Genomic DNA, 57671 nt, shown 5'->3' with positions numbered 1-57671 from the left:
TGGTTACTGCGCGGCAGCGTGCTGTTGACCAAGCTAATGTCGTCGATGCCGATTTGGGTTTCGTTCGATCCGTTGCCTGTGCTTTCGGAAAACTGGGATCGGTTGTCGACCGCTTCCAGTTGCGACCATGAATCACTGCTGGATATTGCCAGCGGACAAAAACCGACCGAGCCCGCATAAAACGCATTCGATCTCTCCCGGGATTATCCTCCCAACACTTAATAAAGTTCCTTGTGACATGAAACGATTTGGCACCACGACCCGAATAGCATTGGCGATGTCGATGTGGACCGCGACCGTTTTGCTGGCGTTGCGAATGACGGGTCTATTGAACGACGGCGCGGCACAGCAGATTCAGTCCCGCACACGGCTGTGCGAAGCGGTGGCGGTCAGCTGTTCGCAATTTGCCTCACGAAACGATTGGATGGCGGTCGAAGTGGCGCTTCGTTCGTTAAAAGCACGCAATCCAGAGGTCTTGTCAGCAGCCTGCCGGCGGATGGACGGGACGCTTGATTTTGAAACGGGTAAGCACTCGGACCACTGGAGCCAACGCACTAGCGATCTGTCGTCAAGCACCTGCATTCAGGTGCCGGTATTACAGGGCGATAAAGCTTGGGGACAAATCGAGGTCTGTTTTCAATCGCCAATCGCCGCGGGACTGCTCGGCTTCCTGGCATTACCTTCGGTGAAGCTCATCGTGCTAACCTCGCTGGCCTGCATGCTTGGATTCTCGATCTTGCTGCGCCGCTGCTTCAACCAACTTGATCCCGACCAAGCGATTCCGGAACGCGTGCGTGCGGCGCTCAACACGATGGCCGAAGGCGTTGTCGTGCTGGACGAAAAATTTCGCATCAATCTCGCCAACCAGCCCTTTGCCGACATGCTTGGTTGCAGTGTCGATGTCTGCCAGGGAAAAAACATCGATTCGCTTCCCTGGGAAACGCAGGACAATCGTCCGCTCAGCCAATTGTTGAGCGAGATGCATGGCGACAATCCAGTGGACTTTGAGAATATCAAGCTTCAACAATCGCCGAGCTCCAAGCGAACGCTAAAGCCCAACGCCAGTCGCATCCTCAACAAGCAGGGGGACTGCAAAGGGATGCTATTGAGTTTGGATGATGTCTCGGTTCTAGAGGAGCAAAACGAACAACTGCGATTTCTTGCCACCCGCGATCCGATGACCTCGTGCCTCAATCGACGGTCGTTCTTTGAACATCTCGAACAGACCTGGAAATCGGCTTTCCGGTACAAGCACCCCGTCAGTTGCTTGATGGTCGATGTCGATCACTTTAAAGGGATCAACGATTCGTTTGGGCACGCCGTTGGCGACGAGGTCCTGAAAGGTGTTTCCGCAGCGTTGTTGGCGACGGCTCGCGACACCGATTTTGTTTGCCGATATGGTGGCGAGGAGTTTTGCATTCTGCTACCGCACATCGATATCGACGGGGTGGCCCGTGCGGGAGAACGATTCCGGACGGCAATCGAAGCGTTGCAATTTCCACAACTCCGCGTCACCGCCAGCCTGGGTTGCTCGAGCGGTGATCTGGGAGCGGAATCGGCCGATCAGTTGCTCGAACAAGCCGACCAAGCCCTCTACTTCGCAAAACGCAACGGACGCAATCAAGTCGCCCGCTTCGATCGCCTGGAAGCCACGCCCCACGCGATCGAAACACAGCCTCCGGCTGACGCAATTCAAAGTGAAGACGTGCTGCTGGAATCGATCAAGCTTCTGATCCGCGATGCCCGCGACGCAGGGGCAACCAGCGTCAGCTTTGATCTATTGAACGCCACTCTCGAAGCGAACGCAGAATAGTCGCGCGGCACGCCCTGCCTTGTCATCGAGACTTCAACGATCAAGTCAGACTCCAATCCATGACGCGTGGTCGTTGGCAATGGTGTCAACGGATTCCAAATCGCATTGCCGGCTATTCGTCCGCGGTATCGGCGATCGGAAGCACGATCTGAAAAGCGGTACCGTCGGAAACGCTGGGGTCGATGAATATCCGACCACCGTGGGCCTCCACAATCCGCCGGCAGATCGGAAGCCCCAGCCCCGTCCCTCTGCTTTTGGTCGTGTAAAAGGCTTCGAACACCTTTTCGCGATCCTCCGGTCGAAGCCCCGAACCGCAATCTCGAACCGTGACCTGGATCGCATCCCGATCATCGAATTGGATATCGGTCGCGGTGATATGGAGTGAGGCGTTTTCTTGACCCGCGTCGATCGCGTTTTCCATCAGGTTTCGAAAGACCTGTTCGATCCGAACCGGATCGATGAACAATACCCGGTCGGGAACCTCCAATAGCAACTCGGTCTGCGACCACGCTGGAAGTGACCGAAGACTGTCCCAGGCATGTTGAATAATCTGTCGCAAGGAAGTCGACACGCAATGGAGCCGCAGCGGAGCACTGAAGTCTTGCAATTCACCGAACAAAGTCCACAGGCACCGGTTCGCCTCTTCGATCGACTGCAGATCGTTCGTTCGCTGAGCCGCATTCCCTTCGTTGAGCCGCAGTAAATCAAGATGGACCTGAATTCGCTGCAGTGCATTGCGGGTCTCGTGTGCCACCGATGCAACGGCCAAACCGATCGATGCCAACCGTTCCCGCTGAGCGACGCACTGCGTCGCGTCGGTGGCCGATTGCATCAGCGGATGCATGGGAGCATTTTCATCGGATTCAAGTCCGCTGGCCTTCGCCTCCCGATACAGCGATTCAAGCGTGCTTTTCATATCGGTATCGCTCGTCGCGACAATGCAAGTTGTCGCAGGGCCCAATTGGGCAAGCAGTTCATCCGCAATTCCAGCGGGTAACTGCGGGTCGAGGATGATCGCCGAATAAGCGTCCAAATCGTGTTCCAGCAGCGTCAAAATCACGGTTGCCGGATCACGCCATTGCGGCTGGCCTAACACCAACACATCACAGATATCGCTTTTCGCATCGTCTTGACGAGGGATGACGATCGCGCGATAGACAATTTCCCCCTTGGCACCGTGATGCTGCGCGACGAGCAATATCTTTTCTTCACCTGCCTTCACTTCAATGACCTTGCAATCTATTCGCGCCAGAGTTTCCGTTCGGGAGCACCGAGATGCCGTCGGTATCCGCCCCCATTCGACCGCAACACCGCCAACTTTTTCGCAGCTAACCGCGCGTTTGGCGATGCCATCCCCCACGCACCCACCTATAAAGCAGGCGAATAAGCCTCAACACCGCCTAAGGAGACTACAATACCGTAAACCGCGACCTAATGCACTCCGCAAACCACCTAATGGCGTGGGAGCATTTCTACGAATCGCATGCAGGGAATTCCCTTACGCCTGCGACTTGGGATCGCGAGAAGCACGAGCCGATCGTTTTCGGCAACGCAGTAGATCCTAAAATCCACCCCAAACCAATGGATCCTGTAACCAGAAGAACCATTCGCAGGCAACGTTTCCGTCGGTTCAAAACGCAATTTTCCAGCTGACGATCGCTAAGTTCCCATTACAATGAGAACCAAGGTATAGCACGGGAGACTGAAGTGCGTGCCTTTGATAGCTCACGCCTCCTTTTTGCAACACAAGGCATCCCTCGCCATGAACCTTCAATCCGATCACGATTCGATCCCCTTGGACGAGGAAGTACCCCAGCGAAGTTCACTGACAGCGCCTTCGTATCCAAAATCGAAGGTGTTCGTGGTGCTACCAGCGTATAACGAAGAGGAAGCGTTGGGATCGTTGTTGAACAACTTGGGCGAAGCCTTTGCGGACAGCGGTTGGCCGTACGAAGTGATCGTTGTCGACGATGGCAGCCAAGATGCAACGGCCGAACTGGCAGGGCAGTTCGGATTTCAAATGCCGGTTCATTTGTTGAAGCATTCCCAAAATCAAGGTTTAGGGCCCACGTTGCGGGATGGTTTGCGGGAAGCGGCTGAGCTAGCGTCCGCCCGCGATGTGATTCTGACGATGGATGCTGACAATACGCATCCCGCGGGTTTAATCGATTCGATGGTCCGCCGGATCAAAGAGGGAAGCGATATCGTGATCGCTTCGCGATTTCGCGACGGCGCCCAAGTTGTGGGCGTACCTTGGAATCGCAAATTCTTGAGTGTTGGCGCCCGGTTATTGTTTTCTCTGACGTTTCCAACCCAAGGGGTCCGAGATTACACCTCGGGATTTCGAGCCTACCGTGCCGAGGCAATCCAAGCGGGTTTCGCTCGCTTTGGCGACGATTTAGTCAGCGAAACCGGATTTTCCTGCATGGCCGACGTCCTGTTGAAGCTCCGTTCGTTGAATCGTGTTTTTTCGGAAGTGCCGCTGATTCTGCGATACGATCAAAAGGGGGGCGTCAGCAAAATGAAGGTCATGCGAACGGCCATCTTGACGCTCCAACTGCTATTCCGACATCGAATCGGCCACGATTAACTGTTGATGTGCGACGCAGGTCGTGCAACAATTTAACCCTACCGGTGGCTGGGGACGATAAAACATCGTTGATACGGCGTTCGGGTGTTATTATCAAACGTTCACCAGCAACGATGATGGTCGACCTTTAGAGTTCAGGAGCTGTTACCTTCGATGAGCTGCAACAATATCATTCAGCCCAATTCGCGCCGCGCTTTCCTGCAATCGGCGGGTTCGGGGTTCGGGGCGTTGGCATTTTCGGCGCTCAGCGGACAGGCGCTGCTTCCCCAGCGAAGCGTCTCGGCGGCGGCCGCGAAAATCCCCCATTACCTGGGCCGCGCGAAAAGCGTGATCTGGTTGTTCATGGAAGGTGGTCCGAGCCATCTCGATCTATTTGACCCCAAGCCGTTGCTAAACGAACTGGCCGGGAAAACTCTTCCCGATAGCTTTGAACGTCCTGTCACGGCCATGGGTGAGGTCAACTCACCGCTACTGGAATCCAAACGCAAATGGGCCCAACACGGCGAAAGCGGATTGTGGATCTCCGATTGGTTGCCGCAACACAGCCAGATCGCCGATGATCTTTGCGTGATCCGTTCGTGTGTTTCCGACGGCATCAATCACGCCGGTGGTGTGTCTCAAATGAACACCGGTTCGGTCTTTGGCGGCCGCCCTTCGCTGGGCGCGTGGGTTTCGTACGGTCTCGGAACCGAAAACGAAAACCTGCCTGGGTTTGTGGTGATCAAAGACACTTCGGCGATGGTCGTCAACGGTGTCCGAGCTTGGGGCGCGGGCTTCATGCCTGCTTCGCATCAAGGGGTGCTGTTTGAATCGGGCAAGCAACCGATCGCCAACTTGAATCGTCCGGCGGGGATGTCGGAAACGCGGCAACTGAAGAAACTGGCGTTTTTGAATGAATTAAATCAGCAGCACCATGCGTCGCGGCAATCGAACACCGATCTCGAAGCGAGAATTCGCAGCTATGAATTAGCCTATCGGATGCAATCGTCGGCCCCCGAAGCGATCGACTTGAACTCCGAATCGAAAGAAACGCTCGAAATGTACGGCATGGACCGTAAGGAAACCGAGGTTTTCGGACGCCAATGTTTGATGGCTCGCCGATTGTCCGAACGTGGAGTCCGGTTCATCCAGTTGTATCATGGTGCAGGCAGCAAGTGGGACAGCCACTCCAAGATGGAGGCGAATCATTCCCGTTTGTGCACCGCGGTTGACCAACCGATCGTCGGGCTGATCAAAGACCTCAAACAGCGCGGCCTGCTGGATGAGACGCTCGTCATTTGGGGCGGCGAATTTGGTCGCACTCCAATGAGCGAAAAGGGAGACGGACGCGATCACAATCCGACAGGTTTCACGATGTGGATGGCTGGCGGCGGCGTCCGGGGCGGGCAAACAATCGGCGCAACCGATGAATTAGGATTATTTGCTATTGAAGACAAATTGCATGTCCACGACATCCACGCGACGACCCTGGGGCTGATGGGACTGGACCATACCAAGGTGGTTTACATGCATAAGGGACGTCCCGAACGGATCGATCAGAACGAAGGGCATGTCCACAAAGGCATCGTTTCTCATGCATAATCGATTGGGGCGGCGAGCCAACGCCGCTTTGCGATCCATTCGAATTGGGGCCTCCGATCGCGCGGCGTCAAAATCAGACGGCGTCGACTGCGAAGAAAGTCTTTCCCGATCCGAACGAGCGAACAGATTCCGGTGTTTCCCACCAAATTGATCTGCCGGAAAAGGTTCTCGTGGAGGGTGAAATGCTGTAAGCTATGGATCCTTGAACCAAGGTATGGGAAGTGTTCACTGGCTTCCCTTTCCTGTTGCCTTGGTATGTTCGTGTATGGAATGGACTCCGCCATGCAGGTGCGCACTGATGAGCGAAGTTCGACGCGATCCATTAACTGACGCTTGGGTGATTGTTGCTCCCAACCGCGATCATCGACCCGATGAATTGGTCGAGGCCCAGTTATCTGGAAGCACAGTCATCGCGTGTCCGTTCTGTGCGGGGAACGAACAATTGACTCCCGATCCCACGTTGACAATTCTCGACGACGAAGAGGATCCCGAGAGCTGGTCGGTGCGGGTAGTCCCCAACAAATACCCCGCCGTCGAATCGCTCAACGGCAAGGTCTCCGAAGAAGCATCGATCCACAGCCACGCCTTTGAGGCGTTCGCGTTGACCGGTGGACACGAGGTCTTTATCGAGTCGCCGCTGCACGTCCACAGCCTGACCGAACTGAGTGAATCTCGGATGATCGATGTGTTTTCGGCTTACCTGAATCGCATGCGTTATTGGCGCGAACGGGACGACGTCGATTATCACATTCTGTTCAAAAACGTGGGTGCCGCCGCCGGCGCATCGCTGCGCCACACACACAGCCAATTGATCGCCACCAGCGTGATGCCCGGTTCGATCAGCGCGTTGATGTCGCGATTGGGCGAACACCATGGTCGCACCGGACAGTGCTTGGTCTGCAGCATGTCCAGCGAGGAACAGATCAGCGGAAAACGAATCATTGCGACGACCGACCACTTTGTTGCCTTGTGTCCGTTTGCCAGCCGGGTCCCCTACCTGATGCGATTGATTCCCCGCAATCACCAAGATTCGTTTGAAGCGATCGAGCAGGCTCAGCTGGTCGATCTGGCGATGTTAGTCCGCAAACTGCTGAAGCTTGTCGAAAGCATCCTCACTCCAGCGGCCTACAATTTTATCATCCACACCCGCCCGACCGCGTTCCATGACACGGCGGCGTTCCATTGGTGGATGGAGATTTTTCCGCGCGTCACGAAACTCGCGGGGTTTGAATGGGGATCGGACTGTTATATCAATCCCGTACTCCCCGAGGCCGCCGCAACCCACCTGCGCAGCCTCTCGCGACAGCTGGAACGCGGTTCAAAAAAAGGCACGCGCGGCAAGCGTTCCAACATCTGAACCGGTGCTGCCACGATGCGTGAGAACGTCGTGGCACGCTTTCAGATCCATTTATCCGACCAAACGCGTCACGCTGGACGCAGGCAACCAGGCATCGCGGCCGTCGAACAATCGCACCCGCAGCCAATCACGACGATCTTCCATCACCTGGACCTCGGTACCACTGGGCAACGGTTCGGGAAGCCGTGAAGGCGAGTTGATCGAATCGGCGGCCCGTGCGATCGTATCGGGCAAGGTCACCACCGCAACGTTAGGCGCCGGTTGTTGCGTCTTCCATATCGCGACGCAGAGACTCGCAATCCAAACGACGGCCAGCAGCCCCGCCAGATTTCGTAGCCCTTTGCGATCGATCCGAAGGGCCAAGGCAAGTGTTATCGCGGTAACCAGAAAGGCGAGCGCAGCGATCCGAAAGTAATCGTCCGCCGACCACCTCGTCGTTGTCCCCAACAGGGATGCGGCCAGCGAACCGAGGCCGCTGGAGCTCGTCTCGGGACGTGGCACCCAATCGGGCAACAAGGTGCGGGCGTGTTCGAGATTCTGGCGAGCTTGACGATTACTGGGATCGATCGCCAGGGCGCGTTGAAACGCCACGATTGCCGGACCGATCCGTTGGGCCCCCAACGCCGCGTTGCCAAGATTCACATAGAGGCTGGCGTTCTTCAATTCCCGCTCGTTCACCACCCGATCGAACAAAAGCTCGGCACGTCGGAAACTGCGTAGCCGTTGGTCGCGATCGGTCGCCGCGAACCCGGCGTTGTAAGCTTCGATCGCCTGTTCCAACGCAGGAACTGGCTCGCTGGCGAAGCTGTGACACGACAACACGACAACGCAAATCAAGCATTTCCAAAATCGGTTCATTGAGCTTCCTTGCGAAATCGAAGGGCCAACTGTTGAGCCTGCTGGAGGATCTCCGGCGCCAGCGGTTCCTCATCGTTCGACGCGGGCTGATAAACCAACGTCTCACATCGCGCGATCAACCCTTCGGTGCTGGCCCGCTCCACGTCGGGCTGCGAGGCAAGCAGACTTCGGAGGGCCGCAGCTAACGCGGAGGCCGCCTGACGCTTGGGCATCGCCACCGCCGCGGAGATCGCCGCAGCTTGTTCGGCCGCCACCTTGCGACGGGCAATCACGTCGGGATCCGCTTGGCTTCGCCGTCGATCGACCAAGGCCAGCATCACGATCGCGAGCCCGGTCAAATAGGCTCCCGTTTGCAACACGACCGGCGACACCAAGCCTTTGGGATTCGACAGCAGCGCGGCCGGATTCGATTCGATCGCCAAGTCGGCTCCACTCAGCGAGAACCGCTTTCGCGACGCCCCCACGCTTTGGGCCGATTCGCTGGCCGCCGTCTCCTCCGCGGACGCAGGTCCTCGCGCCGGCGTGGGACTGGCCGAAACGACGTCATCCGCTGAAATCATATCCGCGGACATCACGCGCAGCGCAATCGGTGCCGACCTCGCGGTGCGGTATTCTTTGGCATCGGTATCGAACCAGGAGTAGGCGATCGCCGGAATCTCGCTGACCGATTCATCCTCCACGCGCACCGATACCGAAAACGTCTTCTCATCCTTTCCCAATTGGCCGGGAACATCACCGCTGGGCAACCGAAACTGCTGAGGATCCATCCCACCATCGGCTGACAGCGGCGGCATGCTCGCCCCTTTTAGGTTCCCATTCCCTCGCAAGGTCACGTTCAAACGGATCGGATCGCCAACCCGAACCACGGTCCGATCTGCCGTCACGGAAATCGAAAACCCATTCCCAACCGCCCCGGCAAAACTTTCGGGTTTCCCAGCTTCAGGGAATCCACCGATCTCAATCGTCATCGGTTCGCCGACCGCGCGAAACGCTTCAACACTTTTGACGTATTCCTCCACGCGATTAAAAAATCCAAAACCAAAACCCGAATCGTCGCGGCGCTCCCGGCGTCCCAAGACACGATGCCGGATCGTGACTTGGATGGGATCGATTTTGAAAGTGCCCACGCGATCGGGAATCATCGTCCGTTTGGCACGGAAGACGCGGAACAGCTTGCCGTCGGATTCCTCCTCGCGAACGCTCGCCTGAAGATCAACGCTCCCCTCCGCCGTGTCGATCGGCAGCAACGCCTCGCGGACATTGGTCGGCTTTTCGTCCTCGAACTTAAAGGTGTCGAACAGAGGCGACGAAATGGAAACGCCCGTGTTGGCCAATTCGCCCGCATACCACCATTCGATTTCTACGGGGACGCGCTGTTCGGGAAAGTAGGGACCTTCGGGAAGTCGCAAATGAATCCGCATCTTGTCGGTTGTTGGAACTTCTTCAAACGTGAGCTTCACCGCGTCGACGTGCTTTTTTAGTGAACCGTCGGTAATCACAAACGGACCGATCTCCCACTGCCCCGGCTTGCTGGCGGTGAACCGGAACACAAAATCATATTTCGTTTGCGCGATGATCCGGCCATTGTTGTTGAACCGCATCGATGTGGGGTTGGTCGCCACCAACGTCCAACGCAACGCATCGTTTGGATTGTCGACATCGATCTGCGGCACGCTGCGATCGGACAAGCCGACGGCGGTCAATTGAATTGTGACCGGAAGACCGACGAAATAGGGGCCCGGATCGGCTCCCAGCTTGGTCTGGATTTCATCTTGCCCCCAACCGACGGCGGAGATCCATACGCAAGCGATGAATGCAACCGGCCGTAGGAGGGTCCAGCCGATGTTGGATTGCAATGCAAACATAAGGCTCAATCGGAGTTGCGATACCAGAAAAAAACGGACAGATCCGCTGCCCTCTATTTTGAGGATCTGTAGATTGTCAGCAAGTCCACTGCGAACGATCGGACGGGTCCGAGGGCATTGCCCTGGGCAATGCCGACATTCCGGGGATATACTGATTCCCAGCGAGGTCGCTGGGCCATCGGCTAGATACCTTCATCATGAACTCTAACATTCAGGAGGGTCGACCATGACCCGTCGACTGATAATCACTCTCGTGGGCGCCAGCTTGTTGTCGGGCTGTTCTTCGAAAACCGACGAAGTCACCTCGCAAGCAACGAAATATCAAGCGGCCGATGCCGGCGGAGACAAGCAACCCGCCGGGGCGATTCCGCCTGCCAATCCCTTGGTCAACGGCACCCCCGATCCCAACGGCAATCCCAATTCGGCTCCGCCTCTGGCCGATCCCACGGCGGCTCCCACGGTCGACGGCATGTTGAACGCTTCGGATCCGGGTCCGACGGGCCTGCCGCCGTTGGCCGACGACGCGCCGTTGGAAGCGACGCTCGCCTATTTCGAAAAAACCAATGAAGCGCTGCGTCAACTGATGAGCGGACAATCGGCGTTTACAACGCAAGCGGCTCAGATCGCGGAGGCCAAACGGATCAGTTCATTGAAACTGGCCGCAGCCGAACATGCGATGGCGATCAAAGACATTCAACCGGCCACGCTGACCGTAGCGCGGCGGACCAAGCTGGAAGCGCTCAGCCAATTGGCCGGCCTACAGGACGTCGCCGCTGCAGAACAACTGGAAGCTTACGCCACCGAACTTGCATCCAGCGACGATCCCGATCTGGTCAACGACAGTCGCGTTGTCCGCCTGGGCTTCGAATTGGACAAAATTCGCACCGGGCAGTCCAAGTCGACCGACCGTTTGTTGGCGCTGGTGGGTGAGTTCCAAACGTCCGACCGCGAGCTGGGAATGCCCGCGTTTTTCGCTTTGCAACAGAGCTTTGGCGTGCTCAGCCAATACGATTATGGCGACGCCGCCCGCGCGGTTCGCGATGCGATCGCCACCAAGTTCGCGGGGCATTCCGATCCGCAAATCGCGGCTTCGGCGAAAATGATGGCTTCGGCGTCACGATTCGATACCTTGGACAAACTGCATGCGAGTCGCGGCGACGGCGAAACGGTGACCGCCGAACAATGGCAAACTGCGATCGATGAACTGGTCGCCCAACCGGTCGATGTTTCGACATTTCAATATCTGGCCGGCTTGGCACTCAGCTTGGAAGGGCCGGCAGAACCCAGTGTTGTTCCCATTGTCTACGATGCGATTGCGAAGACCTTTGTCGATGCGACCGATGCCAATCCCGAAATCGCTGCCGAAGCCAAGGCATTTCTCGCCGCAAGCAACAATCGTCGCGACGCGATTGGCAAACCCTTGTCGATCAATTACCCCGACCTCGCTGGCGGGGAACTGGACTGGAACGCCTTCCGGGGCTCGATCGTCTTGATGCCCTTCTGGACAACAGCGCGCCCTGAATCGCTGCAGATCATTCCTGGCCTACAAGAATTGGAACAGGAATTTGAAGGAAAAGTAAAAATCCTCGGTGTCAACTTGGACGACTCCGATGAAGAACTCGCCGAATTTCGACGTCGTTTCCGTTCGACCTTCCCCAATGTTCGCAATCCGGATCCGGCAACCCAAGGGGTCCGCGATCCATTGGCAACGCAGCTTGGTCTAGCCTCCTTCCCGTTTGCGGCCGTCGTCGACGCCGATGGCAATGTTGCCAAGGTCTTGATGGGGCGTCAAATGGATCTCCATGCAGTGATCTCGGAGATGCTTCAGGACAAACCTTAATCGAGCGAAGCCTCCGACTTGCCCTTGCGATGGTCCGCCATCGCAAGGACGTTATTTGCCCGCATACCACACGCCTCGTCGCCAATTGTGTCGGCGGAGTAAATGCAGCAAGGTGTCGGGGATCGCTGGCTTGTCGCTGACGGCGGCGTTTTGTTCGGCTTGCTCGGCCGATCGGATGCCGGTGATCACGCTGCTGACACCAGTCGCTGTCAACGAGAACTTGATTGCCAAATCGGCCTGGCTGTAGTCGCGCAGTCCAAAACGCTGCATGTCGCTGTCGATCGCCGTCACGCGATCGACACTTCGTTGCAAGCGGTCGCCAGCGAAGTATTGGTGGCGGAAATCATCCTCGGCAAACCGGTCTTCGGCGGTGTACTTGCCCGCCAACATCCCTTCGTCCAACGCGACGCGAACGATCACACCGGTCCCGGTTTCGGCCGCAACCGGCAATAACTGCGCCGCCGGTTCCTGATCGAACAAATTGAAGATCACCTGCACACAATCGACCAACCCGTCGCGCATCAATTGGATCACACAATTCTGGTCCTGTTCGGGAGTACTGATTCCGATCATCCCGATCTTCCCTTCTTCGCATAATTTGCGAAGCACCAACAAAGGCTGCGGGTCATCGTTCCAAGCCCGTGTCCACGTGTGCAGCTGCAGCAGATCGATCCGTTCGGTTTGCAGATTCCGTAGCCGCTGTTCAACATTTTCCCGCAGATAGTTCGCGCTGTAGCGGTCCTGCCAGGCACAATACGGCGACGGTGGCCAGGGTCCTTCGGCCGGCGGCGTCTTGGTCGCGATAAACAGTTTCTCGCTCCGCTGCTTGACGACTTCAGCGATCACTTTTTCGCTGCGTCCTTCTCCATAGCCCGCCGCGGTATCGATCAGATTGACCCCCAAATCGATCGCCCGATGTAGCGCCGCGATCGAATCGGCATCGTCTTGGCGGCCCCACTGGCCCCCAAGAGCCCAGCCGCCGAATCCGATTTCGGAAACCTGAGGGCCCGCGTGGCCCAATTGTCGATACTGCATGGAATCGCCTGTCGAGGAATGGATGTTGAGTCGCGTCGCGGGGTGCCGACACAAAAGTGTCTTCCAAAAACGGCGATGCGTGATTCGAACGTCACCCCCTGCGCCAGCATTGAAAAAGCCAGGAAGGCGAACGCAAACGATTTTCATGTTTGCCTGCCGCTGAAAACAAGACGGGTACGGTAATCCCCCGCGAGAACGCACGCGCGGGAAAAACCGCAACGGCCCCCAGGAAACCATTGATGTCCCTCAGCGGCGACACGCCATCCCGTGCGCCCCGCATGGCGAAGAGAGGGGCATTGAAATCGATAACTGGATTCTCCGGAAGGAAGCGAAGCGAATAAGAGCAACGGTGCAAACTCTTCCCGCAACCTCATATCTTCGATTCTGTTCAAACGTCCACCGACGCGGGGGTTGTGTGCGAAAACTCACTGAACTCATCGAAAACTCGCACGTATAACCGTTCCCGAGACAAATAATGATTGTCCGAGGCGAACCGGTTGCGTAACATGTTTGCCAGTATTGCGGCCCATCCCACGCAGGTGGCAATTCGCGATCTGGCACCCCGTCAACCGACTGGCTCGCTGGTCAAAAGTCCCACCGGTTCGTGTGATGTCGCATGAACAACCCATCTCTTTCCGTTGAAGGATATTTCGATGAAGAATGTTTCCCTCCTGAGTCTCGCAATTGCATTGGCTTTTGTTGGATCGGTTTCGGCCAAAGACGCGCTTGTCAGCGGTCCACAAGAAGGCGATCGTATCGGCGCGTTTTACGTGACCAAGTGCGCAGGTGCGTCTGACGACGGCGTCGAAGAAGGCAAGAACCTCTGCTATCGCTGCAAGAACGGTTCGCGTCCTCAGGTGATGGTCTTCACGCGATCGACCGATGCCAAAGTGATCGATCTGGTGAAAAAGCTGGACGCAGCTATCGGCAAGAACGAAGACGCACAACTGAAGGCTTTCGTCAACCTGATGGGCGACAGCAAAGAAGACCTGAACGAATCGGCAAAGGACATGGCCGCCAAGACCAAGGCGTCGCACATTCCTTTTGTTGTTCCTAACGAATTCGAAAACGGACCCGACAACTACGGCATCAATGCCAAAGCCGCAGTGACTGTCGTGATGGCTGGCAACGCGCAAGTCAAGGCTAGCTATGCAGTCGCTGACGCCAAGGACTTGGATGTCGATGCGGTTGTCGCCAACTTGAGCAAGATCCTGCAATAAGTTCCGTCAGATCGTATCAACCAATGCACCGCGATGCTTGTCTTCGACAAGCATCGCGTTTTTTATGCGCCGCCATAATCGCGAGCGTCAGCCGCCCCGAGCACCTCATCGGTTGACCGTTTCTCGTCCATCCTGGCTTGCCATTGGCAACGGTTGGCGAATCCCTCGTTGTCGACTATCGGTAGCGCCACCGAAGTCGCACGCTATCTTGCAATGGCCGGCGTCCACGCCGCAGATGCGGACAAAACAACGCTGTGCTCGCCCGCGACCACACGAAGCCTCAGGAGGTCGTGGAACCGGCGGATTCGAGAAAACGGAGATGGACAAACCTTGCCCACGGAAACGCGCAGCGTAGAATTCGCCATACCCTGCTCGATCCCTCTTTCAAAGGTTTTCCCATGGATCATTCTCGACGACGATTCTTTCAAGCGTCCGCACTGGGCACGGCAATGTTCGCGCTATCGAGTTCAGCCGGCCAGGCGTCAAACGGCCGTCGCCTGGCACCGCCACTGGATCTCGATGCTCAACAGTTGTCGGTCGTCAAGCGTTTGAGCAATCGTTCGCTTCGAGCGTTGCGTTTTGCTGTCGACGAAGCCTCGGAGACGCGCAGCGAGATGGTCAGCAGTAGCTTTCTGTTGGTGGGACTGGCCGCCGAAGCGGAGTATTCGGGTGCTGAGTGGCTCCCGAATCTGGGGCTGACGCTGGACGATTTGTGCAACGTTAGCGAACGCTTGCGATCGGGAGCACGGCTGTCCAAACGCTCCACCGGGCGGTTGCCCGTTTCGGAAGCTGCCCGTCGCTGCGTGCGACACGGCATCGCCGAAGCCCACCAAATGGGATACCAAAAAGCGGAACCCGAGCATCTTCTGCTGGGGCTGTTACAGAATCCCGACGTCGATGCGTACGGGCTGCTACATGAAATGTGGATCGAGGCGACAGCACTGGAATCCGCGGCGCTCGCCAGCATGCCTACCTGGGGAAGCGTGCATCACCGCTTTGGCTAAGCGTCAAAACAAATCGATTCCAACGATTCGTCCCCACCAGAACTTTGCGGGACACTGGATCCGGAAATCGTGGTCAACGCAACTTGGTTCCACGTATCGAGTTCGATTTCCAGGACGCGGCTGATATCGACAAGTTTCTCGCGATCGCCATCGACTTCGGCGGACGTCAGCCATTGCAGAAGGAAGACATACATATCGGCGACTTGCTTTGGCAGCGCTTCTTCCGATGGGCGAATCCCCCCCAACAATTCCGTCAGCGCGTCGCGCAGATTCAGGGTCGCTTCGGATTTTCGAACGCCCCCGTCGGTGGTCGCCTGTTCGATCGCAAGATTCGCGTTGCGTAAAGCGAACTCAACGGTCATGCGTCTCAGTTTGGCAGGCGATGCGGTTAACACTTCGGTTTCCATCACATCGTTGCCAGCCCGTCGATAATCCATGTTCGCCCATTCCAATGCTGTAGTAATCCGCGCTTCACGCCTCTCCCTTGGTCGGCAAGCATCTCAATCCAAGGTCACTTTTAATAGTCGCGAAACACAGACTCAGCGCAGCCGACACAACCCGAACATCACGGTTAACTGGGCGTTACAACGGACGCAGGCCACGGATTAAACGTTGAACAAGAAGTGGACGACGTCGCCATCGTTCATCACGTAGCTTTTCCCTTCGACACGCAACTTGCCAGCATTGCGGATCTCCTTCTCGCTCTTGTATTCGACAAGATCTTCGACCGAATAGACCTCTGCGCGGATAAATCCTCGTTCGAAATCGCTGTGGATCACTCCGGCAGCCTGCGGTGCGGTCGCCCCAACCGGAATTGTCCACGCCCGAACCTCTTTCTCACCCGCCGTGAAATAACTGTGCAGGCCAAGGGTTCGGTAGGCTTCGCGGGCCAGTTTTTCTAACGCCGGCTCAGTCAAACCGACTGCGTCCAAGAATTCAGCACGATCTGCGGGTTCCAGCTCGGCAACTTCCGCTTCCACCTTGGCACAAACCGGCACAACGCCTGCGCCGCTTTGCTTGGCGTGCTCGCGGACCTTGGCGACAAGATCGTTTTCGCCGTTGACGTCGTTTTCGTCGACGTTGGCAACGTACAGGATCGGCTTGGCCGTCATCAGTCCGAAACTGCTGACCACCTTGGCTTCCGCTTCGGTCAACGACAGTGTCCGCAGCGGCAATTCTTTGGTGATGTGTTCCAGGTGCTTATTGATCGTGGCAACCAGAAGCTTGGCTTCTTTATCGCCGGTCCGCGCGGTCCGCTCCGCTTTGGGCAATGCGTTTTCCAAAGTCTGGATATCGGCGAGGATCAATTCGGTTTCGATCGTGTCGATGTCCGCCATCGGATCGACATTGCCGGCGACGTGGGTGACGTCGGGATCTTCGAAACAGCGGACGACTTGGATGATCGCATCGACCTGGCGGATGTGGCTGAGGAACTTATTCCCCAAGCCCTCCCCTTCGCTGGCACCTTTAACAATTCCCGCAATATCGACCAGCTTGAGCGCTGCAGGAATGATCTTTTTGGTGTGGATCAAATTGGTGATCGTCTGCAATCGCCCGTCGGGAACGTTGACAATTCCTTCGTTGGGTTCGATCGTGCAAAACGGATAATTTTCGCTTTGGGCCGCTTGTGAACTCGTCAACGCGTTGAACAACGTGCTTTTTCCGACGTTCGGCAAGCCAACAATACCAGCTTCCATAAATGCTCTTCGATGCAATAAAGGTTAAAACGGCGACGCACAAAGGATAAGCGGTTCGATCAAATCGCAAAAGAGCCGCAGTTGTCCCCGCCGCACGGATTCAAACGGCACCCCGTTTCTCGTACCATCGGTGGGGAACCAACCGCCGACCTCAACAGCCGAGCCTTTGATGAACCTTCCGATTACGCAAACCTTCCATTTTTGTCCACGATGCGGAGCCGCGGCGGCTGCGATCGGCGAGGATCCCTTCCGATGTTCCGCTTGCCAGTACACGTTTCACTTTGGCCCCACGGTGGCCGTTGGTGGAATTGTCACCGACTCGCAAGGTCGGGTGCTACTGCTTCGCCGCGCCCGCGATCCGGGCAAGGGAAAGTGGGGCCTGCCCGGCGGTTTTGTCGACAGCGGCGAGACCGGCGAAATGGCGTTGATCCGCGAAATTCAGGAAGAGGTGCGGCTGAACGTCGAATCATTCCAATACCTCACCTCCTTCACCAACAGCTACGAATATCGCGGCTTGATCATTCCGGTCGTCGATCTCTTCTACACCTGCCAAATCGTCGACCTAGATGCGTTGGAAGCCGAACCGAGCGAGGTGCAATCGACCTCGTTCTGCGACCTTGGGCCAGAACACCTCGAAAACATGGCCTTCGAATCGAATCGCCTCGCCCTGCAAACCTTCCTCGAATCGCGAGCCTAATCCCAACTTGGGCCTCTCCGGTCGCTACACATTCGCTAGAGATCGTTTTTTTCCGCACACGACAGTCCGGATTACGACAGTTCCGCCGGGTTGTAACGGCAAATTTGCGGCGAATTGTTAGGCATCGTCGGCTGCGTCAATCAAACTAGATCGGTCTGGCAGAGTGTCTGCCCGCCGCGTTAGTTCGACTGCATTGACGAGTGGAAATTTTGAGGCATTCACGAAAAACCAACTCTTCTCGCCCCTCTGCCAGCGCTCGGCGTCGACGCTTGCGACTGGAGTCGCTCGAATCGCGACGTCTGCTGACAACCTTCCACGTCACCCGAATCGATGACGTCGACGGGCGGGCATGCAGCGAAACTTCCTGCACGCTGCGCGATGCGATTCAGGAAGCGAATGCCAATCCCGGCCACGACACAATCACCTTTGCCTCGGAACTGAGTGCCGAGACACTCGAATTGACGCAGGTCCTCACGGTCACCGACTCGATCACCATCGCCGGTCCCGGCGCCGACCAACTGACGCTCAGTGGCCGCGGCACCAAACAGCTGTTCCAATTCGAAGGGGACGGCAGCCAAGACTTTGTCCTGCAAGACCTCACGCTTGCCAACGGCCGTGCCTTGATTGGCCCCGGCGGCGCAGTTCACTTTGAATCGGGCGATGCCGACCAGGGAACTGGCGATTCATTGCTGCTGCAGGATCTCGTGATTCGCGACAGTCGAGCCCAAGGAGGCGGCGGAGTCTATGCCGAAGGCGGTGTGCTGACCGTCGTCAACACTTCGTTTGTCAACAACACGGCCACAGGCCAGACGGCAACGACCGCCAGCGATGGCGCTGCAATCTTGCGGATCGACGGCGACGGATCGATCACCAACAGCACCTTCTCGAACAACGAAGCCAACGGAGCTGCAGCCGCAGTTTCCATTGTCGCCACGACCGCGGAGCAATCATTCCAAATCACCAGTTCCAGTTTTGTCGACAACGACGCGCGGGCGATTCGTGTCGTCGCCGATGGCGCCGACGCCGTGGCGACAACCGAAGCGAATCTGTTTGCCGGCAACGGCTTCAACACGCTGGGGACCTTCGAAATGGGAGGTGGCAGCGCGACGATCACCTCTCTAGGAAACAACCTCTCGCACGATTCAGCGGCAGGTTGGTTGGGCGCTGACACCGACCAGACCAACGTCGACCCGCTGGTCGCTGCGTTGGACCGAACCACGTTTACTCACAGCCTGCTGCCGGGCAGTCCCGCCATCGACAGCCAAGCGACCGCGGGCGGTGAGATTCCAGATGTCGATCAACTCGGCAACTTCCGCGCGATGGGAACCGGTATCGATATCGGTGCGGTCGAAGTCGCCTTCGACTTTGGCGATGCGCCGACAAGCGATCTGACCGGATTCGATACCAGCTACCCAACCCTCGCCGCCGACAACGGTGCCTACCACGTGGTCGCTGGCCCGCGACTCGGCGCGACCGTCGACAGCGAGCGCGATGGCCAGCCCGAAGGTCTGTCGCGTGGCGACCAAACCTTTATCGACGACGAAAATGGCGTCGCCTTCATCGGCGGACGCTACCAATCTATTGGCGATCCGCTGACGATCGCCATCGATCTGCAGAACGCCGCCGCCACGGGGAACTATCTCGATGCCTGGGTCGATTGGAATCGCAACGGCAGTTGGGACGATGCGGGCGAACAGTTTGCTGTCAGCATGAACCTAGGCGTTGCCGACGGATCGACGATCATCGAACTGCCATTGCCCGACGACTTCACGCCCGGCGCCGCCCACTTCCGATTTCGCGTCAGCACCGCCGGCGGCCTGACACCTGCAGGCATGGCGGCCGATGGCGAGGTGGAAGATTATTCGCTGATCTTTGTCCCCGACGACTTCCAACCGATCGTCGATACGCTGGTCGATGAGAGCGATGGCGATCTGAGTGTTGGCGACATCAGCTTGCGTGAAGCGATCGAATACACAAACCAATTCGGCGGCAGCGCAGCGATTCAGATCGCCGATTCGCTCGCTGGCGAGACGATCGATCTCACGCTCGGATCGCTGCCCATCCGGCGTTCGACGACGATCAACGGTCCCGTCTCGGGAGCGCTCACGATCGACGCGGCCGAACGATCGCGGATCTTCGATGTGGAAAGCGTCGACCTCGCCCTAACCGATCTCAACCTAACCGGTGGACAGACCGAACCAGGCGAAGCAGGGGCTGCGATCCTATTTGAGTCCTCCGGCGAATTGCATATCGAACGCTCGGCGATCACAGACAATGTCGCCGACGGTCCCGGCGGTGCGATCTCTGCGACCGGCGGCCGGATCACCATCATCGACAGTATCCTTTCGGACAATCAATCCGCTGGCGATGGAGCCGCGGTCTACGCCTCCGACGGCGCCGAATTGACGATCGTCCGCAGTTCGCTGAACGACAACACCGCCGCGGGTTCCGGTGGCGCCGTGGCTGTGGACCAGAGCCAATTGACGATCCTCCATTCCACCATCGCTCGAAATCACTCCGATCAGCAAGGAGGCGGCGTCTATCTGAGCAGCCGCTTTGGCGTCGGTGACGGCAGCCAGATCATTGGCACGACGATCTCCGGAAACACCGCCACCGTTGCAGCTGGCGGACTGATCAACGATGGCGGGCTGCTGTCGATCGATTCAAGCACGATCACCAACAACGAAGCGGCTGGTCTCGGCGACGGATTGGTCTCTCGCGGCGAACAGAACACGCGCACCGAACTGCGATCGTCGATCGTCGCGGGCAACGGCGATTCGAATCTCGACGTCACCGGCGCAAGCGATACGCGAACCAACAGCTTCCGCAGCGACGGCTACAACGTTTTTGGCCCCGGCAACGCCAGCGATGCCGCGGGTGAATTGGACACATCCGACGTCATCGATCCGCTGCTGGCACCGCTAGGATTTTATGGCGGCGCGATCGAGATCCATCCCCTGCTGCAAGACAGTCCCGCCCTGGATGCCGGTCGCGGCAGCACCACCGCCGACCGATACGACCTGGATCGCGATGGCGACACGAGCGAGAACATCCCTGTCGACGCGCGAGGCGTGCCGCGACAGATCGATCTGCAAGGGATCGACAACCGCGGCGATGGCGTCGACGCTGGCGCGGTGGAGATGATCGGCCTACATCTTTCCGACGCGGCGGCAAACGAAACCGACGGGACCCTCGATTTTGTCGCTCAATTGAGCCACGCGCTGCCCAACGGCAGCACAGCGGAACTGCAAGCCCTCACGCTCCGCGGCACCGCCGCCCCCGACGTCGATTACCGTTCGCTGTGGAGCGTGCCGGTTTCGTTGACAGCCAGCGGAGACCTTTCCACCATCGTATCAGTCGAATTGATCGACGATGCGTTGATCGAAAACGAGGAACAATTCGAACTGCGGCTGACAGCCTCGCCCGATGTCATCCTGACCCGCGACCACGCCACCGGCACCATCGTCAGCGACGATGTCGCCGGGCTGCTGCTATCCAAAACCAGCCTCGTCGCCAGCGAATCGGGCCGCGCCGATTCGCTATCGGTCGCCCTGACCGCTCAGCCACTGGAAGACGTCGTGATCGACCTCGGTTTAGACCGCGACGACGAAGCTCAACTCGATCGCCAACAACTGGTCTTCACTCCCGACAACTGGAACCTCCCGCAGACCGTCGTCGTTACGGCGAAGAACGACCAACGGATCGACGGATCGCAAATCACGCAACTGATCCTTACGGTAGGACCAAGTTCCGATCCGCAGTTCACGTCGCTGGCACCAGAATCGGTCGCGATCGCAACCACCGATAACGACGTCGCTGGGATCACTGTCGAACCGCTGCGGATGCTGCAGACGACCGAAGCGGGGAAGACGGCAACGTTCACTGTTCGGTTGGACGCGTTGCCGGCGTCGGATGTTACGATCGCATTGTCCAGCAGCAATCTCAACGAAGCGACGATCGATACGCCAACGCTTCGCTTCACTCCCGAAAACGGAACCACTCCGCAAACCGTCACGATCACGGGAGTCGACGATTCGCTGATCGATGGCAACGTGGAACTGACGATCGTGATCGCTGCGGCGACCAGCGACGATCCGAACTTCGATGGGCTGAACGCTGCCGACGTTGAACTGATCAATCTCGACGACGAGCGATTGGACTACGGCGATGCTCCCGATTCGATCTATCCGACATCGCTGGAAAGCGACGGAGCCCGTCATGGGGCGAGCGATTTATTCATGGGAGACGGGATCAATTTCGAGCCGTTTGCAATCGCCAACTCCGCAGCCGATAGCGACCTCGATGACGGCGTGCACCCCATCACTAGCTTTGTTGCCGCAAGCGATTCCGATTCGGTGGCATCGGTGATCGTTGTAAGCAGTGGCGAAGGTCAGTTGGATGCCTGGATCGACTTCAACCAAGATGGTGATTGGGATGATCCGGGCGAACAGATCGCTGCCGCTTTGCCCCTGAATTCTGGCGAGAATATCGTCCCTGTCACGATTCCTGCCGGCGCATCGAGCGGCGGCAGTTTCGCCCGCTTCCGACTCAGCAGTTCCGGCGGCCTTTCACCCACGGGGCAAGCCGGCGATGGCGAAGTCGAAGATTACCAATTTCATATTGCTTCGGCCGACGATACCCTGTCGGTCTTTATCAAGACTGTCAACCATTCCACCCAGGTCGACATAATCGATGGCCAGACGGTCGTCCGAAGCGGCGAGATGGAGCTGTTCCGAGCACCGCTGCCTCCTGGATCGGCAATCGATTTTCAGTTCACCAGCGGTGACGATTATTTTGACACGGCCGACCTCTGGTCGCTTGGTATCGATGTTTGGATCGATACCCAAATGGGTACCGATACGATTCGCTTCCGCCCCGGTGAAGGCACCTTCGATATCGGCGACCTGGAGGGGGATTTAGGGAACATCGAAGCGATCGACTTGACAGGCAATGGATCGCAATCGGTATTGATCAGCCCGACGTCGGTGCTCGAGATGGCCGGATCGGACGACTCGCTTAAGCTATTTTTGGATCCCGACGACGTCTTCGCCAGCATGGATCAATGGACGCTTGTCGGCAACGTACCAATCGACGGCCAATACTATGAGGAGTGGCAAGGCGCAGGGGCGGCGACGCTATTGGTCAACTACGACGGCAACAACGGATGGACCTACGGATCCGATCCGCTGGACGTCAACGCTTCGGGAGAGATCACCGCATTGGACGCTTTGATCATCATCAACGAGCTATCGCGGCGGCAATTCGTTGATGACGACAACCGCTTGGTCGATCGCGCGACACTCGATGAGTTTCCCGGATTCTTCTACGACACCAATCGCGACGGCCATCTGTCGCCGATCGACGCGCTGATCATTCTCAATGCACTGAGCCGCGCCGATACGAACGTAGAATCGGAGCAACCGATTGCCTACGCATCGCCCGCCGATCTTGATCGGCTACGGAAAGCTCGGACCGCAAGCAGCGAAGAACAGCAGGCGTTGGATTCGACAGGGCTCGATGGGGCTCCACGCTAGCGGCTGCCACGAGCTTACAGAACGCGGCTGCCGATTGGTCGCAGTCGGCCGGAATGTCGGCCGTAAAAGCTGCGTCCGGTTGACTTTCGGGCAGCGGGCGGTCACATTTTTCGGTTGGTAGATCCCTCAAATCATCGATCGAACGAAGGAAACGTATGGCATCGGCACCTGTGCATTTAGCGGTGGACCTTGGCGCATCGAGCGGTCGGGTACTGGCTGGCTGCATCGAGGAGGGACAACTGAAGCTTTCCGAGCTGCATCGGTTTGCCAATGACCCGGTCCACGTCCAGGGTCGGATGTACTGGAATCTGCTGGGGCTGTGGCAAGAGATTCGCAAAGGGCTTTCGCTGGCCGCCGCCAGCGAGGCCAAAGTCCTTTCGGTGGGCGTCGATACCTGGGGCGTCGACTACGTTTTCTTGGATGCCAACGGCGATCTGATCGGTCCGGGCTACCACTACCGCGACGCGCGAACGCGCGGCATGTTCCCCAAGGCGTTTGAACGCGTCGCTCGCGAAGAGATCTTCGCCGAGACGGGGCTGCAATTCATGGAGCTCAACACGGCCTATCAGCTGTTGGCGGCGCGGCTGGAGAATTCGCCCGTCCTCGACATCGCCCACCAGATGTTGATGATCCCCGACTTCTTCCACTGGCTGCTGACCGGCAAAGCGGCGATCGAATACACCAACGCAACGACGACACAGCTGTATAACACTCAACAGCAAGGTTGGTCGCAAAAGCTGCTGAAAGCGTTCGATCTGCCAACGCGTGTCTTCAGCGACGTCGTGCAACCAGGGACCGTCTTGGGCCCGATTCTCGGCGGCCAAGGTGGCGTCCCCGGACTCGAAGGCGTCCCCGTTGTCCTGCCAGCGACTCACGATACCGGATCGGCTGTCGTCGCCGTACCCGCGGACAACTTCGCACCGGCTCAGCCCGATTGGTGCTACATCAGCAGCGGCACCTGGTCGTTGATGGGCTGCGAGATTCCCGAACCGCTGATCAACGATCGCTGTGCCGAATTGAACTTCACCAACGAGGGTGGCGTTCAAGGGAGCACGCGGTTGCTGAAGAACATCGGCGGGTTGTGGATCTTCCAACAGATCAAAGCCTCGCTAGAACGACGCGGTCAAACGCTGGACTGGCCCAGCATGGTTCAAGCGGCTGCCGACGCGAAGCCGTTCCAATTACTGATCGATCCCGACTGCCCCGACTTCGCAGCCCCGGCCTGCATGGTCGATGCGATCGCCGCATTTGCAAACCGAACCGGACAACCATCCGCCGCCGACAACGGCGTCCTTTTCCGAGGTGCCTTGGAAGGGCTGGCGCTCCGTTACCGGACCTGCCTCGGCTGGCTCGAATCGCTAACGGGAACAACGATCAACACGATCCATATCTTGGGTGGCGGAGCCCAAAACGCGTTGCTGTGCCAGATGACAGCGGATGCTTGTCGCCGCCGCGTGCTAGCCGGTCCGGTCGAAGCGACGGCGATCGGCAACATCGTCATGCAGATGGTTGGACTGGGGCAAATCGGCTCGATCCAAGAAGGACGCCAATTGATTCGCGACAGTTTCCAACCCGTCGTCTACGAACCGCAAGATCCTGATCCATGGGATGCTGCAGCCGAGCGGTTTGAAAAACTGGACGCTTGATTTTATCGGCTGCCTACCGCCTTTACCCACGTCGTTTCATCGACGGTTTCCTCAGTTAATCAACTTCGGAGTTAACATATTATGCGTGCAGGAATCGCAGGCATCGGCTTTATGGGCTGGATCCATTACCTCGCCTATCAACGCGCCACCGGTGCCGAACTGGTTGCCTTTTGCACGCGTGATCCGCAGCGACGCGGCGGCGACTGGACCGGCATCCAAGGCAACTTTGGACCTCCCGGCAAACAGATCGATGTCAGCGACCTATCGGTCTACGAAACGCTGGACGAGATGTTGGAGAACGATTCGATCGATCTGATCGACATCTGCCTGCCGGTTCATCTGCATGTCGATGCGGTCCGCAAGTGCCTGGAAGCTGGCAAGCACGTGTTGTGCGAAAAGCCGTTGGCGCTGAACGCCGACGATGCCGCGAGCCTGGTCGCACTGGCCGAATCGAAGGGCTTGCACCTGATGGTCGCTCACGTTTTGGCTTACCTGCCCGAGTTCCGTCTGCTGGTCGACGCGCAGCAATCGGGAAAATACGGCAAGTGCTTGGGTGGCCGCTTCAAACGCGTGATCGGTCCGGTCGACTGGAACCCCGATTTCTACAATCCAGAAAAAGTGGGCGGTCCGTTGATCGACCTGCATGTTCACGACGCCCACTTGCTGCGTCTGTTGTTTGGGATGCCCAAGGAAGTCATCAGCCGAGGCCGGATGCGTGGCGAGACCGCTTCGTATTTTGAATCGATGATGACCTACGACGATCCCGATGTGATCGTTTCGGTTGGTGGCGGCACGATCGACCAACACGGCCGCCCGTTCACGCACGGATACGAAGTTCATTTCGAACGGGCGACGATTCAATTTGAGTTCGCCGGCTTCGACGACGGCACCGAATTGATGCCAGTGAAGATCATCCACGAAGGCGGAAAGATCGAGCGGCCCGAATTGGGATCGGGAGATCCTGCCGACGCGTTTGTGATCGAAGTTCAGACGGCTGCCGATGTGCTGGCGGGGAAAGATCCCGGGGCGTTGGCGGGCCAGTTGGCTGCCGATGCGCTGCAGATCTGCGAACTGGAACTAAAATCGATCAAGAGCAATAACAGCGTTTAAAGCTCGGATTCTCTTGCGTTTTACAACGCCTTGCCAAGACGGAACTCTCCATGGATCTGCTGCTGTATCTCGCCTTGGTCCCGACGCTGGGCGTCCTTTCGCAATGGATTGCATGGCGAACGCGCCTGCCCGGCATCTTGTTGCTGTTGTGCATGGGTATCCTGCTGGGACAATTTGTCCCGCTGGATACCTTGATGGCCGAACTGATGAACGGCGATCCCAAAGATGTGCCGCGGATCTTGTTCCCGATCGTTTCGTTGTCGGTCGCGGTGATCCTGTTCGAAGGTGGACTGACGCTCCGTTTCACCGAGTTCCGGCAATCGAGTAAATCGGTGGTCCGTTTGCTGGTCGTCGGCAGCACGATCACGATGCTTACCACAGCGATCGCAGCGCACTTCATCCTCGGCTTTGACTTTCGCGTTTCGCTCTTGCTTGGGGCGATTCTGATCGTCACCGGTCCAACGGTTGTGGGGCCTCTGTTGCGTCAGATTCGGCCATCAGCGCGGGTCAGCAGCGTGCTGAAATGGGAGGGGATCGTCATCGATCCAGTCGGTGCCCTCTTGGCTGTCCTGGTCTTCGACGAACTGTTTCTCGGCGCCGATGAATTTTCGATGATCTCTGGTTTGGTGCTGCTGGCCAAAACGATCGGTGTCGGACTGTTGTTCGGCAGCGTGGGGGCGTGGTTTCTCGTGCTTAGCATCCGCCGCTATTGGTTGCCCGATCACCTGCAAGGCGTCCTCTCGCTCGCCCTTGCGTTGCTGCTGTTTGCGATCAGCAACGCCCTGGCCGAAGAATCGGGGCTGGTCACCGTGACGCTGCTGGGAATCCTGCTGGCAAACCAGAAACGTGTTGCGATCGAACACATCATCGAATTCAAGGAGCATCTGCAGGTCCTGCTGATCGGATGTTTGTTCATCGTGCTCGGATCGCGATTGGACCTGCAAGCGATCAGCAATATCGGCTGGCCGGGTGTCGCCTTTGTACTCGCATTGGTCTTGGTGATCCGCCCCTTATCGGTCTTTGTCGCGACGATTGGCACGCGCTTGACGATGGCCGAACGAACCTTCGTCGCGTTTGTCGCCCCGCGCGGTATCGTCGCCGCCGCGGTCGCCAGTGTGTTTGCACTGAAGTTGCAACTGATGAATTCGGGGCCGCTGCCGGCGGGAGCGAACGCTTTGGATTCGGTCACCTTTTTGGTGATCGTTGGGACGGTCTTCATCTACGGTCTGTCCGCCGCGCCGCTGGCGCGATGGCTGAAGATCGCCGAACCGACTCCGCAGGGACTGCTGATCCTCGGCGCCGATCCATGGATACGCGCCCTAGCACGCTCGCTGCACGCCAAAAATGTTAAGGTCATGCTATGCGACACCAACTACAGCAAGGTCAGCCTTGCCCGCGTCGACGGCTTGCAGGCCGAATGCGTGAACATCGTCAGCGATCACGCCTTGGAGAACCTTGATTTTTCAGGGATCGGTCGGCTGCTGGCGATGACTCCCAACGACGAAGTCAATGCGTTGGCGGTTCAACAATTCCGTGGCATCTTCGGAAGCGAAAACACGTTTCAGTTGGCGTCTAAAAATAAGAAACAGAACTCGACACGAGCCCTGTCGCATCACTTGCGTGGTCGCAGCCTGTTTAACAGCGAATTGACAAGCGCGTACATGCAACAGCGGATCGAGGACGGCGCGATCTTTAAAACGAACAAGCTGACCGAGACGTTTTCATTGGAAAGCCTCAAGACGACCTATGATAACCACGCCGTTTTGCTGTTCAAAATCGATCCGACAGGGATGGTCAGTATCAACACCGACGATAAACCGATCCAGCCGAAAAAAGGCGACACGGTGATTTCGCTGGTCGAAGAGCATCGCGACGCGCCCGTCGCCGCGTCCGAAACAACGTAGGTGGACGTTGGCTCTCTCGCCGCCCCCCCCCGATCATTTCGCGGCGGGCGAAACACACTGCACGGAGACCGCTTCGAACAGGTACGGCGAATCGTTCTCGGCTCCATCGACCATCGGGCGTGAGAACATCGCGACCACGTGTCCCTGCCGAGTCAGGATCGGACTGCCGACGTAGCTTTGGGGCGGTCCCGACGACGCCATCGACATTAGCCAACGGTCCGGTGCTTTCTTGTTAGGCGATACGATCCGCTCTTCCACACGGACCACAATTCCATGAGGCTCCATGGTATTGGCCGGATCCCAAGCGGGGTTCTCCAGTTGGAACGGGGCGGCATGCATATGCAATCGTTGCCCGACTTTCAAATCTGAATCGTTGGCCAACTGTGCCGGTTGCGCTTCGGGAACCGGATTGGTGAGTTCCAGCCAACCGACATTCAAACTGGCGCGAATCGACGTCGATTGTAGTCCGGCTTCGATGATCGCTTGAGATTCGCGGCGCGCTTCTTCGAGTCGATCAGCGCTATCACCGCGTAACTGCAAGGCTTTCATTTCCGCTTGAAGTTCGCTGTAAAGTTGGCGGCCACGGGCATATTCGGCCTTTGCTTTAGCCAGATCCGCATCCAGGCTTACGGTAGCAACATCAAACGAATTGCCGCTAGAAGTTTGCACCACCTGGACGTGCGAAAATCCGCTGTCGTCTTGTTCTTTGATCGCCGAAACGACCGCTCCGCTGGTCACCAAGCGATCGGCTTCGGCCAGCCAAGCCGTTCCGATATGAAATGCAATTTGTTTGGAATCGCCCGTCACGATCACCATAAACAATGCATCGGCGGCATCGCTTAGCGTCATCGGACCGGCTGTCTGATCTTTTTCGCGAGTCGCCAACAGATCGGCCTTTTCATCGGGCACCGCCGATGGCGGCACGGCAAGAACTTTCGCTGGCGGCAAGGACGCCGCAACCGGCGACGTCGGTCCCGATGGTGGCGTCGCGACCGGATCTCGAAGCCCGGTGCGCACGAGTTGGAAGGCCCCGACGATCGCCAACAATCCCGCAGCCGCCTGCATCGATCGCTTGATCGGGAACTTGCTGTGAACTTTCGCCGCCTGAATTTCCACCGGTTGTTCGATGACAGTTTCGGGGGGCTTCGTCTTTCGCGACATCGCCAACAGATGGGTGACCATGATGCTGAACGAGCCGAAGAAAACGCGATCGCGCTCACGCACTTCGGCAGATTGAATCTTATTGTCGATCGTCCCCACGGCGGTTCCGTTCGTCGATCCCAAGTCCTCGATCACGATCCGATCGCGCTGCACGACCAACACCGCATGCCGACCTGAAATCATGTCGCGGTCGAGCACGAGGTCGTTGTCTGGAAAGCGACCGACGCGAAACAGCACGGATTCGGCGGCTTCGCACGCTTCGGCGACAGCCTGCGGATCAATTCCCGAGGGCCAGACAAACGGCGTCGACGTTCCTAAAGTGATCTGGCTGGCATGCGTTACCAAGACAGGATGCGTGATGCGATGTTCGTCGACAAACGTTCCACACTTGGACCCCAAATCGTCTAACAAAAAACCACCGACGGTTTGTCTCAAGAGGCAATGTCGGTCGGCAACATCGGCATGATCGACGACCACATCGCACAGCGGATTTCGGCCTATGATCCAGGTGTTCATCGGTGCTCTGTCCCGTTTTCGTGTTCACGACGCGTCGGTGTCCGAAAATCAATCGTAGATCGCATCCAGCTCGGCGGAGCTTTTGCGGACCATTGCCAACAATCCATCATAGTCATTGCCGTGCGCGATCATTTGGGCCCCTAATCCGTAAAGGTGTTGAATATTTTCCAGCGACAACCCCGGACCGCCCCAGAATTTCCCATACCTGGCCGCCGCAGCGGCCACTTCGGCATTGGCCTGCGCAATCGTGACCGTGGTTTCCGTGCGGCGAATCCGTAATCCTAAATCGCCAGGACCGATAAACATTCCATCGACACCGGGAACCGCCGCGATCGCGTCGATATTTTCAACCGCTTGCGGCGTCTCGATCTGGACGACCAAAAAGGTCTCGCGGTTGGCATGTTCCACATATTCGTCACCCCGCGACAGAAAACCGGCATCCATCCCGACGCCATCCTGGCCGCGGTCTCCCAGTGGCGGGAACTTCACCGCCTGGACCAACTCGCGGGCCCGATCCGCGGTCGAAACATGCGGGATCATCAACCCCGTGGCGCCATCTTCCAAATAGCGATACAGCCGAGATTTTTCCAACGTGGGGGGCCGTAACATGCAGTCGATGTCAAACCGATGGCAATAAGCCAACAGCGTTTGAATCTCACGATCGGTGAACGCTCGGTGCTCGGCGTCCAGCCAGACACAGTCGAAACCGCTGTCGGCCGCCATCGGAATGTATGCAGGAATGAAATGTCCAAACGAACACATCCGTACCGGTTTGCCGGCGCGCACCTTGGCTAAAGTCTTACTGTTTCGCAACGCAACTTCCTTTGCACTGAACGTGGATTCCACTTGCCCAACCACCTATCGGACACACGCCGATGTCCAATTATGGTCGCAACCGGATCGATACGCGAGACCGCACGGCGGGCCACGCTTTGGCCTCGCGATCCCGCTGTGTTACACTTGCGCGTCGATCCCAACCACGGCGGTCTCCGCTAGGTTTTCCCTCCCCCCCGTCAACGCTCTCTCGGCAACCAGGAAGTTCATGCGCGTTTTAGTCACCGGTTGTGGCGGCTTCTTAGGAGCCGAGGTCGTTCGCCAATTGCTCGCCCGCGGCGACGACGTCGTTGGGCTCGGACGACGCGATTACCCACAGCTTGCCGAAGCGGGGATGCAGCAGGTTCGCGGCGATATCCGCAACCAGACCGCCGTCCTGCGAGCCACCGAAGATGTCGACGCCGTGATCCACACCGCCGCGATCGCTGGCGTCTGGGGATCGTACCAACGCTATTTTGAAACCAATACGCTGGGCACCCGGCACGTCATCGACGCTTGCCATCAGCGAGAGATCGGCAGCTTGGTCTTCTGCAGCAGTCCCAGCGTCACGTTCGGCGGCGACGACCAGACCGGCGTCGACGAATCGGAACCGTACCCCAACGATTACCTGTGCCACTATCCGCGCACCAAAGCGGCAGCCGAACAGGAAGTCCTGGCGGCCAATCAACCGGGACGACTGCTAACCTGCGCACTGCGCCCCCATCTGATCTGGGCTCCCGACGATCCGCACCTGTTTCCTCGCTTGATCCAACGCGCCCGCGCCGGTCGCTTGGTCCGCGTCGGCTCGGGAGAAAACCTGATCGACACGATCCACGTTCGCAACGCGGCCCACGCACACTTGCTGGCCTTGGATCGGATCAGCGGCGGCGCGACCGAAGCCGCAGGCCGCGCGTACTTTCTGTCCCAAGGGGAACCGGTCGCGTGCTGGGCGTGGCTGTCGGAGATCTTAACGGCTGCGGGAGTTGATGTGCCGACACGATCGATCTCCTACCGCACCGCCTATCGAATCGGGCACGGTCTGGAACTTCTCTACGCCGCCACGCGACGGACCAGCGAACCGCCGATGACACGGTTTGTCGCCGCTCAACTGGCCAAAGACCACTACTTCGACATCACCGCCGCCCGGCGTCTGCTCGGCTACGAACCGATCCTCTCGACAGCCGAGGGGCTGGCGGAACTGAAGTCACAGTGGCGAAACTGATCCGATCGATGGCAACGCGTGGGCCGGCCATCCGTTCCTGAATCGAACGTCGTGCGATATACTTTTGCCGCCGCCGCGGCAGCCCCCCGCACCACCGCAAAACTCACGAAAAGACACAACCATACGATGGCCATTCCGCAAGAATTAACGATTCGAAAATACTGGACCCTGATTGGGATCAATGCGTCTTCCCACGCGATTCGCGCGGCGCGCGAGGTGGGGTTATTCCAACAACTGCTGACCGGGCAAAAGACATTTGGCGAACTCGTGGATGCGTGCGACATCCAGCCCAACTTGGCGACACGGATTTTGGACGTGCTGGTGGCAACCGGATTGATCGAACGCTACGCCGAACACTATGCCGCTTCGCAAACATTGGGCCTGTTGGCGCAGTACGACGCCGATCTGGGCGACCACTACCTGGACAGCTTAGTCGACCAGTTGCGATGTGATCTGCCTGCGGGAAGTGGCGATGCGTTTCGTCGCCATCAAGTCGCCCGTGGATGGACCCGGACCCCGCTGGCCATGCAAGCCGCCGCGGTGTTGGAGATCGGCCAAAAACGACGCGACCTACGAATTTTGGAGATCGGGTGCGGGTCGGGCGTTTGGACTTCAACCCTCGCCTTTCGAGATCCAGGAACCACAATCATCGCTGTCGACCACGCCGACGCGTTGGCCGAAGCCAAGAAGATGATCGAGAGTATCGATTTACAAGACCGATGGACTGGCTTTGAAGCGGACCCAACCAGCGGCGAACTGCCCGAGGGACCATTCGACCTAGTCGTGATCCCCGAACTGCTGCAAACGATCGACGATGCCCTCGCCGTCACGATCCTCGGACGTGCCGCTGACGTCACGCGGCCTGGAGGGGAGGTCGCGGTGATTGACTTCTTTGATCCCATCGACCCTAAGGAACGTTCGCTTGCGACCGCGGTCCAAAATCTGGAACTTGGTTTGCGCACGCCGTTGGGACGGCTGAAGACCGCCCCTGAAGTAAGCCAATTCATGGTGGGGGCAGGCCTAACGTCGGCGCTTTACGCCACCCTCAATAACGCCCCGCAAAACGCCGGGCTATTGCTGGCCACACGCCCCGAAACGCTGAACTAGTCGCCCTCCGGAATCGATGGTTCGGAAGAGATAAGTGAGCTTGCCGCAGGATGTCCCCGCGCAGCCCGAAATCACTGTAGTGCTCGTTTAGGTGACGCTGGCCATCGCAGCGGTCGGTTCGGAATGAACGGGATCTCGAACGACATCGAACAGGTTGTCGTAGAGTTCGATCAGGCGAACAGCTTGATGTTGCCAAGTCAGACCGTTGTCGATCCGTTGGCGGGCGCTCTGCCCCATCGACTGACGAAGCGCCGGGTCGTCCATCAATTGCACGATCGCATCGGCATACGCGGGGATGTCGTTGTTGTCAGCGTAGACCGCCGCGTCGCCGGCGGTGATTTGATTCTCGCGCGTGCGGAAACAGACCGTCGGCTTTCGCAACGCCATGTATTCCATCGTCTTGATCGTCGTGCAGCTGTCGTTGTAGGCGTTGCTGGGATCGGGAGTCAGGCAGATGTCAAACGCGGCGATGTGCGACGGGACGGTGGCAAACGGAATCATTCCCGTGAACAGGATCTTGTCCGCCAGATCGAGCTTGGCGGCCAGACGCTTGAGGTCGGCGATCGCCGGTCCGCTGCCAACGATCACGCCGCGGAAGTCGTCGCGGCCGTGCTTCGTCTTCACTTCATGCAACGCCCGAACCATGAAGTCGACGCCATCTTGGACTCCGATCACGCCGACATATCCAATCGTGAGACAGCCCGGCGTGCGAATCGATTCGAGCGGTCGAACGTCGCTCAAAAACAACGCGTTGGGGCCGTTGCGAACGATGTAGCAGTCCTCGGGATCGGCTCCACAGCGGTCGATTTGTATCGAGCGTTGCGTGTCGTTGGTGGCGATCAAACGATCGGCTTTGCGACACGACAGTCGCTCAAAAAATCGCAGCGCCCGATAAACGGTCCCCTCGCTGCGCCCCGGCTTCTGCGCCAGATACAGCTCCGGCGACAGGTCGTGATGATCGAAGACAAACCGCTTCCCCAACAACTTGAAAAAGATCGCGACCAATCCCATCAGATCCGGCGGCGTGTGCACATGAACCGCATCGAAACCATGCCTCAACAGGACGAACCACGAGAGGACAAAAGCAGCGACCAGGCTGTAACCGTACTCTAACAGATACCCCAGCACGCCCCCGATCTCCCACATTTGGGGATACCGGTAGACGCGGATCTCTCCGATGCGGTCGACCTTCTTCGTCACCCCACCTGTTGGGCAGATGATCGTCACCGCATATCCGGCATCGATCAGCGCTTCGGCTTCCAACAACACACGGCAGTCGTCCGGAACGCTCTCGTTTTCGAGCAGCATCAAGATCCGGTAGGGCTTGGATTTCATCGGGCTATTCACGTTGTCAGTGACTCATGTTGCATCTCGACCGGACTCGCTTCCGGTTCAACCAGCGGCGGCAGACCGCAGGCGGCCCGCATCATCGCTTCAGTTCTTTTAACATTCGAATGCGAGAAATGTTCCGCAGCAAGTTCGCGATTTCGTTCCCCCATCTGTTCGCGCAGGTCTGCCGAACGATACGTTTGCAATAGTGCGTCGGCCAGGCCATCGACATCTTTTTCGTCGACCAGGATCTGTTCGACGATCGCCGGAATCTCGACGTGCCGCGTGCTGATCACCGGTTTCCCGCACGCCATCGCTTCGATGATCACCGTCGGAAAACCTTCCGCCCCGCCATGGTCGTCGTGATGACTGGGCAGGCAGAAGACGTCGCAAGCGTGATAGACCGCTCGAAGCGCGGTTCCCGAGAGGCCGTTGAAAAACGCGACCTGCGATTCCAATCCCATCTCCGCCGCGAGAGCTTTGACGTCGACCGAATCGGCCGAATCGCGACCGGTGCCGACGACCCACAGTTCAAATTCGGAGTTGTCGATTTTGCGAAGCGCTTCCAATAGGATGCGGTGTCCTTTTTTCTGAGCGAAGTAGCCGACGATCAAGACGACAAACTTCTGCTCCGGTCGGTAGGTCTGCAGATCGATCGAGAGCCGCACGACCTCGATCCGCCGCGGATCGATGCCGTATCGCGACTTCAGCTGCTCGCGGTTGTAATTGGTCACCGTCGTGATCTGGTCGCAAGCGGCAACCGCGCGAGCGAACATCGCGGGGTTTGGATTTTCGTAGATCTCGTAGGCGTGGATCGTGCAGATCAGCGGCTTGTCGAGCAGTTGTTTGCAGAAGTAGGCGATGAACAACTTGCGGTCGCCAAAGGTGGCGTAGATCAGATCGACGTCGCGCATCTTGCCGGCGAAATAGACCGCCAAAACAAAGTCGACGATCGCGCGATGGCGGATCGCTTCGGCAAGCAGTCGCAGATAGCTGGCCGGCCGAACTAACAACGTGCCCAGATTCGCAAGCATCAGCGAGATCAGGCCCCACCGATAGACGTTCCAGGTCGGACGCGGTCCGTACAGACCGGCTTGGAACTTCGTCGGATAGACGCTGATCTTCGCGCCGCGGCTCTCGAAAAACGAAAGCTCGCGATGGACGAAGTGTTCGAAGCCGTGTTTGACCGACGCCACGACTCCCAGATGCATCGCACTATTGGTTGACATGACTGGGGCTCCCTAAAGTTTGCGTTGGCTGCGCCGCGGACGCTTGCACCGGCGAAGGTTTGGATCCGCGCTGCCGATCGGCGATCGCTTGTTCATAAACGGCAACGGTCTGCCGCGCGACAACCGCGGGGGACGCTTCGGCTTGCAAGCGATCGAACCCAGCATTTCCCAAGGCCCGCCGCTGAGCAGGGTCTTTTAACAGTTGAATGATCGCCGTCGCCAGCGCTTGCGGATCGCGTGGCGGGACGAGCAAGCCGGTCTGTCGATCGAGCACGCATTCGGCCAACGCGCCAACGCGCGTGGCGACGACCGGTTTGGCATACATCTGCGCGACCGGGACGACACCACTTTGCGTCGCTTCGGTATAAGGGAGAACCACGATGGCGGCGCGTTGAAAAAATTCAGCCCGCTGGTGATCGCTGATCCATCGGTTGTGGATCTCGAACCGCGGCGAATCACCGATCAGTTTCTGGTACCGCGAAAAATCGTCGCCTCGCCCCGCGATCACGATGTTCGCATCGGGGACTTCTGCGGCGATCATCGGTTCGGCCGCGATCAGATATTCCAAGCCTTTGTAGTCCCAGATCCTGCCGAAGAACAACACGTTGTGAGGCTCTTCAGCGACGTCGGTCGCGCCTTCAACTTGGCCCATCGCGACGTGAGCGACAACGTGCACGCGATCGCTGGCGAAACCGAACAACTGCTGCACTTGAGCGGCCAACGCCTCTCCATGCACGATCACATGATCGGCTTTGCGAAATCCATAATCCATCACCCATTGCGGCGTCTTCCGCGACGACATGTCGCCAGCGTGGTGCCGCGGGTCGTGGATCGTCGCCACCAACGGATACCGTTTCAGCGATCGCAGGGCGGTGTTGAACCACATGTGTCCCTGTTGGAAATGGACCACGTCGGGCTTGAACGCATCGATCTGGCGGCGGATCGCCGCGACACAGCTCAGCTGCCGCAGCGGCTGACGCAACCGTGGCTCGTCAAAACCGAAATGCTTCACCCGGTCGGAGATCGCGTATTGCGTTTCCCCCGGCTGCGGGTGCGGCATCACCAACAGCACCTCGTGCTCTTCGGCGAGTGCATTGACGTTCTGCACGCACAGCTCTTCGAACCCGTATGATATCCAAGCGATTCGCATCTTATGCCTTTTCCAATTTTCCAGTGACCATGCGAACGCCGTGCGAACACAGCCCGGGAAAGGCGAGCGGCACGTAGACGATCATTCCCAGAGTCAGCGCGATGATTGCCTGCCCGAGGCTGATCCAGTGATGCTGTCCAGCACGCACCGCATCCCATTGCACAAAACAGGCAACGACCGCCAACAGGCAGAGGGTCGCGGGGAGACCGCGCAGCCATTCTCGGCCCAGGGCCAGCGGAGCGATCTCGCGACGGAAGTAATATTTGTGTTGTAAAACGTTGAAGAAATTGATGCTCACGTAAGTCACCGCCGCTCCGATCAAACCGAACTGGCTGATCAAAAGACAGCCGACGACGACGTTCGCCATCAAGTTGACCAACACGATCCGCAGCACCACGGCCTCGTTTTTGGTCGCCCACAACGCATGTCCTAACAATGGAGTTACCGGATCGAGGAAGAGCGTGAAGATGAGGATTCGGATCACGACCGCGGCGGCGCGGAACTCTTCATTGCCGTACGCAAACACGAGGATTTCGTCGGCCAACAGGAACAGCCCGATCGCCGCCGGCGTACTCAACCTCCACAGTAGCCCGATCAACGACTGAACCATCTCGGCAATCGCATCGCGCGACGCGGTGTAGCACAAGGTTGGGAACGCACTGGTTCCGACGGCGCGGTAGACCATCAGAATCGGTTGGAGGATTTGGTAGGAAGAACCGAGCAGACCGATCTCTCGCTCGCTGGCAAACTTCGACAGCATCACTTGGTCGAGCGCCGACCAGATCGCGTTGACGCCGTCGTTGCCGAAAAAGACCAACGAGTGTTTCAGTTGTTTCATGCCGACGCGGAACCCGACGCGATGGACCGCCAACGAATGCTGACAGCAGTAGGACGCCATCGCGTGTGTCAACAGAAACGTCGCGGTTCGAGCGGTGATCACCACGGCGGCCAACCAATAGACGCTGTAGCCCAGCGACAGCACCGCAAACGCACCGCCGACGAGCAAAGCGTTGCCGGGCAGATTCGCCAGGGCGATCAAATGCATCCGCTCGCGGCCACGGATCACCGCCTCGGCGACTAAGGTCAACGCGTAGGGAACGATCGCGATCGACAGCAGGCACAGCACCCACCGCATCTCGGCGTCGTACCGCATCACGAAGGCAAACAGGATCATTCCCAGCATCGCCAGAAGCGAAGAGGCAAGGGCGCCGGCGTAGCCATGATACAGCAGATGCCGCGACCGATTGGCGTGCCGCGCGACGCGGCGGGTCAACAGCGTTGGCAGCCCGGCAGCGGCGAAGACATTAAAGGTGTACAGGACCAATAAGCCGAACTGCAGCAGCCCGAAGGACTCGAGACTGGTGTACCGCGACAGCATCGCATAGACAGCAAACGTGCTCGCCTTGTTGACCAGATCGCCCGTGAAAATTGCGACCGCATTGCGGCGGATCTTGCCCATCGTTGTCATCGCATTCCCCTGGCGGGAGGAACTGGACCATGGCAGGCGACCAATCCGATACTGGCACACAACACGATCGCTTCAAATCCGTCGGCGACAAACGCCGATTCGGCGAGCCCCGCGATCGCGGCGAGGATCAAAAGCGCGATCATCCAACGACCGGCCATCCGTTCGTGGGTTCGCAGCAGGTATTTCGCGCGTCGCACCGTGGCGACAACGATCATCAGCATGATAAAGACGCCCAACAGGCCCCAATTGACTGCCGATTCGATGTAGATCGAATGGGCATGGCTGAACGCCCAACCGTTCTGCGATTCAAAATATCGAATCCGCTCAGGCGACCAAAACGCGCCGTACCCAAAGCCTAACAACGGCTGGTTGATGAAGGCGGAAAGGGTCTCGGTCCAAATCGGTAATCGGCCTGTCAACTTGGTCGGATCGGAGAGTTCATCCTCGCGTCCCATCCGCGCCGCCGACAGCAACGAGACCTCTTCGCCGCTCGCCCCCAGCCCGATCAGTCCGATGCTGAACAAGATCGATCCGGCGACAGCCAGGTTGACGATCCAGTTCCGCGGCAGATAGCTCCACCACAACCAAGCTCCCGCCAACAGGCAGGCGGCGGTGCCGGTTCGCGACTTCGTTAAGATGACCGCAAGCAGAGCGAAGATCGCGATCGCCAGATAGATCCGCTTCCGTTCGCTTTGATACATGCACGAACTGCACAAGAACAGAAACGCACAGAAGAAGACTTGTTTGTTCGGATGAAAGACTCCTGAAAATCGGTAGTCGCCGCCTCGCAAGAAGACGCCGTTGGCAAGTTCCGCGGCGACGCTGATCAGGACAAACAACAGCGTCCAACCGATCAGAGCCAGACAGAAATCGCGGGTGCTCCAGACCTTGCCGATCCCAATCGCCCCGAGCGCAAGACAGCCCAACACGATCATCCGTTTGAAGGTTAAGAAGGGGGAATCGGACCAGACGACCGAGCAGCAACCGTAGGCGAACAACAGCCCCAACAGCAACATGATCGGCCAATAGATCGGCCGTCGGTTGGTCCTTTGATCGCGCCACAACAACATCCCGCCTGTCGCTCCCAAGGCGAGGAACAACAACTGGCGTTCGCGCGTTCCGGTGCCGGCGTTTTCCGCCAGATCCGCCGCTTCGACTGCGGCACCGTTGGCCGATTGAGCGTACGCCATGCGAGCATCGTTGCGGAAAACCAAGACCGCCAGCACGATCACCGGCCCCCAAAACATCAGCAAGCGGTCGAACGATGGTCGCCGTGCGGTTGCGGATGAGGTGAGTGCAAGAGACATGAATCGCTAGATCCGCCGAAGCGTCGGTTGATAAGTTTGGCGGAAGCCCGGGTCGACTTCATCGCAGATAGGGTTACGCGCCCGAGAACATCGCCGGAGCATAGTTCCGCGTCTTGTTGAGAACGATACCAATCACTTCGGTATCGCTACCGGCAAAGCGATTCAAGAACCGCTGGGCTTGGGCAACTTTCGTCTTTTCCGATTCGACGACGACCACGACGTAATCCAACGTCTGGGCGAGCGACAAGGCTTGGTCGGGGAGCGACGCTGGCGGGAAGTCGATGATCACAAGATCGTTGGCTTGTTGGAACGCTTCGATCGTCTGCCGTGGATCGTGGCGATCGACGGAATCCGCGTCCGATGCGTTTGCCGACGGCGAGGCGTACGGCAACAGCGCCAGCTTGCTGTCGGACAATTGCTGGACGCATTGTTCGACGGCGGCGTCCCCCGCAGAGAGCTCCAACAGCCCGGGAGCGTTCTGCAAACCGAAGGCCTTCGAAACCGAACGGGTTCGTCCGTCGGCATCGATCAAAATCGTTTTCAGTCCGCAGTCGTCGCTGCTGACCATCGCCAACGCAGCGGCTAGCGTGCTCGCTCCACAACCTGGCTCGATCCCGATCACGCCCAGCGATCGACCTCGCGGCGGCTCACCAATCGGTTGCGCACGCGAGAGCATCAGGTCGCCGATGATCGATCGACAACGCGTGCGGATATCGCCTGCATCGTCGAGTCGGCGGATCGAATTGCCGAGTTCCAACCGCGGTTGGTGCGGGATTTTTGTCAGCACGGGATATCGCAAGCTCGATTCGACATGTTCGGCGGTTCGCATCGTGTCGCTTCCGATTTCACGCAGGAACGCCAGTCCCACGCCGCTGCACAATCCCAACATCACAAATCCCGCGGCGAGGATCCGCTTGTTGGGGCTGGCGGGACGTTCGACAAACGTCGCCGGTTGAAAGACGCTCACGTTGGAGATCTGTTGGTTGCGAAGTTCTTCGATCACGCGAGCCTCCTCCAGTTTTTCGACCAGCTTCTTCAGGCTGGCGGAGGAGGATTCGATGTCGCGATCCATTTGTGTCAGTTCGATTTCCCAGTCGTGCAGCTCGCGGACCTGTTGAGCCAACTGGACCCGCTGGCGCTCTTTCTCCAGCACGACGCTCTGCAATCCGACGACCTGAGTTTGCGACCGCTGCAGATCGTCTTCCATGCGACGCTTCATCGGGTTGGGAGTCATGCTGTGGTCGACTCGTTCGCTGCGCAGCTTCGCCATGATCATCCGCGCCCCCTCCAATTGTTCGCGGGTTTCGATCAACCGCCGATGCTGCGGCGTGTACTTGGCGGCCAGGCTTTTCTCTTGCAGTTCCAGTTCGTAGACCTGCTGACGCATGCCGCTCCAGGTGCTATCGGAACCTTCCTTCCGTTCGGAAATGATCTCCTCTTCGGTGCTGGCAATCTTGCGGCGGAGATCCGCCATTTCGGCGTTCACCTGTTCCAGCGAGCCGCTGGCCAGCAGCAGTTCGCGTTCGCAGGTCGCCAGTTGTTCTTGCAACAACGCGCGGTTCGCTTCAACCGAAACGATGCCCCGCTTTTTCATGTAGTCCGATTTGCGATCGGTCAACGCATTCAGATGAGCTTCCGCGGCATCGACTTGTTGCACGAAGAAGTCATGCGATCCGGCGGTTTGCGAATTCAGTAGATGCTGTTTCAGATAGGTATCACAGGTTTGTTGAACCAATGCTTGAGCCATCTCGGGCGTCTTGGCAGAGGCTTGCACCGAGATCACGTTCGACTTCTTTTGAGCCTTGATTTCGACGGCCCCCTGGACGCGGCGAACCGCAACTTCGTGGTTGGAGATTTCGTCGCGAAGACCGGACGTCGTCGCGACCAGATCGATCGCACCACTTACCAAACCTTTGACGCGATCGACAACGGTTGGACCGGCCGGCTCGCCGCCTTCGCTGGGCAGGCTGCCATTGAGGATCGACGACTCGCCAAGCTCATCGACCACACCTTCGGCGATCTGACGGCTGCCCAACATTTCCAGCGCCGAAACAACTTCTTCCTCTTGCGTCTTCTGCAACATCAGCGTCTGGCTGGTCGTTGCTGTGGGGTCCAGCGAAACGCTCTCGCGGCCGACCCGCAACATCAACTTGGCTTCGGATTCATATTTACGTGGCCAGATCAGCAGCGCTGCCCAGCCCAAGAGGATCGCCACCACCAAACAGCCGATGATTAAGCGTTTGTAGACAAACGGCAACTCCAAATACGAACGCAGACTGGCGGCGTGACGGCCATCGCCATGATGGGCCGCCGATTCGGTGAACGAATCGTGGCTGGCACGCGCCATGATCACTGTCGATTGATCGATTCCCGACGCGCGGTGCGAGAAAAAGACAGCCGGATCGTGGCTCAGGTTACGTTGTTTTTTTGAAGTCATTCGTCGGTTCTCGGTCTAGCACCCAAAATCAACCAAAGCCTTGGCAACCATCGACACATGCTGATGTGTCATCTCGGGATACATCGGCAACGACAAAATTGCGGAGGCAGCACTTGTGCAGACTGGCAAACCTTCCGGGAACGTTTTGGCATCCTGGAATGGTTGGGCAGTCGCCAACGGATGCGGATAATGGACTCCGCAGAAGATATTCTTCGCAGCCAGCGACTCGATGATCGCGTCGCGTTGCGGATGCCGAACGACGTACAGATGGTAGACGTGACGGGCGTCGTCTCGCTCCACCGGCAACTGCAGATCGGTGCCAGCAAGAGCCTCGCCGTACCAAGCCGCAACCTGCCGGCGGCTGTTGGTCCAGTCCTCGATATGCTGCATTTTCGAAAGCAGCACGCACGCCTGCAACGTGTCCATGCGGCAGTTGTAACCCAAGCAATCGTGGCGATTCTTGACCTTTTGGCCGTAGTTTCGCAGCAACCGCAACCGCTCTGCCAATTCGGGATCGTTGGTGACCGCCGCTCCCGCGTCGCCGAAGGCTCCCAGATTTTTGCCGGGATAAAAACTGAAACATCCGATGTCGCCAAACGATCCGCAGCGTTGACCGTTGCTCTCGGCACCATGCGCCTGGGCGGCGTCTTCGATGATCTTCAGGCCATGTCGGTCGGCGATCTCGCGAATCGCAGCCATCTGCGCCGGTTGACCGTACAGATGGACGGGGATGATCGCTTTAGTCCGCGGCGTGATCGCAGCTTCGATCCGATTGGGATCGATGTTGAAGTCGACCGGATCGATGTCGACAAAAACCGCTTGAGCGCCGGAGTAGGCGATCGCAAAGGCCGTCGCGGCAAACGAATTGCCGGCGGTGATGACTTCGTCACCTTCGCCGACGTCGAGAGCTCGCAGCGCCATGTGCAGGGCGTCGGTTCCATTAGCCAAACCGACGCAATGATCGACACCGCAATAGGCGGCGAATTGCTCTTCGAACTCCTGAACCTCTTGTCCTAGGATGTAGCGAGCCGAATCGATCACATCGGACATCCGCCGCAAAACGTCTTCTTTGATCTGACGCGATTGGGTGGCCAGATCGACGAGCGGGATCGAGCTGATTTCGAGATCGGTATCGAGTTGGCGGATCATGTTGTTGTGTGCATCTTGGAGACGAGGAATGGTTTAGGTTTCGGTTGGTTTGGCCCAGCCAACTGTTGGTACTATTTGAATCCGCGTTGAACGCGTTGGGTTGCCGTTTCGCCACAGGTTTCGCAATCGCAATCGTCGAACTTGCCAGGCAAACGCTGACCGCAACTGCAGACATCGGCGACGCGTCGGGCGGGCGATCCCATCACCAACGCAAACGCGGGAACATCGCGAGTGACCACGCTGCCAGCGGCGATCATCGCAAAGGTTCCCAGGTCCAACCCGGGGCAAATCGTCGACGCCGCGCCGATCGAACAGCCACGGCGAACAACGGTCTTGGCCAACCAGTTTTCCCGTTCGGCGTAACGCTCTGTGGCAGCGTCCATGCGTGGCGAACGGGGATTGCGATCGTTGGTAAACGTGACGGCTGGGCCGATGAAACAATCGTCTTCGATTGTGATCCCTTCCCAGACACAAACGCTGTTCTTGAGCGTCACGTTGTCACCAATGACTGCGCCCCCTTCGACGAACGCATGATCACCGATGTTAACTCGGTTTCCGACGATCGCGCCAGGCATCACGTGGGCATAAGCCCAAACATTGGTTTCGGGGCCGATGGTGTCGGTTTCAACGATTGCAGTGGCATGGTGCATGAGATCACTTTTCCGATGAGGTTAGGATGAGTCGATACAACACCAATGATCGTCGATTAAGAAGTCGCAAGCGATCGGGCAGCGACCAGATCGACCGGTTGGCCTCCCTGATGCAACGAATGGTGCGCCGCTTCGAGAACCTCGACGACCTGCAAACCGTTGACGCCATCGGTCAGCGGCACCGCGTCGTCGACGATGCAGCGGATGAAATCGGAGCATTCCGCCTTCAGCGGCTCGCGTTCTTGAACAAATGGGCTGTAACTGCCGCCGTAGCGGTAGGACATTTGGAAATCGGCGAAGTCGCCGCTGGCGGGGGGCGGCGTATCGATTCCCTTGTCGAAAATCTTGATCTTCTCCTGCTCCAAATCGTCGTAGATCGCCATCTTTTTGTCGCCAACGACAGTCAAGACGCGCTCCTTACGCGGGTCCAACCAGCTGACGTGGATCATTCCCATCCGATTGCCGGCGAACTTCATCGAGACATTGCAGACGTCGTGGATTCCGGGGTTGAGCCGATCGAAACCGCTGCAGGTGACGGTTTCGGGTTGCTGATCCAACAGGTACAGCATCATCGAAATATCGTGCGGCGCGAGGTCGTAGAGGGCGCTGACGTCGGTCCGGACGGGGCCCAGGTTCAGTCGGCGACTGCTGATGTAATTGATGTTCCCCAGTTCGCCCGAGGCGATGATCTCGCGGAGCTTCATGACCGGAGCGCTATGCAGGAAGACGTGCCCTACAAACAGCGTGCGGTTGTGCTGCTCGGCCAGCTCGATCAGCTTGCGGCATTCGTCGGACGTCTTCGCCAACGGCTTCTCGACAAATACGTGCAAGCCGTGCTTGAGGGCGTCGCTGGCCAGTTGAAAGTGAGTTGCCGTGGGGGTCGCGATCACAACGGCATCGATCACATCGCGATCGAGCATCTCTTGGAAGCTCTCAAACGGGGTAACGCCACGGAAGTGGTCGGTGATGCGGCACAGGTTGTCGCGACTTTGGTCACAGACGGCCGTCACTTTGGCGCCGTCGATATCCGAAAAACAACGGACCAGATTGGGCCCCCAATAGCCGAGGCCGACAATACCAACACGAATCATAGAAGTAAGCTCTTGGTGATAATTTAGAAAAGCCTGACCTTGGGTCAGCGTCCGCAACCTGGGCTGGCGGGAAATTAAATTCAGTCGTTGTCCTGCTGAACGACGACGGCGAAGGTTTTCAACAATATTCGCAGGTCCAAAGCAAACGAACGGGCTTCCACGTATTGAATGTCCAGCTGGATCATCTCGCGAAACGTCAAGCGGTTCTTACCACTGACCTGCCACAGTCCGGTCATTCCAGGCAGCACTTCGAAGCGACGCAACTGCCACGCTTGGTAGTCTTCCAGCTCCAGCAGGTCGGGCCTCGGGCCCACCAGACTCATCGTTCCCATCAGAACGTTGAACAGCTGGGGCAGTTCGTCGATCGAATTTCGTCGCAAAAAATCCCCACCACGAATCAACCTGTTCACATGATCAGGCTTTTCGATTGGGGTGTCTTGTGAAGTCAGTCGCTCGACATATTTTCGATGCTCCGCCGTCGCTTCGGGGCGCACATCCATCGTGCGAAATTTGATGATGTTAAAATGCTGTCCCCCTTCACCAACGCGGCGTTGCAGGAACAGGGCAGGCCCCTTCGAAACAAGCCGGATGTAGAGCGCGATTCCAAGCAGAAAAGGCCATAAAACACTAAGCAAAAACAACGATCCGACAATGTCGCAACTGCGTTTCCAAAGGGGCGTTCCAAGCCGCGTAGGCAGCTCCGCCGCGGCGAGAAGTCCGACGAACTCTCCGCCGCGAAAACCTCGTCGCGCCAGCGGGGCCTCCGCTGTCTGCAGAGGTCGTTCTAGAACGCAGCTCTCATCACTTCGCATTTTTTTTTGTGGGTCATGCATGTCAGCGGGGGCTCAAAATTTCGCACATGAGCCGGAATTCGCTTGAACGTACGGTACGCCTGTTCAAGCTGGTTACAAGATTAGTCCGTGAGAGCGGGAACGCTGTCGCCAATCATTTTCAGAATTTTTCTTCTTCGACAAGCCGCAAGGACATTCGATGAAACCGCTATTTTCGGATCGAACGCTGGAGCGAGAAACGATTGCGATCGTACGGATGTTCAGTGAGTTGAGGCCTGAGATCAAACAGATGATCGAAAGGCATCTGGATGTTCGGATCCGCCGCCGAGTCGATGCCTCGGATATCGTGCAAAGCACATTCATTGATGCCAGCAAGCGGGTTGAACGTTACCTCAATGAACAACCGATGCCGGTGCGGCAATGGCTGTTCTACCTTGCGAAGATGAAGGCCTTTGAAACCAATCATCATCATCTGTTGGCCAAGAAGCGGGACGCCCGCCGTGAACACGACGGCGCGGCTTTGCAAAGTGTCAATTCCGACCAATCTTCCCCCAGTCAGTGCTTTGCAAAAAAAGAGACCAATCGCCGCCTGGGGGGCGCCTTGAACCGGCTGCCGTATCGCTACCGCTTGGTGATCGAGCTGCGACATTTCCAGGCACTCAACAACAAGCAGGTCAGTTCCTACCTGGAACTCTCCGAAAAAGCGTCCAGCAAACTTTACATGCGGGCAATCGAAAAGCTGCGTGTTGCCATGGCAACCGAATAAGTGCACACTTCTGTTCATGTGTGAAGTCTCCGCCTACCACGAAGCGGGGCATGCCATGATGGCGATGCTCGTTGGTGCCCGCATTCTTTCGGTAACGATCGACCCCGATTGGGACGATGGTCCCCAGCGGCACGCCGATATTCAGATCCAGTGGCCAGCGGGAAAATACGATTCACGTGAGTTCGCCGAACGGCTCGCCCTGGTGGCTTTGGCAGGTCCGGCAGCCGAGATGATCCACACCGAAGAACCATTCCATCCGGGCTTGATCAGTGAATGGGCCAGTGATTGGGAGCTGGCGTGGGAGGCCGCGGCACCTCGCTTTCGGGATCCACGCCAACGATTGGCCTATCTCGAAAAGATCACGTCGCGGGCCTACAAGACCCTGGCACGCGACGATTGCTGGGCCGCACTGGCCACGGTTGTCGACAATCTACTGGCTCACGAAACCCTTGATGGAGCCGAGGTCGAAGAGATTGTTCAACGCTGGCTGGCCGTCGGCGATTTCGAAGCGTGAGTCGCGCGGCGCAATCAGGCTACTCAACCGGTTCGTTCGGATCTTTGCGGCGAAAAACCGCGACGACGTCTTCGACCGGAACGACGAACAACTGGTTGTCGGACTCAAAGTCGACCGGAATCGCATCCTTGGGATGGAACAGAATCTTGTCGTACTGCCGAAGCGGCATTTCGTCATCCTGTTCGACCATTGCGCTAATGGTCACGATTCGTCCGGTGATTGTTGGAATTTCGGCGGCATCGGGGAGCGCGATCCCACCTTTGGTCTCGCGTTTGGGTTCATCCTTCCGGACCAACACGCGGGGGCCGATCGGTTCGACGTATTCAAAGGTCTGCGGTCGCTTTTTCGCCATCAAAGATCCTACAATCGGCTGCCGTCGGGCTATGTTTTGCGTTGCGCACCCCAAATGTCCGGTGCGATCCGAGTCATGTTTAACGGTCCGATTGGGAATCGGCAAGCCACATTCCCCGTGCTGACTAGCGAAAGCTCAACGGTTGGGCTTGCAATAATCAGGAAACTCGCAATACTAGTCGATTCTAAATCACATCAAGGCCGTCGCCGCGCAGGAATCTGCCCGCAGACGCTAGCGATATGTCGAGCCAAATCACAGGGATAGCATTAGGAAAAGTCAATGTCCGACGTATTGAACGTTGAGGTTCGCGAGAACATGGGAACCGCTGCGACGCGAAAATTGCGCGACGCTGGCAGCATCCCAGCGGTCGTTTACGGCCACGGTGGTGAAAACCAACATGTATCGGTTTGCCGCAAAGAAGTCGAACTTCTGATGCGTCATCACAGCAAGCACGTCCAACTGGCCGGTGCGGCAAGCGACCACGTGTTGGTTAAAGATGTCCAATGGGATCCATTGGGAATCGAAGTCCTTCACATGGACTTGGTGCGCGTTTCGTTGACTGAAAAGGTCACCGTCACAATCGCTGTCAAACTGCACGGCGTGGCGATTGGTCTGAACCACCACGGCGTGATGAATGAAATTTTGCACTCGGTGGACATCTTGGTTCCTGCGATCAAGATCCCTGAGCATGTTGAATTGAACATAAATGATCTCGACGTCGGTCAATCGAAGACCGCAGCCGATATCGAACTGCCCGAAGGGGCGACATTGGTCACCGACCCGACGGCGGTTGTCGTTCAAATGAACGCACCTGCTGGCGATAAGGGAACCGACGCGGAGGCCGAAGGCACCTCGGAGCCTGAAGTCATCGGCGCGAAGAACGAAGACGAATAACGGTTAGGATTTGTTAGAATTGCCATGAAACTGATTGTCGGGCTGGGAAATCCTGGTCCTCGTTATGCCCAAACGCGGCACAACATCGGGTTCATGGCGGCGGCCAAGTTTGCCCAACATGCCGGAGCTTCGGAAACGAAGATCCGGTTCGAGGGCGAAGTTGCTGAAGGCCAGATCGCTGGCACTAAAGTGATCGTGTTGTGCCCTAGCACGTACATGAACGCCAGTGGCAGCAGCGTCCGCAAGGCGGCCAGCTTTTACAAAATAGATCCCGCCGATGTGTTGGTCATTTGCGACGACTTTAATTTGGCTTTAGGCAAACTTCGAGTCAGAGCAAAAGGTTCCAGCGGCGGCCAAAAAGGGCTGGCCGACATCATCCGCCTGCTTGGCACCGATCAGGTGCCGCGCTTGCGAGTCGGCATTGGACCTCCGCCCGCTAGCTGGAATATACCCGATTACGTGCTCAGCAAGTTCCGCTCCGACGAAGAGGTCGACGTGGAACGGGGGACCGATCGTGCCGCTAAGGCAGCGGCCGATTTTGTCAGGCACGACATTGCCTTTTGTATGAACGCCTACAACGGCACTGAACTCGACAATCAATAAACCTTACGCGCGTATCGCTAGATCCTAGGAGAAACTTGGTGGTCACCCACATCAGCACTTACGAAACATTGTTCATTCTTGACAGCAATCATTACGCTCGCGATCCCAATGGCGTGGGGCAGTCTGTCGCCACGATGATCGAAGAGGTCGGTGGCAAGGTTCTGGTCAGCCGCTTGTGGGCCGAACAGAAACTCGCTTACCCAATCGACGGCCACTTCAAGGGCACCTATTGGTTGGCCTACTTCGAAATGGAAGGGTCCAAGCTGACCGATCTGAATCGTGCCTGCCAATTGAGCGAATCGATCGTTCGTCACATGTCGCTGAAACTTGACAAGCGATTGATCGAACCAATGGTCGCCCACGCCCGTGGCGAATCGATCTCGACCGACGACAGTGGCGAAGAATCGGCGGAAGTTGAATCGGCGGAAGTCGCCGCAACCTAAGCCCAGCTTATTTGAGCCGGAATGCGAGACAAACCATGGCAAGCTACAATCGTGTGATACTGCTTGGCAATATGACGCGCGACGTTGAATTGCGGTACACCCAAGGGGGCACCGCGGTCACCGATATCGGCCTTGCCGTTAATGACCGTCGGAAGTCACAAACGGGCGAATGGGTCGACGAAACCACCTTCGTCGACGTCACGCTCTGGGGACGGACGGCTGAGGTTGCCAGCGAGTATCTCAGCAAGGGATCGCCCGTACTGGTCGAAGGTCGATTAAAACTAGATACCTGGGAAACCGAAGGGCAGAAACGAAGCAAGCTGCGCGTTGTCTGCGATCGGATGCAAATGCTGGGCTCCGGTGGCGGCAGCGGCGGCGGCCATCGCGAGGTCGGCGGCGATGAACACTCGTTCCACGAGCCATCGCATCATTCCGCTGCCCCTAGCAACCCGGCGAGTGCCGAAAGGGCTGGCGGGGACGATTTCAGCGATCCGAACATTCCGTTTTAACGGAACACTGGCGGAAGCCTCGATTGATTAAATTGCCCAGGTTCGAGGAGCGAACTTGGATTCCTCACTAATACGATTGATTCACTGCGAAAGCACTTGAAATGCCAAGAACCACCGAACAGAAACTGCACCGTGCCCACAAGCGTCTCCCCAAGGGCAAAAACGGCGGCATCAGCCTGCTGCTGATCCACAATGTCGAACACCTCGGCCGCCAAGGCGACATCGTCGAAGTCCGTCGTGGCTACGCGATGAACTACCTGATGCCACAAGGCTTGGCCACGATCGCGACCGACCACCACAAACGGATGGTTGAAAAGCACCGCGAGAAGCTGCACCAATTGGAATTGGAGAAGCTCAGCGAACTGCGCCAATACGCCGATCAGATCGCGACACAATCGATCACGATCGAAGCCAATGCCAACGACGAAGGCCACCTGTACGGCAGCGTGGGGCAACACGAAATCGTCGAAGCCCTGAAGGAAGTTGGTTTCACATTGACCGACGACCAAATCCGCCTGCAAGGTCCGCTGAAGGAATTGGGACTGTACACCGTCAAGGTGCACCTGCATTCGGAAGTCGAAGTCGACCTGAAGGTTTGGGTCGTCCCAACGGTTACCGCGGGCGAGTAGCCGCGAGCTTTCGCCGTCAGGCGAACTTGACAATTCATGAAACGACCCGGCGGATTGCGTTGGGTCGTTTTTTTTGCGTAGGGTCCGAGACTATCTTCGACCCGAGGGACGGGGCTTCCGCTTGCGTCTTTGCCGATCGCGACGACGGTTCAACAGAGCGAGTTCCATGAGCACGATTTATGTTGGTTGCCAGCTTCAATACAACGTCCTTACGCCGACCAGCTTTTTGCTGAACATCTCGGCAACGATGAATTTCCACCAAACGGTCCGCAACGAACGGATCGATGTCGCTCCCTTTCAGCCGTTGGAGCAATGCCAGATTGGACCGCTCGGGAACCGATTGTTCCGCCTGGTTGGACAACCAGGCCCGTTGAGCATCTCTTACCAAGCCGAGGTAGATTTGCGAGCTGATGAAGTGGACGCAAACAACGTTTGCGAATCGAAATACAGCAGCTTGCCCCCAGAGGTTCTTATCTTCCTGAACCCCAGTCGCTACTGCGAATCGGACAAGTTAGGTCGGTTTGCAATGGAGGAATTTGGGTGGCTGCTTCCCGGATACTCGCGTGTGACCGCGGTCTGCAATTGGACCTTTGAACACTTGACCTATACACCTGGAAGCACCGGACCGACGACGACGGCATGCGATGTATTGCTGCAACGGACCGGGGTCTGTCGCGATTACGCGCATGTTGCGATCAGCCTCTGTCGCGCGATGGGAATCCCAGCGCGGTATGTCGCTGGCTATGCGGTCAATCTTCAACCGCCCGACTTCCACGGTTTCTTTGAAGCGTTCCTGGACGGACGATGGTTCCTGTTCGACGCAACTCGCCTGGCGCCAGTTGGTGGATTTGTTAGAATCGGAACCGGTCGCGATGCTGCCGACGTCGCCTTTGCGACGATGATTGGTTCGGCGGAATCTGTGGAAATGCACGTCTGGGCAAACGATTCGAACCCACAAGATGCGCGGCTCAGTCCCGACAACGTTGGCTCGGGACTCAGCTCCGCGTGAACCGGTCGTCAATCACGCCAAGGTCTTGCCACGTCGCGGCGGTTTACTGACAACCTGCAACACGGGCAGCGTCGTGTATCCGCCGTGGAACGTTCGCCGTCCGGCTAGACTGTGATCAAAGACAAACACCCCGTCGCGCGCTCGAGGGTTTTTGGAACAGCGAAGGATCGCAGGAGTTCCACACTCGGGACACTCGACACGCAAACCGTGCGTGTCGAGCAATTCCTGGATCACGCGGGCAAACTGTTGGTTCGCCTCCAAGGATCCAAACGACGCGCCGCGCAATTGCCCTAAGGTCTGATCGATTGCATGCCGCATCGATTGCTGCAATCCCGTCAATTGATCGGCAAGTTCGGCCAACCGATCGGTCGCTTCGCGAATCGACGTTTCGCCGACCTGCATCCGACGATGAATCGCCGGTTGAATCAACGACAGCACCCCGGCCAACGCGCGGGCGTACGGTAGCTTTGCCTGCTGGGCCGCCTCATCGCCGCCATCGGCCACCAACTGCAATGCCCCGATCGACGTGGACCCGTCGCGAATCGGTCCGATCAACGCGACAAAGGGATGATCGATAGGTCGAACCTGCGGCCCCAACGCCTGCCAGGCACCACGAACCATCTGCTCGCACGCCGACAGACATGAACTCGAAAGCGTCAATTGCTCAAACCCAACGCGTGACACCGGAAACAGCGTGGCGGCGTTGAAGGGACGAAACCAAAAAGCCCCCGCCGGGGCGTTAAACAGCCGAAGCAGAATATCGAGTGACTCGGGGAAGAAGGCTTCCAACGCCTGATCACCCAGGCAAACTTTGCGCAGCTTGCCTATCTGCGCACCAATGCGAACCGAGTCGCGACGCGGGATACCACGGAAAGCTTCAACGAGCGTTGCTTCGTTCATGCACTACGTCCAAGCGATCCGAAAAGCGAAGTAGCCAAGTATTGTTCGATTCATTTCACCAACACTTTGACCGGCGGTTGTCGTTGGTTCGACCTTTCGAAGGCAAGAAGCCAACGATTTATGGTAAACGGGAATCAATCAACACGATCGCAACGGACCTGCCGGCTGGAAACCTGCCCATTGGGGCGAAGCGACCATCTTTGCAAATCCGTGCGATTCTGACGGAGACTGCTGGTGCTTTGTTCCCCGCAAATCCGTTAAAAGAGTTGCAATCGAACGCACTGCTTATACATTTAGTATAAGCTGCAGCCGATAGGTAATACCAGCTAGGGAACTCTTAGAGCAGCTTTTGGGTCGAAGCAGGCGGTGTTGCGTAAAAGCATCGCCCAGCAAGAATCCTAACATTCGACAATTTCCGCATCGAAGATTTAAGAAATCTACATGCCCAACGTTTGGCGGTGGAGATCAGTCGAGTTTGCGATAGGTTGATGTTGTCTGAAGCAAGCTTCGAGCTCGCTAGGGTTGGTGAAAGTTTGAATAGACTCTCTTCCTCGTTCCGGAACACAGCAGAACATGGCTGTCAATCAAGAAACGGTTGAACAAACCAAAAATCAGATCCGCGGCTTGGTCAACGAGATCGCGGCGCTGTCCAAAAGCGGGGCTCCGGCGGAGGAGTACTATCCGCAATTGCTGCAACGCGTGATCTCTGCGCTGGCAGCCGTGGGGGGCGCGATTTGGTTGTTCGACGACGACCGTCAATTGAAGCTGGAATATCAAATCAACACCAGCCAATCGCTCTTGGAAAACGATTCCGACGACGCGAACAAACACAATCGGCTTCTGCGACGCGTCGCCGGCGCGGGTCAACAATTGTTGGTCCCACCTTATTCGGGAACCACCGATGGCGAGGCCGAAGGCAATCCAACCCGCTTTCTGTTGGTCCTCTCTCCGCTCCGCAGCGAACACCAAGTGGAAGGCCTAATCGAAGTTTTCCAACGCCCCGATTCGCCTCCCGAAACACAAAAGGGATACCTTCGGTTCTTGGGGCAGATGTCCGAACTTGCCGGCGATTGGCTCAAGGGACAACAGCTGCGGCTGTTTTCCGACCGCCAAGTCCTGTGGCATCAAGCCGATGGCTTCGCTCGGGCGGCGCATGAATCGTTGGACCTCAAAGAGACCGCATATGTGATCGCTAACGAAGGTCGCCGAATGATTGGGTGCGATCGAGTGAGCGTGGCGATCATGCGCGGCCGCAAGTGCAAAGTGTTAGCGATCAGCGGCCAGGATACGATCGAAAACCGCTCCAATATTGTCTCGTCGTTGAACAACTTGGCGACTCGCGTCGTCGCTGCGGGGGAACCGTTGTGGCACGATGGTTCGACCGAAGACCTGCCACCACAGATCGAAGAAGCTGTCGAAGACTATGTCGACCAATCGTACGGCCGACATATCGCCGTGCTGCCACTCCGCGAACCCAGTCGTGGCAACGACGACGCGTTGAACAAGAACGTGGGTGAGATCGAACGTGACAATGCCCACCGGGGCGATGTAATCGGCGCGTTGATCGTCGAACAGATCGAAAGCAACCTGCCCGATGAAGTCTTTCGCAGCCGGGTCAACCTGGTGTACGAACATGGCACCCGCGCGATTGCCAACTCGATGCAGCACAACAATTTGTTCCTGATGCCGGTTTGGCGAACGCTGGGCAAAGCGGCTTGGATCATCAAAGCACGCACGCTTCCTAAAACGATCGCCGTCGTCACACTTCTGGCGGCAGCGATCCTGGGGATGATCTTTGTCCCCTTGGATTTCACGCTCGATTGTCCCGGCACGCTGCAACCGACGGTACGGCAAGAGGTCTTCGCGCCAATCGACGGCGAGATCATCGAGGTTTCCGCCGTGCACGGCATGAGCGTCGCCCAGGGAGACGTATTGGTAAAGCTGAGAAATCGTCAACTCGAAGAAGACTATGCCGACACGATGGGACGGATTGGCACCGCGCAAGCCTCGCTAACCCGCATCCGATACGAATTGGATGATGTCCGCAAATCGCGGAAAGGGGATGAACAGGAAGAGACGCGTCTGAAGGGCGAGGAAGCGGAGAAACGAACCGAATTGAACAGCTTGCTGCGGAAGCAAGAATTGCTGGACGAACGACTTGCTCAACTGATCATCACCGCGCCGATCGACGGCCAAATCGTGACCTGGGACGTTGAAAAGACGCTGCGTTCACGTCCAGTGGTAACCGGTCAGGTGCTGTTGACAGTCGCGGATCTCTCCAAGCCGATGCATTTGAAACTGAAGATGCCCGAGAAAAAGATGGATCACTTGGATCGAGCGGTTGTGGCCGCCGATGGCGAGCCATTGCCAGTGACCTTCATCCTGGCGACCGATCCCGATCATGAAATGAAGGCTCTGCTGACGTCGCGTGAATTGCGGGCCGAACCCGACCAAGAAGAAGGGAATGTTGTCACGCTGCGTGCCGAACCGATCGACCTCACGACGCTGCAACCACGCCCGGGAGCCAAGGTGACCGCGGATGTGTATTGCGGTCGCCGCGCCGCCGGTTTCGTCTGGTTCCACGGTGCTTACGAATGGTTGCAAACAATCCTCTTTAAATGGTTTTAAATCGGCCGGTTGAATGTGGTTACCGACAACTCACATTCCAAAGCCAGAACCTCACGCCTCATCTCGGGATCGATAACGTACCTGCGACGTTCTCCTTCCCGCACTTATCTCAACAGCAACGGTGAATCGAATGAATATATTCTCAACCCGCAAACCTTTGGCAATCGCTGTCCTGGCGACAGCGATCGGCATGTTGGACAACGTCGTCTGGGCCCAGTCGCAAGGGGCCCCGATCCCCGTTCGCGACAGCCTTATCGAAGCGATCGATGACATCCGAATTTCTGCGGGTGCCGATGGGATCTTGTTCCTCGATAAATCGGAAGTCGAAGAGGGCAGGCTAGTGAACGCGGGGCAAGTGATCGCGATGATCGATCCGGAGCAAGCCAAGCTGAACCTGGTGCTGAAGCAAGCCGAGGAAGAACAGGCGCGTTTGCAAGCTGAAAACGACATCAACATTCGTGCCGCTGAGAAATCGATGGAGTATGAATGGGCCGAAGCGAAGTCGGCTGAGGAGCTGCACAAGAAGCAAGCGATGCCTTATTGGGACATGCGTCGGGAAGTGCTTGAAGCGGAACGATCGAAACTGGCGATCGAAATGGCGAAAAATGAGCAACAGGTCGCCGAGGCGACGTTTGCTGCCAAAACCGCCGAACGCCAACTGGCCGAACACGAGATCAAACGTCGTCAGATCGCCGCCACTTTTAATGGCATCATCGCCAAACGCTATGGCAAAAATGGCGAATGGGTGCAAGCCGGAACCCCCATTGTTCGGATCGTGCGGATCGATGAAATCAAAGTCGAAGGGGATGTCAAAGGACTCGACGCTCCGGAGCGCATTGTGATTGGTGCCCCCGTTTCCATCCGCGTTCACGTGGGAGGCGAGCGTTACGAAGATTTTGAAAGTCGCTTGGAATACGTCAGCCCCATTCTCGAGAGCGACAACACCTATCGTGTGTGGGCCAAAATTAACAACAAAATCGAAGGGAATCGCTATCTGGTCAGCCCCGGGATGCTAGCGGAAATGCAAATCCTGCCAATGTCCAACGACGGCGTGAACTAGACCGCCGTGGTTTCTCGTGACCTTGCCTCCCCCCCGACGCCAAATCATTCCTCCGACACTCGCCCCGTCGGCTCACGTGAGATTGAGATTCGATGACAACGCTTGCCGACAGCCTGATCAGCAGCTCATCACGACCGCTTTCGGTTCGAAAGCGTCCTGATTTGACGAGCAGCCGTCATATGTACCAGGGGACCAGTTACTGGGTCGTCAAAGAGCCTGTGGGGCTGCAGTATTATCGATTTCACGATGAGGAATACTTCATCCTGCAGATGTTGGACGGGCACGTCAGCTTGCAGCAGATCAAAGATGGATTTGAACAAGAATTTGCCCCACAAAAAATCACCTTTGGCGACCTCCAACAATTCCTAGGAATGTTGCATCGCAGCGGGTTGGTGATCTCCAATTCCCCGGGCCAAGGTGGCCAGCTGAGAAAACGGGGAAGCGAGAAAAAGAAAAAGGAACTGCTGGGTAAACTTGCCAACATCTTTGCAGTTCGTTTTCGTGGCATCGATCCCGAAGGGATCCTGCGCCGCATGAACCCTGTGTTGGGTTGGGTGTTCACCGTTCCAGCACTGTTATTTTTTGTCGGCTTCGGATTGATCACACTGATTCTGGTCGGAATGAACTTTGAGTTGTTCCGTTCGAAACTGCCGACGTTCCAAGAGTTTTTTGCGGCGGAGAATTGGCTGTACATGGGCCTCTTGATGGCGATCGTCAAGATCTGCCATGAGTTTGGTCACGGGCTTTCCTGCAAGCGCTTTGGTGGCGAGTGCCATGAATTAGGCTTCATGTTGTTGGTCTTTACGCCCTGCCTGTATTGCAACGTCTCCGATTCCTGGATGTTGCCTAACAAATGGAAGCGGGTTTGGATCGGTGCAGGCGGAATGTACGTCGAATTGATTCTGGCCTCGTTCGCCACCTGGCTTTGGTGGTTCAGCGAACCGGGCCTGCTCAATTTCACCTTCCTGGCGACGATGTTTATCTGTTCGGTTAGCACCGTCGTCTTCAACGCCAACCCGCTGTTGCGGTTTGACGGGTATTACATCCTGATGGATTGGTTGGAGATTCCCAACCTGCGGCAGAAGAGCACCGAAACGTTGAAGCGTTGGTTTCAAGAAACCTGTCTCGGATTGGAACTGCAAGAGAATCCGTTTCTACCACAGCGAAACCGATTCTTATTTGGAATGTTCACCGTCGCGTCGGTCGTCTATCGCTGGGTCGTCGTGATCGGAATCGTGATGTTCTTGAATCAAGTACTCGAACCGTATGGATTGCGGGTTATCGGCCGTTTGTTCGCCATCATTGGGTTCGGCGGATTGATCGCCAAACCGATCTGGGAATCGATCAAATTCATTCGCACTCCTGGGAGAATGCAAAAAGTGAAACGCTCTCGTCTGGCCGCAACGGTCGCGGTAGCCACCGCAGTGATCGCGGCCTTCTGTTTCGTGCCGTTGCCCTATCACATCAATTGTGCGTTTGAAGTTCGCCCGGCCGATCCACGTTCGGTCTACGCCGGCACCCCCGGACAAATCGATCGCGTGTTGGTCAAACCGGGAGACGTCGTTCGGCAAGGCGATACGTTGGCGATCTTAAAAAATTCACAACTGAAGCTGAAACTGGCTGACCTGGAAAGCGAAGAACGGATCGCCGACGTCCGGCTTGCCAGTTTGACGCGGCTGAAACGCTACGATTCATCGCTCAGCGGACAGACCACGACGCAGAAAAAAATGCTCGATTCGGTGACAGCACTTCGCCGGAAAGCGCAGGATGAAATCGATCAATTGGAAATTAAGTCGCCGATCGATGGCGTGATCATTCCGCCACCGGACAAGCCCGACGAAGATCCACAGGATGGTCGATTGCCCGAATGGTCGGGGTCACCACTGGAACCCGAAAACTTGGGCGCCCTGATGACACAAGAGAGTTTGATCTGCATGGTCGGCGATCCGCGTCATATCGAAGCGGTGCTGATCGTCGATCAAGGCGATATCCAATTGATTAAGGAAGGAGACGACGTTCAATTGAAGCCCGACGCCATCCGACTGCAAATTTTGACAGGCAAGATCGATCAGATCTCGCGAACCGAAATGAAATATTCGCCAGCGAGTTTATCGAGCCAATCGGGCGGTGATCTCGATACTCAGATCGATCCGGAAACGGGCAACATGCGTCCGATCAATGCCTCCTATCAAG

The 57671-nt window shown here is 57.4% G+C and carries 46 protein-coding genes (2 of these 46 cut by a window edge); 26 read left to right on the top strand and 20 right to left on the bottom strand.

The genetic code is table 11. The features are described 5' to 3' along the window. Both Poly24_RS07090 and Poly24_RS07085 read left to right on the top strand, forming a co-directional pair. Nucleotides 1-180: the 3' portion of a hypothetical protein gene (locus tag Poly24_RS07090; RefSeq protein WP_145092497.1), read on the top strand. Its footprint begins 2682 nt before the window's first position; the window shows 180 of its 2862 coding nt (coding positions 2683-2862); its start codon lies off the left edge, out of view; its stop codon occupies nucleotides 178-180. Nucleotides 181-238: 58 nt separating this feature from the next. After that, nucleotides 239-1813 carry a sensor domain-containing diguanylate cyclase gene (locus Poly24_RS07085; RefSeq protein WP_197452387.1) on the top strand — a complete coding sequence of 525 codons (1575 nt, stop codon included), beginning with the start codon at nucleotides 239-241 and terminating at the stop codon, nucleotides 1811-1813. A 112-nt stretch (nucleotides 1814-1925) separates the two neighbouring features. Here Poly24_RS07085 and Poly24_RS07080 read toward each other — a convergent pair whose 3' ends face one another. Beyond that, a complete protein-coding gene (locus Poly24_RS07080; RefSeq protein WP_145092490.1) occupies nucleotides 1926-3035 on the bottom strand; it encodes a sensor histidine kinase in 1110 nt (369 codons plus the stop codon). Between the two features lie 540 nt (nucleotides 3036-3575). Here Poly24_RS07080 and Poly24_RS07075 point away from each other — a divergent pair. The 3 genes from Poly24_RS07075 (at nucleotide 3576) to Poly24_RS07065 (ending at nucleotide 7341) form a co-directional block, all read left to right on the top strand. Continuing rightward, nucleotides 3576-4403: a glycosyltransferase family 2 protein gene (locus Poly24_RS07075; RefSeq protein ID WP_145092487.1), complete on the top strand. Its 828-nt coding sequence runs from the start codon at nucleotides 3576-3578 to the stop codon at nucleotides 4401-4403. 153 nt (nucleotides 4404-4556) lie between these two features. Beyond that, the gene (locus Poly24_RS07070; RefSeq protein ID WP_145092484.1) at nucleotides 4557-5984 is read left to right on the top strand and encodes a DUF1501 domain-containing protein; all 1428 of its coding nucleotides are present in this window, start codon (nucleotides 4557-4559) and stop codon (nucleotides 5982-5984) included. Between the two features lie 298 nt (nucleotides 5985-6282). Then, nucleotides 6283-7341: a galactose-1-phosphate uridylyltransferase gene (locus Poly24_RS07065; RefSeq protein WP_197452386.1), complete on the top strand. Its 1059-nt coding sequence runs from the start codon at nucleotides 6283-6285 to the stop codon at nucleotides 7339-7341. 51 nt (nucleotides 7342-7392) lie between these two features. On the opposite strand, the gene Poly24_RS07060 is transcribed toward Poly24_RS07065, so the two are convergent. Then, nucleotides 7393-8199: an SH3 domain-containing protein gene (locus Poly24_RS07060; protein ID WP_145092478.1), complete on the bottom strand. Its 807-nt coding sequence runs from the start codon at nucleotides 8197-8199 to the stop codon at nucleotides 7393-7395. Next, complete coding sequence (locus tag Poly24_RS07055; protein ID WP_145092475.1) at nucleotides 8196-10064, bottom strand: BatD family protein; 1869 nt, start codon at nucleotides 10062-10064, stop codon at nucleotides 8196-8198. The genes Poly24_RS07060 and Poly24_RS07055 overlap by 4 nt, the downstream gene beginning before the upstream one ends. 226 nt (nucleotides 10065-10290) lie before the next feature. Between Poly24_RS07055 and Poly24_RS07050 the strand changes: the two genes are divergently transcribed. Then, entirely contained in the window at nucleotides 10291-11904 is a 1614-nt protein-coding gene (locus Poly24_RS07050) for a TlpA family protein disulfide reductase (RefSeq protein ID WP_145092472.1), read from the top strand. Between the two features lie 51 nt (nucleotides 11905-11955). Here Poly24_RS07050 and Poly24_RS07045 read toward each other — a convergent pair whose 3' ends face one another. Then, on the bottom strand, nucleotides 11956-12939 hold the full coding sequence (locus Poly24_RS07045; protein ID WP_145092468.1) for an aldo/keto reductase: 984 nt from the start codon (nucleotides 12937-12939) through the stop codon (nucleotides 11956-11958). A gap of 653 nt (nucleotides 12940-13592) precedes the next feature. Here Poly24_RS07045 and Poly24_RS07040 point away from each other — a divergent pair. After that, nucleotides 13593-14159 (top strand): hypothetical protein, encoded by a 567-nt coding sequence (locus Poly24_RS07040; protein ID WP_145092465.1) that lies wholly within the window; start codon nucleotides 13593-13595, stop codon nucleotides 14157-14159. Nucleotides 14160-14557: 398 nt separating this feature from the next. Further along, nucleotides 14558-15163: a Clp protease N-terminal domain-containing protein gene (locus Poly24_RS07035; protein WP_145092462.1), complete on the top strand. Its 606-nt coding sequence runs from the start codon at nucleotides 14558-14560 to the stop codon at nucleotides 15161-15163. Here Poly24_RS07035 and Poly24_RS07030 read toward each other — a convergent pair. Further along, nucleotides 15160-15600: a flagellar protein FliS gene (locus tag Poly24_RS07030; RefSeq protein WP_145092459.1), complete on the bottom strand. Its 441-nt coding sequence runs from the start codon at nucleotides 15598-15600 to the stop codon at nucleotides 15160-15162. The two genes, Poly24_RS07035 and Poly24_RS07030, sit on opposite strands and share 4 nt — an antisense overlap. A gap of 168 nt (nucleotides 15601-15768) precedes the next feature. Next, entirely contained in the window at nucleotides 15769-16860 is a 1092-nt protein-coding gene (gene ychF / locus Poly24_RS07025; protein ID WP_145092455.1) for a redox-regulated ATPase YchF, read from the bottom strand. 169 nt (nucleotides 16861-17029) lie between these two features. Here ychF and Poly24_RS07020 point away from each other — a divergent pair, with 169 nt between their 5' ends. The 5 genes from Poly24_RS07020 to Poly24_RS07000 all read left to right on the top strand — a co-directional run bounded on the left by Poly24_RS07020 (nucleotide 17030) and on the right by Poly24_RS07000 (nucleotide 27751). Beyond that, on the top strand, nucleotides 17030-17557 hold the full coding sequence (locus Poly24_RS07020; RefSeq protein ID WP_145092452.1) for an NUDIX hydrolase: 528 nt from the start codon (nucleotides 17030-17032) through the stop codon (nucleotides 17555-17557). A gap of 209 nt (nucleotides 17558-17766) precedes the next feature. After that, nucleotides 17767-23091 (top strand): GEVED domain-containing protein, encoded by a 5325-nt coding sequence (locus Poly24_RS07015; protein ID WP_231753501.1) that lies wholly within the window; start codon nucleotides 17767-17769, stop codon nucleotides 23089-23091. A 155-nt stretch (nucleotides 23092-23246) separates the two neighbouring features. Continuing rightward, complete coding sequence (locus Poly24_RS07010; protein WP_145092446.1) at nucleotides 23247-24737, top strand: rhamnulokinase; 1491 nt, start codon at nucleotides 23247-23249, stop codon at nucleotides 24735-24737. A gap of 81 nt (nucleotides 24738-24818) precedes the next feature. Further along, nucleotides 24819-25847, top strand: a complete 1029-nt coding sequence (locus Poly24_RS07005) for a Gfo/Idh/MocA family protein (RefSeq protein WP_145092443.1) — start codon at nucleotides 24819-24821, stop codon at nucleotides 25845-25847. A 50-nt stretch (nucleotides 25848-25897) separates the two neighbouring features. Continuing rightward, entirely contained in the window at nucleotides 25898-27751 is a 1854-nt protein-coding gene (locus Poly24_RS07000; RefSeq protein ID WP_145092441.1) for a cation:proton antiporter, read from the top strand. Nucleotides 27752-27784: 33 nt separating this feature from the next. Here the strand turns inward: Poly24_RS07000 and Poly24_RS06995 are convergent, their stop codons facing one another. Both Poly24_RS06995 and Poly24_RS06990 read right to left on the bottom strand, forming a co-directional pair. Then, nucleotides 27785-29428 carry an FHA domain-containing protein gene (locus Poly24_RS06995; protein WP_145092438.1) on the bottom strand — a complete coding sequence of 548 codons (1644 nt, stop codon included), beginning with the start codon at nucleotides 29426-29428 and terminating at the stop codon, nucleotides 27785-27787. A gap of 48 nt (nucleotides 29429-29476) precedes the next feature. Further along, nucleotides 29477-30241 carry an HpcH/HpaI aldolase family protein gene (locus tag Poly24_RS06990; protein WP_145092435.1) on the bottom strand — a complete coding sequence of 255 codons (765 nt, stop codon included), beginning with the start codon at nucleotides 30239-30241 and terminating at the stop codon, nucleotides 29477-29479. Between the two features lie 229 nt (nucleotides 30242-30470). Between Poly24_RS06990 and Poly24_RS06985 the strand changes: the two genes are divergently transcribed. After that, nucleotides 30471-31463: an NAD-dependent epimerase/dehydratase family protein gene (locus Poly24_RS06985; RefSeq protein WP_145092431.1), complete on the top strand. Its 993-nt coding sequence runs from the start codon at nucleotides 30471-30473 to the stop codon at nucleotides 31461-31463. Between the two features lie 126 nt (nucleotides 31464-31589). Further along, nucleotides 31590-32570 carry a class I SAM-dependent methyltransferase gene (locus Poly24_RS06980; protein ID WP_145092428.1) on the top strand — a complete coding sequence of 327 codons (981 nt, stop codon included), beginning with the start codon at nucleotides 31590-31592 and terminating at the stop codon, nucleotides 32568-32570. Between the two features lie 87 nt (nucleotides 32571-32657). On the opposite strand, the gene Poly24_RS06975 is transcribed toward Poly24_RS06980, so the two are convergent. The 10 genes from Poly24_RS06975 to Poly24_RS06930 all read right to left on the bottom strand — a co-directional run bounded on the left by Poly24_RS06975 (nucleotide 32658) and on the right by Poly24_RS06930 (nucleotide 45213). Beyond that, a complete protein-coding gene (locus tag Poly24_RS06975; protein WP_145092425.1) occupies nucleotides 32658-33905 on the bottom strand; it encodes a glycosyltransferase family 4 protein in 1248 nt (415 codons plus the stop codon). Nucleotides 33906-33913: 8 nt separating this feature from the next. Further along, nucleotides 33914-35128, bottom strand: a complete 1215-nt coding sequence (locus tag Poly24_RS06970) for a glycosyltransferase family 4 protein (RefSeq protein WP_145092422.1) — start codon at nucleotides 35126-35128, stop codon at nucleotides 33914-33916. Continuing rightward, nucleotides 35115-36278: a glycosyltransferase family 4 protein gene (locus tag Poly24_RS06965; protein WP_145092419.1), complete on the bottom strand. Its 1164-nt coding sequence runs from the start codon at nucleotides 36276-36278 to the stop codon at nucleotides 35115-35117. Before Poly24_RS06965 ends, Poly24_RS06970 begins: the two co-directional genes overlap by 14 nt. A gap of 1 nt (nucleotide 36279) precedes the next feature. Continuing rightward, nucleotides 36280-37746 (bottom strand): flippase, encoded by a 1467-nt coding sequence (locus Poly24_RS06960; RefSeq protein ID WP_145092416.1) that lies wholly within the window; start codon nucleotides 37744-37746, stop codon nucleotides 36280-36282. Beyond that, a complete protein-coding gene (locus Poly24_RS06955; protein ID WP_145092413.1) occupies nucleotides 37743-39053 on the bottom strand; it encodes an O-antigen ligase family protein in 1311 nt (436 codons plus the stop codon). The genes Poly24_RS06960 and Poly24_RS06955 overlap by 4 nt, the downstream gene beginning before the upstream one ends. 73 nt (nucleotides 39054-39126) lie before the next feature. Then, nucleotides 39127-41490 (bottom strand): GumC family protein, encoded by a 2364-nt coding sequence (locus tag Poly24_RS06950; protein WP_145092410.1) that lies wholly within the window; start codon nucleotides 41488-41490, stop codon nucleotides 39127-39129. A 15-nt stretch (nucleotides 41491-41505) separates the two neighbouring features. Further along, on the bottom strand, nucleotides 41506-42639 hold the full coding sequence (locus Poly24_RS06945) for a DegT/DnrJ/EryC1/StrS family aminotransferase (protein ID WP_145092406.1): 1134 nt from the start codon (nucleotides 42637-42639) through the stop codon (nucleotides 41506-41508). Between the two features lie 71 nt (nucleotides 42640-42710). Further along, complete coding sequence (locus Poly24_RS27715; RefSeq protein WP_145092402.1) at nucleotides 42711-43289, bottom strand: acyltransferase; 579 nt, start codon at nucleotides 43287-43289, stop codon at nucleotides 42711-42713. Nucleotides 43290-43345: 56 nt separating this feature from the next. Beyond that, nucleotides 43346-44380 carry a Gfo/Idh/MocA family protein gene (locus Poly24_RS06935; RefSeq protein WP_145092399.1) on the bottom strand — a complete coding sequence of 345 codons (1035 nt, stop codon included), beginning with the start codon at nucleotides 44378-44380 and terminating at the stop codon, nucleotides 43346-43348. 80 nt (nucleotides 44381-44460) lie between these two features. Next, complete coding sequence (locus tag Poly24_RS06930; protein ID WP_145092396.1) at nucleotides 44461-45213, bottom strand: sugar transferase; 753 nt, start codon at nucleotides 45211-45213, stop codon at nucleotides 44461-44463. A gap of 157 nt (nucleotides 45214-45370) precedes the next feature. On the opposite strand from Poly24_RS06930, the gene Poly24_RS06925 reads away from it, so the two are divergent. Next, nucleotides 45371-45937 carry a sigma-70 family RNA polymerase sigma factor gene (locus Poly24_RS06925; protein WP_145092393.1) on the top strand — a complete coding sequence of 189 codons (567 nt, stop codon included), beginning with the start codon at nucleotides 45371-45373 and terminating at the stop codon, nucleotides 45935-45937. A gap of 16 nt (nucleotides 45938-45953) precedes the next feature. After that, nucleotides 45954-46451, top strand: coding sequence for an ATP-dependent metallopeptidase FtsH/Yme1/Tma family protein (locus Poly24_RS06920; protein ID WP_145092390.1), 498 nt, complete (start codon nucleotides 45954-45956; stop codon nucleotides 46449-46451). Between the two features lie 19 nt (nucleotides 46452-46470). Here the strand turns inward: Poly24_RS06920 and Poly24_RS06915 are convergent, their stop codons facing one another. Further along, entirely contained in the window at nucleotides 46471-46803 is a 333-nt protein-coding gene (locus Poly24_RS06915; RefSeq protein WP_145092387.1) for a co-chaperone GroES, read from the bottom strand. Nucleotides 46804-47082: 279 nt separating this feature from the next. Between Poly24_RS06915 and Poly24_RS06910 the strand changes: the two genes are divergently transcribed. The 6 genes from Poly24_RS06910 (at nucleotide 47083) to Poly24_RS06885 (ending at nucleotide 50890) form a co-directional block, all read left to right on the top strand. Then, entirely contained in the window at nucleotides 47083-47697 is a 615-nt protein-coding gene (locus Poly24_RS06910; RefSeq protein WP_145092383.1) for a 50S ribosomal protein L25, read from the top strand. 24 nt (nucleotides 47698-47721) lie between these two features. Continuing rightward, a complete protein-coding gene (gene pth, locus Poly24_RS06905; RefSeq protein ID WP_145092380.1) occupies nucleotides 47722-48300 on the top strand; it encodes an aminoacyl-tRNA hydrolase in 579 nt (192 codons plus the stop codon). A gap of 38 nt (nucleotides 48301-48338) precedes the next feature. After that, entirely contained in the window at nucleotides 48339-48743 is a 405-nt protein-coding gene (gene rpsF / locus Poly24_RS06900; RefSeq protein ID WP_145092376.1) for a 30S ribosomal protein S6, read from the top strand. 35 nt (nucleotides 48744-48778) lie between these two features. Further along, the gene (ssb, locus tag Poly24_RS06895) at nucleotides 48779-49252 is read left to right on the top strand and encodes a single-stranded DNA-binding protein (RefSeq protein ID WP_145092373.1); all 474 of its coding nucleotides are present in this window, start codon (nucleotides 48779-48781) and stop codon (nucleotides 49250-49252) included. Between the two features lie 101 nt (nucleotides 49253-49353). Continuing rightward, nucleotides 49354-49881, top strand: a complete 528-nt coding sequence (rplI, locus tag Poly24_RS06890; protein ID WP_145092370.1) for a 50S ribosomal protein L9 — start codon at nucleotides 49354-49356, stop codon at nucleotides 49879-49881. Between the two features lie 166 nt (nucleotides 49882-50047). After that, on the top strand, nucleotides 50048-50890 hold the full coding sequence (locus Poly24_RS06885) for a transglutaminase-like domain-containing protein (RefSeq protein ID WP_145092367.1): 843 nt from the start codon (nucleotides 50048-50050) through the stop codon (nucleotides 50888-50890). A 12-nt stretch (nucleotides 50891-50902) separates the two neighbouring features. Here Poly24_RS06885 and Poly24_RS06880 read toward each other — a convergent pair whose 3' ends face one another. Further along, nucleotides 50903-51790, bottom strand: coding sequence for a hypothetical protein (locus Poly24_RS06880; protein WP_145092364.1), 888 nt, complete (start codon nucleotides 51788-51790; stop codon nucleotides 50903-50905). A gap of 573 nt (nucleotides 51791-52363) precedes the next feature. On the opposite strand from Poly24_RS06880, the gene Poly24_RS06875 reads away from it, so the two are divergent. The 3 genes from Poly24_RS06875 to Poly24_RS06865 all read left to right on the top strand — a co-directional run. Further along, nucleotides 52364-54418 carry an efflux RND transporter periplasmic adaptor subunit gene (locus Poly24_RS06875; protein WP_145092361.1) on the top strand — a complete coding sequence of 685 codons (2055 nt, stop codon included), beginning with the start codon at nucleotides 52364-52366 and terminating at the stop codon, nucleotides 54416-54418. A 130-nt stretch (nucleotides 54419-54548) separates the two neighbouring features. Beyond that, the gene (locus tag Poly24_RS06870) at nucleotides 54549-55478 is read left to right on the top strand and encodes an efflux RND transporter periplasmic adaptor subunit (RefSeq protein ID WP_145092357.1); all 930 of its coding nucleotides are present in this window, start codon (nucleotides 54549-54551) and stop codon (nucleotides 55476-55478) included. Nucleotides 55479-55570: 92 nt separating this feature from the next. After that, a protein-coding gene (locus tag Poly24_RS06865; RefSeq protein WP_145092353.1) for a biotin/lipoyl-binding protein crosses the window boundary here: on the top strand, nucleotides 55571-57671 show its 5' portion. 137 nt of this gene lie beyond the right edge of the window; 2101 of the gene's 2238 nt are visible here — the first part of the coding sequence; its start codon is at nucleotides 55571-55573; its stop codon lies beyond the right edge, outside the window.

This window comes from Rosistilla carotiformis (assembly GCF_007753095.1).
Lineage (GTDB): Bacteria > Planctomycetota > Planctomycetia > Pirellulales > Pirellulaceae > Rosistilla > Rosistilla carotiformis.
Note: the sequence above shows the minus strand (reverse complement) of the source record. Positions and strands in the feature narration are given on the sequence as shown.

Coding starts and splice junctions, on each gene's coding strand:
- Poly24_RS06960 (WP_145092416.1), bottom strand. CDS start 37,746: ATGACAACGATGGGCAAGATCCGCCGCAATGCGGTCGCAATTTTCACG.
- Poly24_RS06935 (WP_145092399.1), bottom strand. CDS start 44,380: ATGATTCGTGTTGGTATTGTCGGCCTCGGCTATTGGGGGCCCAATCTG.
- Poly24_RS06875 (WP_145092361.1), top strand. CDS start 52,364: ATGGCTGTCAATCAAGAAACGGTTGAACAAACCAAAAATCAGATCCGC.
- Poly24_RS06915 (WP_145092387.1), bottom strand. CDS start 46,803: ATGGCGAAAAAGCGACCGCAGACCTTTGAATACGTCGAACCGATCGGC.
- Poly24_RS06930 (WP_145092396.1), bottom strand. CDS start 45,213: ATGCATGACCCACAAAAAAAAATGCGAAGTGATGAGAGCTGCGTTCTA.
- Poly24_RS07020 (WP_145092452.1), top strand. CDS start 17,030: ATGAACCTTCCGATTACGCAAACCTTCCATTTTTGTCCACGATGCGGA.
- Poly24_RS07035 (WP_145092462.1), top strand. CDS start 14,558: ATGGATCATTCTCGACGACGATTCTTTCAAGCGTCCGCACTGGGCACG.
- rplI (WP_145092370.1), top strand. CDS start 49,354: ATGCCAAGAACCACCGAACAGAAACTGCACCGTGCCCACAAGCGTCTC.
- Poly24_RS06910 (WP_145092383.1), top strand. CDS start 47,083: ATGTCCGACGTATTGAACGTTGAGGTTCGCGAGAACATGGGAACCGCT.
- Poly24_RS27715 (WP_145092402.1), bottom strand. CDS start 43,289: ATGCACCATGCCACTGCAATCGTTGAAACCGACACCATCGGCCCCGAA.
- Poly24_RS06925 (WP_145092393.1), top strand. CDS start 45,371: ATGAAACCGCTATTTTCGGATCGAACGCTGGAGCGAGAAACGATTGCG.
- Poly24_RS07005 (WP_145092443.1), top strand. CDS start 24,819: ATGCGTGCAGGAATCGCAGGCATCGGCTTTATGGGCTGGATCCATTAC.
- Poly24_RS06995 (WP_145092438.1), bottom strand. CDS start 29,428: ATGAACACCTGGATCATAGGCCGAAATCCGCTGTGCGATGTGGTCGTC.
- Poly24_RS07045 (WP_145092468.1), bottom strand. CDS start 12,939: ATGCAGTATCGACAATTGGGCCACGCGGGCCCTCAGGTTTCCGAAATC.
- Poly24_RS06880 (WP_145092364.1), bottom strand. CDS start 51,790: ATGAACGAAGCAACGCTCGTTGAAGCTTTCCGTGGTATCCCGCGTCGC.
- Poly24_RS07050 (WP_145092472.1), top strand. CDS start 10,291: ATGACCCGTCGACTGATAATCACTCTCGTGGGCGCCAGCTTGTTGTCG.
- Poly24_RS06955 (WP_145092413.1), bottom strand. CDS start 39,053: ATGTCTCTTGCACTCACCTCATCCGCAACCGCACGGCGACCATCGTTC.
- Poly24_RS06965 (WP_145092419.1), bottom strand. CDS start 36,278: ATGCGAATCGCTTGGATATCATACGGGTTCGAAGAGCTGTGCGTGCAG.
- Poly24_RS06920 (WP_145092390.1), top strand. CDS start 45,954: ATGTGTGAAGTCTCCGCCTACCACGAAGCGGGGCATGCCATGATGGCG.
- Poly24_RS07060 (WP_145092478.1), bottom strand. CDS start 8,199: ATGAACCGATTTTGGAAATGCTTGATTTGCGTTGTCGTGTTGTCGTGT.
- pth (WP_145092380.1), top strand. CDS start 47,722: ATGAAACTGATTGTCGGGCTGGGAAATCCTGGTCCTCGTTATGCCCAA.
- Poly24_RS07010 (WP_145092446.1), top strand. CDS start 23,247: ATGGCATCGGCACCTGTGCATTTAGCGGTGGACCTTGGCGCATCGAGC.
- Poly24_RS06945 (WP_145092406.1), bottom strand. CDS start 42,639: ATGATCCGCCAACTCGATACCGATCTCGAAATCAGCTCGATCCCGCTC.
- Poly24_RS07040 (WP_145092465.1), top strand. CDS start 13,593: ATGAAGAATGTTTCCCTCCTGAGTCTCGCAATTGCATTGGCTTTTGTT.
- Poly24_RS06980 (WP_145092428.1), top strand. CDS start 31,590: ATGGCCATTCCGCAAGAATTAACGATTCGAAAATACTGGACCCTGATT.
- Poly24_RS07065 (WP_197452386.1), top strand. CDS start 6,283: ATGAGCGAAGTTCGACGCGATCCATTAACTGACGCTTGGGTGATTGTT.
- Poly24_RS06985 (WP_145092431.1), top strand. CDS start 30,471: ATGCGCGTTTTAGTCACCGGTTGTGGCGGCTTCTTAGGAGCCGAGGTC.
- Poly24_RS07070 (WP_145092484.1), top strand. CDS start 4,557: ATGAGCTGCAACAATATCATTCAGCCCAATTCGCGCCGCGCTTTCCTG.
- Poly24_RS07075 (WP_145092487.1), top strand. CDS start 3,576: ATGAACCTTCAATCCGATCACGATTCGATCCCCTTGGACGAGGAAGTA.
- Poly24_RS07000 (WP_145092441.1), top strand. CDS start 25,898: ATGGATCTGCTGCTGTATCTCGCCTTGGTCCCGACGCTGGGCGTCCTT.
- Poly24_RS06970 (WP_145092422.1), bottom strand. CDS start 35,128: ATGTCAACCAATAGTGCGATGCATCTGGGAGTCGTGGCGTCGGTCAAA.
- Poly24_RS06975 (WP_145092425.1), bottom strand. CDS start 33,905: ATGAAATCCAAGCCCTACCGGATCTTGATGCTGCTCGAAAACGAGAGC.
- Poly24_RS07085 (WP_197452387.1), top strand. CDS start 239: ATGAAACGATTTGGCACCACGACCCGAATAGCATTGGCGATGTCGATG.
- ychF (WP_145092455.1), bottom strand. CDS start 16,860: ATGGAAGCTGGTATTGTTGGCTTGCCGAACGTCGGAAAAAGCACGTTG.
- Poly24_RS06885 (WP_145092367.1), top strand. CDS start 50,048: ATGAGCACGATTTATGTTGGTTGCCAGCTTCAATACAACGTCCTTACG.
- Poly24_RS07030 (WP_145092459.1), bottom strand. CDS start 15,600: ATGGATTATCGACGGGCTGGCAACGATGTGATGGAAACCGAAGTGTTA.
- Poly24_RS07055 (WP_145092475.1), bottom strand. CDS start 10,064: ATGTTTGCATTGCAATCCAACATCGGCTGGACCCTCCTACGGCCGGTT.
- ssb (WP_145092373.1), top strand. CDS start 48,779: ATGGCAAGCTACAATCGTGTGATACTGCTTGGCAATATGACGCGCGAC.
- Poly24_RS06950 (WP_145092410.1), bottom strand. CDS start 41,490: ATGACTTCAAAAAAACAACGTAACCTGAGCCACGATCCGGCTGTCTTT.
- Poly24_RS06870 (WP_145092357.1), top strand. CDS start 54,549: ATGAATATATTCTCAACCCGCAAACCTTTGGCAATCGCTGTCCTGGCG.